The organism is Micromonospora sp. AP08 (assembly GCF_008085935.1).
Classification (GTDB): domain Bacteria; phylum Actinomycetota; class Actinomycetes; order Mycobacteriales; family Micromonosporaceae; genus Micromonospora; species Micromonospora chersina.
On the sequence record NZ_VSEZ01000006.1, the window covers coordinates 115344 to 170485 of the forward strand.

The following is a 55142-nucleotide window of genomic DNA, read 5'->3' on the forward strand; positions in this document are numbered from 1 at the left end:
GCCCGCTCGGCGGTCCGGCGGCGCTGCGCGTGGTGGCCGAGCTGGCCCATTACGACGCCGGGGCGCCGGTGCGGGAGAGCTGGCCGGCGGTGACCGTGGGCGGGCTGCCGCAGACCACCTGGCGGCTGCGCCGCTGGCCGGATCCGCGCACCGACGCGGCGCGGCGGCTGGTGCCCCGGCTGCTGGCGCTGCCGGCCACCGCCACCACCGTCTCGCTCTGCGTGGGCCCGCGCGCCGGCGCGGACGCCGCGTCCACGCCGGCCGAGCTGACCGTACGCCTGGCCGCCCGCACCACCGCCGAGCTGGCGGTGGCGGAGCGGGCGCTGCGCCGGCTCGCCGGGGATCTCGGCGCGCAGCTGCGCCGGCTGGACGGCGAGCAGCTGACCGGGCTGGCGGCCACCCTGCCGCTGGCGGTGGCCCGGGTCGTCTCCCCGGTCGGGCCCGAGCTGGCCGCCCTGGAGCTGACGCTGGGCGAGTCCGGGTTGATGGTGGGCGCCAACCGGCACGGGGGCGCCGTGACCGTACGCCTGTTCCGCCCCACGACCACCCGGCTGCTGCTGGTCGGCGGGGCACGAGCGGCCCAGCTGCTGGCCCTGCGGGCGCTGGCGCTCGGCGCCCGGGTGGCGGTGCAGACGACCCGGCCCCGGGTCTGGGAGCCGTTCGTCCGAGGGGTCGGCGCACCGGGCGCGGCCGTGCCGCTGGTCCCGCCGGGGCGGCCGGTCGGCGGCGCGCCCGGCTCGCCGCTGCACCCGGTGCTGCTGGTGGTCGACGCCGGCCCGGTGCCGCCGGAGGTGGGGCCGGCGGCGGCCTGGCAGTCCGTGCTGGTGGTCCGCGACGAGCTGACCCCGGCCGACACGGCCGCGCTGGCCCGCGCGGACCTGGCGATCCTGCAACCGCTCGACCCCGGCGAGGCGGCGCTGGCCGGCGCGGCGCTCGGCCTGGGCGGCTCGGCGGAGTGGCTGACCCGGATCCGGGACGACATGGTGGCGGTGGTGAACCGGCGGGCGTTGCGCTGGGCGCTGCTCTCGCCGACGCCCATCGAGTCGCAACTGGTCGGTCGCCCGGCCCGCCACTGAGCCGGTGACGGGTTCCGCGAGTCGACGCGGCGTGGCACGATCCCGCCATGGATTTTCTGAAGGGTCTTCTGATCCGGCTGGCCTCGACGGCGGTGGCCTTCTGGTTGGCCACGCTGCTCATCCCGGGCATCACGCTGGACTCGGATTCGGCCACCGAGACGGTGACCACGCTGGTTCTCGTCGCGGTGATCTTTGGCGTGGTCAACGCGGTGCTCCAGCCGATCATCAAGACCGTCGGCTGCGGCTTCTACCTGTTGACCCTCGGCCTGATCGCGCTGGTGGTCAACGGTCTGCTCTTCCTGCTCACCAGCTGGATCGCCGGTGAGGCCGGGCTGCCGTTCCACGTGGACGGCTTCTGGCCGGCCGCGGTGCTGGGCGCGCTCTTCGTCGGCATCGTCACCTGGATCCTCGGCGCCGTCCTCGACCGCGACTGAGCACGCACCACCCGTCGGTTCCCGCCCGCCGGCCGAGGCCAGTGGGCGGGAATTGGCTGGCGAGGCCGGGTCGGGCCGCAACTAGGGTCGAGGGGTGTTCACCCTGACCCGCCCTGACGGCTACCTGCTCAGCACCGATCCGGACCGGCTCGACCTGGACCGGGTGCACCACTGGCTCTCCACCGACGCCTACTGGGCGCTCGGACGGGACCGGGACACGGTGGGGCGGGCCTTCGCCGGGTCGATCGGCTTCGGCGTCTACCGGCCGGGTGACGGGCGGCAGGTGGCGGTGGCCCGGGTGGTCACCGACCGGGCGACCTTCGCCTGGCTCTGCGACGTCTACGTCGACCGGGCCGAGCGGGGCCGGGGGCTGGGCACCTGGCTGGCCGGCGCGGCCCGCGACCACCTGGCCGAGTCGGGCGTACGCCGGATCGTGCTGGCCACGAACGACGCGCACGGGGTCTACGCGAAGGTCGGCTTCACGCCGGTCGAGCCCGGCCGCTGGATGGAGTACGACCAGCGGGTGACCCAGCTCACCGGAAAGGAGCAAAGCGCCGGTTCACCACTTACGGTGGAGGCGTGAACCAGACCCGTCTCGGCTACCTCTACGGCTTCGGCGCGTACCTGCTCTGGGGTTTCTTCCCGATCTACCTGAAGCTGCTCCGACCGGCCGGGCCGGTGGAGATCCTCGCGCACCGGATCGTCTGGTCGGTGGTCTTCGTGGCGCTGCTGCTGGCCGCCATGCGCAACATCGGCTTCCTGCGGGCGCTGGCCCGGCGGCCCCGGGCGCTGGCCGCCATCGCGGCCGCCGCCGCGCTCATCGCGGTCAACTGGGGCACCTACATCTACGGGGTGAACTCCGACCGGGTGGTGGAGACCGCCCTCGGCTACTTCATCAACCCGCTGGTCGTGGTGCTGATCGGGGTCTTCGTGCTGCGCGAGCGGCTGCGCCCGGCGCAGTGGGCGGCGCTCGGCGTGGGTGGCCTCGCAGTGGCGGTGCTGACCGTCGACTACGGCCGGCTGCCCTGGCTGGCCCTCACCCTGGCCTTCAGCTTCGCCGGGTACGGGCTGGTCAAGAAGCGGCTCGGCCTACCCGCCGCGGAGGGGCTCTTCGTCGAGTCGGCGGTGCTGGCCCTGCCCGCCCTGGCCTACCTCGGCTGGCTCGGCCGGCAGGGCGAGGCCACGTTCGGGCACGGCTCAGCCAGCCACACCGTGCTGCTGGTGCTCGCCGGCGCGGCCACCGCGATCCCGCTGCTGCTCTTCGCCGGGGCGGCCAACCGGCTGCCGCTCACCGGGCTGGGCATGTTGCAGTACCTCGCGCCGATCCTCCAGCTCGGCTGCGGCGTGCTGGTCTTCCACGAGCCCATGCCGCCGGCCCGGCTGGCCGGGTTCGCCCTGGTCTGGGTCGCCCTCGTGGTGTTCACCGTCGACGCCGTCCGGCACACCCGCCGGACCCGCGCCGAGGCGCGGGCCGCCGCCCCGGTGCCCGCCGGGGCCCGCTGACCGCACCTCAGCGGGCGTCGTAGGCGAGCACCGGGGTGCCGTCGGCGCGGACCAGTTCGAGGCGGACCAGCTCACCGTGGGTGAAGTGGGTGGCGCCGACCACCCGGACGTTGTCGCCGGGCGCGGCCAGCCAGGTGCCGACCTGCTCCGTCGCGCCGTCCGGGCCGTGCGCCACCAGCCGGAAGGTGTACGCCTCGCGGTGGCCGGCGCGCTGGTCGTACCCGCAGCGCATGGTGACCTCGGTGCCCCACCGCTTGTCGGTCAGGGCGACCTCGGCGTGCAGCGGCACCGGTCCGTCGACCGGCCGCATGGCCGTCATGGGCACCGGCGCGGTGGCGCTCGCCGTCGCGGTGGCCGTGGGCGGCGGAGCGGCCGGCGGGCGGACCAGGGACACCCCGACGCCGGCCAGCACGGCGAGCGCGGCCGCGGCGAGCGCGGTCAGCGCGTACCGTCGCCGGGACCGGGACCGCTCGCGGCGCCGGCGCTCCCGCGCGGCGTCGAGCAACGCGGGCACCCGGGAGGTCTCGGCGGCGGACGGCAGGAACTGCTCCAGCCCGGCCGGGTCCAGCCGGCCCAGCAGGCCGGGCAGCACGGCGATCTCGGCGACCGCCTCCCGGCAGGACGCGCAGCCGGCCAGGTGCCGCTCGTAGGCCGCCCGGTCCGCGGGAGCGAGGGCGCCCAGCACGTACGCGCCGTCGTCGTGCGCGAACTCGCAGCGGGTCATCCGGTCACCCCCATCTCGGCCAGCGCCAACCGTAGTGAGCGCAGCGCGTAGTGCGTGCGCGACTTCACCGTGCCCGGCGGCACCCCGAGCCTTGCGGCCGCCTCCGCCACCGACCGCCCCTGATAGAAGCACTCGACCAGCACCTCCCGGTGGGTCGGGCTGAGCCGGTTCAGCGCTTCGGCCACGGTCCACGCCTCCACCGCGCGCTCCGTCTCGTCGACCGTCTCGGCGGGTTCGGGCAGCTCGTCGGTGTAGACCTCGCCGACGCGGGTGGACCGCCGGCGCCAGGCGTCGATGGCCAGGTTCCGCGCGGTGGTGAAGAGCCAGGCGCGGACCGAGCCGCGCCGCGGGTCCAGCGACTCGGGATGCCGCCAGGCCCGGAGCAGGGTCTCCTGCACCAGGTCCTCGGCGCGCGTGCGGTCGCCGTTGACCAGCCGGAGGGCGTGCGCGAAGAGCGCGTCGGCATGCTCGTCGTGCAGCGCGCGCAGCAGTTGGGCGTCGTGGTCACTGATGGCGGTACCTCGCTTCCGGCGGCGGGGAGACCGGCGATGCGTCCGCACCTTGATACGTGCCGTGACGCCGATCGGTTCAGCCGCAGGTCACACGGTAGGTGTTCACGTCCGGTTCACGTGCCCGCCGGTGCCCGCTCACCGCGCCTTGGCAGCGTCCGGCCGGTACGCGCGACCCGGTGATCCGGCCGCGCCACCGACGTCCGATCAGGAGGCTCCACCCCATGAGCGACCGTCCTCGGCTGCTCCCGTTGCTGGGCGCCGAGGTCTCCCGGCGTGGCGTGGTGCGGGCCGGCGCCGCCGGCGCCCTCGTGCTCGGCTTCGGCGGCGCCGTGGCCGGTGCCGAGGGGCCCTTCGCGTACCCCTGTCAGGCAGCGCGGCCGGCCTTGAGGAGGGCGGCGGTGTCGACGACGCGCCGGGCCTGGTGGCGGGCCGCCTCAAGGGCCACCTCACCGGGCGGGCCGTCCCCGACCACGTGCGAGGTGCCGTAGGGGTTGCCCGACCGGAACTGGACGGGATCGGTGTAGCCGGGCGGAACGATGATGCCGCCCCAGTGGTAGAAGGTGTTGCCGAGTGCCAGGAGCGTGGACTCCTGCCCCCCGTGGGCCGTGTTGGAGGCGGTGAAGGCCGAGTACACCTTGTCCGCGAGCTTGCCCTGGAACCACAGCGGTCCGGTGGTGTCGATGAACGCCCGGAGCTGGCTGGCCGGGTTGCCGTAGCGGGTGGGTGTGCCGAACAGCACCGCGTCGGCCCACTCCAGGTCGGCGTGGCCGGCCTCGGCGACGCCGGCGGTGTCGTGGAGGTGTCGCTCCCACTCCGGCCTGGCGCCGACCGCCTCCGGTGGCGCCGTCTCGGCGACCTTGCGCAGTCTCACGGTGGCGCCGGCCTTCTCGGCGCCCTCGGCGGCGGCCAGGGCCAGGGTGTGGATGGTGCCGGTGGCGCTGTAGTAGATGATCGCGACGTGCACGGGTTCCATGGTCGACTTCCTTCCGGTGCGGCTCTGCCCGGTACGACGGAACGGCCCGGCAAGATGTGAGGTCGGCGTGCCGACCTCACAGTCGGGTGCCACGGTTCGTCGGAAGGGGTGAGACAGCACGTCCGAGGGAGCCGCTGACACCATGACCCACCCGTCCGACCCGGCCCTGAGCGTGATCCTGAGCGAGCGCCGTCGACTCACGAACCTCGCGTACCGGCTGCTCGGCTCCCTGGCCGATGCGGAGGACGTCGTCCAGGAGACCTGCGCCCGCTGGTACGCCATGTCCCCGGCGCAGCGGGAGGCCGTCGACTCCCCCGGCGCCTGGCTGACGACCGTCGCCAGCCGGATCTGCCTCGACCTGCTCGGCTCGGCACGGGCCAGGCGCGAGCGCTACGTGGGCGAGTGGATCCCGGAGCCGCTGCCCGACCGTACCGAGTGGACCGGCGGGCGACCGGGCGCCGGCACGGTCGATCCGGCCGACCGGGTCACCCTCGACGAGTCGGTCAACATGGCCTTCCTCGTCGTGCTCGACGCGATGACGCCGGCCGAGCGCGTCGCGTTCGTCCTGCACGACGTCTTCCGCTACCCCTTCCCCGAAGTGGCCGAGATCGTCGGACGCACCCCGGCGGCCTGCCGCCAGCTGGCCACCTCGGCCCGCCGGCGGGTGCGCGCCGCGCGTCCGGACCCGATCCCGGCGGCCCGGCGCGCCGGCGTCGTCCGTGCCTTCAAGCTGGCCTGGGAGGCCAGGGACATCGACGCCCTCATCGGCCTGCTGGCCCCCGACGCCACGGCGACCGGCGACGGCGGCGGACTCGTCACCGCCGCGCTCCACCCGGTCGAGGGCGCCGAGCAGGTCGCGCGCTTCTTCGCCGACCGGCCCGCCGCGGCGCCCGGCATGACGCTCGTGGAGCGCACGGTCAACGGCCAGCCGGGTCTCGTGGCCCAACGGGACGGCGTCACCGTGTCGGTGATGGCGTTCGCGGTCACCGGCGACCGGATCGCGCACATCTGGGCGGTGCTCAACCCCGGGAAGCTCCACGCCTGGACGGCGGGCTGACCGCCACCGGGGGTCTCAGGCGTCGGCGGCGATGCCGTCGGCGACCGCGCGGGCCACGGTGAGCAGCTTGGCCCGGACCACCCGGGCGGAGGTCATCATCTCGCTGGCCGGCAGCGCGCAGGCCAGCACCACCCGGCGCTCGATGTCCTTGTCGGGGGTGACCAGCACCGCCGCGCACGCCACCCCCTGCCGGAACTGCCCCAGCTCCAACTGCATGCCGCGCCGGTCGCCGGCGGCCAGGTCGGCCTCGAACGCCTCGACGGTGGTGAGGGTGGCGCCGGTGAACGGGCGCATGCCGTATTCCCGCAGGTAGCGGAAGCGCTGCTCGGCGGTGAGGGTGGCCAGCAGGCTCTTGCCGAGCGCGGTGGCGTGCGCCCCCTCGTCGAAGCCCGGCACCAGGTCCTCGAGGTAGGGCGAGCGCGGCCCCTCGGCGACCGCCGTGACCGCCACCTGGCCGCCCACGAAGCGGCCCAGGTAGTGGCTCCAGCCGGTGTCCGCCGCGGCCCGCCGCAACGCCTCACCGACCGGCGGCGGCCCGCGGAACGCGGTGACCAGCTCGCGGTACCGGTCGGCGACCTCCAGCCCGACGATGTACGTGCCGTCCTCCCGGCGGATCACGTAGCCCTCGTAGGCCAGCGTGCGCACCAGGTGGTAGGTGGTGGCGACGGTCAGCTCGCAGCGGCGGGCGATCTGCTTGACGGTGAGCCCTTTCGGCGCACGGCCGACCGACTCGAGCACTCGTAGCGCGCGGGAGACACTTCGGATCAGGTCCGAAGGTTCCGCCAAGGGGTCACGCACAACCACCTCCGCCGCCGGGGACTTACACCATATGAAAAACAGCCCGAGTGCGAAATGCCTGTTCGGATCGAGGATGCCAGATCACCGGGCACGGACCGTGCACCGACAGACACGATCAGCTGCCGAAACGTGGTCGGCGTAGGTTGGGCGGGCCATGACCGAAACCTTGTCGCATCCCGCTCCGCCCGCGCCCCGGCGTACCGTCCGGATCAACGCGGGCGCGATCGCCACCACGATCGCCTGCGTCCTGCCCGTCTTCCTGGTCGGCGGGCTCGCCGTCCAGATGGGCGACGACCTCGGCTTCACCCCCGCCCGGCTCGGCCTGGCCGTCTCGGTCTACTTCGGCGTCAGCGCCCTCGCCTCGGTCCCCTCCGGCGCCCTGGTCGAGCGGTACGGGTCGGCCGTGGTGGCCCGCGGCGGCATCCTCCTCTCCGCCGGCTCGCTGCTGGCCGTGGCGGGGCTGGCCCGGTCGTACCCGGTGCTCGTGGTCCTGCTCGCGCTCAGCGCCGCCGCCAACGCCCTCGGCCAGCTCGCCAGCAACGCGGCGCTGGCCCGGCACGTGCCCGCCCACCGGCAGGGGCTCTCCTTCGGGCTGAAGCAGGCCGCCATCCCGGTCTCCACCCTGCTGGCCGGAGCGGCGGTGCCGACCGTCGCGCTGACCGCCGGCTGGCGCTGGGCGTTCGTGGTGGCCGCCCTCGCGGCGCTGGCCGCGCTGCCCGCCGTACCCCCGGCCGAGCGGGACCGGGTCCGGCGTGCCGCCGGCCGGGCGGGCCGGGCCACGACGGCGCTCGTGGTGGTCGGCGTGGCGGCGACCCTGGCGGCCGCCGCGGCGAACGCGCTGGGCACCTTCGTGGTCGACTCGGCGGCCGGCCGGGGGTTGTCCCCGGCGCTGGCCGGCCTCACCCTCACCCTGGGCAGCGCGGTCTGCGTGGCGGCCCGGGTGGGTGCCGGCTGGCTGGCCGACCGCCGGGAGACCGGCCACGTCGCGCTGATCGCCGGGATGCTGGTGGTGGGTGCGGTGGGGCTGGCCCTGCTCGCGGTGTCCGGCCCGGTGCCGCTGGTGGCCGGCGTGGTGCTCGGCTTCGGCCTCGGCTGGGCCTGGCCCGGGCTGATGAACTTCGCGGTGGTCCGGCTCCACCCGCAGGCCCCGGCCGCCGCCACCTCGATCACCCAGACCGGGGTGTACGCGGGCGGCTGCGTCGGCCCGCTCGGCCTCGGCGCGATCGCCGACCTGGCCGGCTACCCGGCGATGTGGGGCACCGCGGCGGCCGCCATGCTCCTGGCCGCCCTGTGCATGCTCATCGGCAGCCGCCTCCTGTCCCGCCCCTGACCCGCCCACCCCCTCAGCGCGTCGATCATGAGGTTGGCGGCAGTCCAGGAGATCGACATCGCCGCCAACCTCGTGATCAACCGCCCGGCCGGCGAGCCGGAGGGCGCGCCCGGGCGGTCAGCTGGTGCGGTCGGCGATGTAGTCGCAGAGGGATTCGAGGGCGCGGCGGGCCGGGCCCTCGGGGAGCGGCGCGAGGCGGGCGCGGGCGTCCTCGGCGTAGCTGCGGACCGTCTCCCGGGCGCGCTTCAGCGCCGGCGACTCGCGGAGCAGGCCGAGCGCCTCGGCGTGCAGCGCGTCGTCGACCAGCGGGCCGGTCGCCAGGATCTCCCGGAGCCGGACGCTGGCCACGTCGGAGTCGTCGGAGCCGAGCGCGTAGAGCACCGGCAGGGTCGGCACGCCCTCGCGCAGGTCGGTGCCGGGCGTCTTGCCCGACTGCACCGACTCGCTGGCGATGTCCAGCAGGTCGTCGGAGAGCTGGAAGGCCACCCCGATGATCTCGCCGTAGCCGGCCAGCGCCTCGACGTGCTCGGCGGACGCACCGCCGAACATGCCGCCGAAGCGGGCCGAGGTGGCGATCAGCGAACCGGTCTTCTCGGCGATGACGTGCAGGTAGTGCGCCACCGGGTCGCTGCCGCGCGGGCCGACCGTCTCGGCGATCTGCCCGTGCACCAGCCGGGCGAAGGTGCGCGCCTGGAGGCGTACGGCCTCCGGGCCCAGGTCGGCTGCGATGTCCGCGGCCCGGGCGAAGAGGTAGTCGCCGACCAGGATGGCCACCGAGTTGGTCCAGCGGGAGTTGGCGCTCGGGGCGCCCCGGCGCACGACGGCCTCGTCCATGACATCGTCGTGGTAGAGCGTCGCCAGGTGGGTGAGCTCCATCACCACGGCGGCGGGCACGACCTCGGCGCCGTCCGGGTCGCCGAACTGGGCGCCCAGCGCCACCAGCAGCGGCCGGAACCGCTTGCCGCCGGCCTCGACCAGGTGCCGGGCCGCCTCGGTGACGAGCGGGTCGGCGCTGGCCACGCTGGCGCGCAGGTCGGTCTCCACCCGCTCCAGGAGCCCCAGCACGGACGCCTCGACCCGCGGATCGGCGAGGTGCAGGCCGAGCGTGCCGAACTGACCCGTGCCCTCCGGTCCCGGACCACCGCCCGGGCCGGTGGCACCTGAACGCTCGCCAGCCGGAATCACCACGCCATCAACCATGCCACACCCGTTCGACCTGCCCGGCGAGGGGGATACGGACCGGGGGCCGGCACGCCTCGGCGTACCGGCCCCCGGGTGGAACCTGGGTCATCGCACGAATTCGGCGGCACCGTTGGCCAGGTCGAGCAGGGGCGCCGGGGCGACACCCAGGACCAGCGTGGCGAGCACGCCGATGACCAGGGCCGCCGAGGTGAGCGCGCCCGGCACGGTGACCGTCGGGGTGGCGTCGCCAGGCTCGGAGAGCCACATCATCACCACGACCCGCAGGTACGGGAAGGCCAGCACCATGCTGGTCAGCACGCCGGCGATCACCAGCCAGGCCTGGTTCGCGTCCAGCGCCGGGGCGAAGACGGCGAACTTGCTGGTGAACCCGCTGGTGAGCGGGATACCGGCGAAGGCCAGCAGGATGAACGTGAAGATCGCCGCGAAGAACGGCGACCGGCGGCCCAGCCCGGCCCAGCGGGACAGGTGGGTCGCCTCCCCGTCGGCGTCCCGCACCAGGGTCACCACGGCGAACGCGGCGAGCACCGAGAAGCCGTACGCGACCAGGTAGAACATCGTGCCGGAGAGCCCCTCCTTGCTGGGCGCCAGCACACCCACCAGCAGGTAGCCCGCGTTCGCGATCGACGAGTACGCCAGCAGCCGCTTGATGTCCGTCTGGGTGACCGCCAGCACCGCGCCGACCAGCATGGTCAGCACCGCCACCGCGCCGAGCACCGGGGTGAAGTCCCAGGAGGCTCCCGCGAAGGCGACGTGGAAGACCCGCAGCAGGGCGCCGAACGCGGCGACCTTGGTGCAGGCGGCCATGAAGCCGGTCACCGGGGTCGGCGCGCCCTGGTAGACGTCCGGGGTCCAGACGTGGAACGGGGCGGCGGCGGCCTTGAAGAGCAGACCGATGGCGAGCAGCGCCATGCCGGCGAAGAGCAGCACCGGGCTGGACGAGGACTCGGACACCGCGGCGTGCACGGTGGCGAAGTCGACGCCGGCGCCCCGGCCCGGGATCCCGGCGGTGAAGCCGTAGATCAGGGCCACGCCGAAGAGGAAGAACGCCGAGGCGTACGCGCCGAGCATGAAGTACTTCAGCGCGGCCTCCTGGCTGAGCAGCCGCCGGCGGCGGGCCAGCGCGCAGAGCAGGTAGAGCGGCAGCGAGAAGACCTCGAGCGCGATGAACATGGTCAGCAGGTCGTTCGCCGCCACGAAGATCAGCATGCCGCCGATCGCGAAGGTGACCAGCGGGTACACCTCGGTGGTGCCGCCCATCCCGTCGGCCTGCCGCCGGTCGTCGGCCGACTCGGCGGTGACCGCGGCGTGGGCCACGAAGGCCCCGCCCCGCTCCACCGTGCGCTCGCCGACCAGCAGCAGCGCCATGGCGGCCAGGATCAGGATGGAGCCCTGGAGGAAGAGCGTCGGCCCGTCCACGGCGATGGCCTGGCCGGCGGTGATCAGCCGGTCGTCGGCGTTGAGGATCACCATGGTCAGCGCGCCGAGCACCGCCAGCAGGGCGAGCGCGAGCTGCACCGTGTTGCGCAGCCGGCGCGGCACGAACGCCTCGACCAGGACGCCGACCAGGGCGGCACCCAGCATGATCAGGATGGGAGCGAGCGCCGCGTAGTCGATCGACGGCAACTTCAGCTCGGTCATTTCGCGGCCTCCTGGACGCTACCGACCTCCGGGGCGGGATCGGTCCGACCCACGTCCTGCATGGTCGCCTTCACGGCGGGGTTGATGACATCGGTGACCGGCTTGGGGTAGAAGCCGAGCAGCACGATCAGCGCGATCAGCGGGGCGACCACGATCTTCTCGCGCAGGCTGAGGTCGCGGCGCATGCCGTCGACCTCGGTCAGGGCCGGGTTGAGCGTGCCCTGGGTGGTGCGCTGCACCATCCACAGCACGTACGCCGCGGCCAGGATGATGCCGAGCGTGGCGATCACCGCGACCGGCTTGTTCGTGGTGAACGTGCCGATCAGCACCAGGAACTCGGAGACGAACGGCGCGGTGCCGGGCAGCGCCAGCGAGGCGAGACCGGCGAAGAAGAGCACCCCGGCGAGCAGCGGCACCAGCTTGCCCGCGCCGCCGAAGTCGCTGATCAGCGCCGAACCCCGGCGGGCGATGAGCATGCCCACCACCAGGAAGAGCAGGCCGGTGGCCAGCCCGTGGTTCAGCATGTAGAGCACGGCGCCGGTGCCGGCCTGGGTGGTGAAGGCGAAGATGCCGACCCCGATGAACCCGAAGTGGGCGATCGAGGTGTACGACACCAGCCGCTTGAGGTCGTTCTGGCCGACCGCCAGCAGCGCGGCGTAGATGATGCCGATCACGCCGAGCGCCAGCGCCCACGGAGCGAACCACCGCGACGCCTCGGGGAAGAGCGGCAGGCAGTACCGCAGGATCCCGAAGGTGCCGACCTTGTCCAGCACGCCGACCAGCAGCGCCGCCGCGCCGGCCGGGGCCGCGCCACCGGCGTCCGGCAGCCAGGTGTGGAACGGGAAGAACGGCGCCTTGATCGCGAACGCGAGGAAGAAGCCGAGGAAGAGCCAGCGGGCCGTGTCGGTCGCGAACTCGGCCTGGCTGAGCGCCTGCCAGTCGAAGGTCTTCCCGCCCACCACCCAGAGGCCGATCACCGCGGCCAGCATGAACAGGCCGCCGACCAGGGAGTAGAGGAAGAACTTGACCGCGGCGTACTGCCGCTGGTGGCCGCCGTAGCTGCCGATGAGGAAGTACATCGGCACCAGCATGACCTCGAAGAACACGTAGAACAGGAAGACGTCGGCGGCGGCGAAGACGCCGATCATCGTGCACTCGAGGACGAGCAGCAGCGCGAAGTAGACCGGCACCGAGCGCTTCGACGACTCGGCGTCGTGCCACGACGCCAGGATCACCAGCGGCACCAGGATCGCGATCAGCATCAGCATGACCAGCGCGATGCCGTCCACCTCGAAGGTGAAGTTGACGCCCCAGTTCGGGATCCACGCGTAGGACTCGCGGAACTGGAACCGGTCACCGTCGGCCTGGAAGGCGATCCACATGACCACCGAGAGCACCAGCACCAGCAGCGACCAGCCGAACGCCACCAGCTTGGCCAGGTCCGGGTTGCGCCGCGGCAGCAGGGCCACGACCAGGGCGCCGACCAGCGGCGCCACGGTCAGCACCGAGAGGAACGGGAAGTTGGACATTATTCGGCCTTACCTCCGTCGTGACTGCGTGGCCCGCCGGCGGGGGCGGCCGCGTTGAGGTCGATCACGCCAGCCACCCCGCCTGCACCGCCAGGAAGGCCGCCACCACGAGCAGCGCGCCGGTCAGGATCGAGGTCGCGTACGACCGCACGAAACCGGTCTGCAGCCGCCGGAGCCGGCCCGAACCCCCACCCACCGCGGCGGCGAGGCCGTTGACCAGCCCGTCGACGCCCCGGTTGTCCAGGAAGACCAGTGCCCGGGTGAGGAAGATGCCCGGCTTCTCGAAGACCGCCTCGTTGACGGCGTCCGTGTAGAGGTTCCGGCGGGCGGCGGTGACCAGCACGCCGGCCGGCTGCGGCTCGGTTGCCGTGCCGTTGCGGAACAGGAACCAGGCCAGCCCGGCGCCCAGCACGGTCACCAGCAGCGAGAGGGTGGTGATCAGCCAGTGCGCGAGGACGGCCTCGTGGCCCTCCTCCTGGCCGCCCAGGCCGGCGGTCGCCTCCAGCCAGTCCGGCACCGACGTGGCGAGCAGGAAGCCCGCCGCCACCGAGCCGATCGCCAGCAGGACCAGCGGGATCGTCATCAGCTTCGGCGACTCGTGCGGGTGCTCGATGTCCTCGGTCCACCGCTTCGGGCCGTGGAAGGTGAGCACGAAGAGCCGGGTCATGTAGAACGCGGTGAGCCCGGCGCCGAGCAGCGCGGCCATGCCGAAGAGCCAGGCGGTCCAGCCCTCCCGCTCGAACGCGGCCACGATGATCGGCTCCTTGGAGAAGAAGCCGGAGAACGGGAACATGCCGATGATCGCCAGCCAGCCCATCATGAAGGTCAGCCAGGTGACCTTCATGTACTTCGACAGGTTGCCGAAGCGGCGGATGTCCACCTGGTCGTTCATGCCGTGCATGACCGAGCCGGCGCCGAGGAACATGTTGGCCTTGAAGAAGCCGTGCGCCAGCAGGTGCACGATGGCCAGCGCGTACGCCGCGCCGCCCAGGCCCACGCCGAGGAACATGTAGCCGATCTGGCTGACCGTCGACCAGGCCAGCACCCGCTTGATGTCGTCCTTGGCCGCGCCGATGAGGCAGCCCATCAGCAGGGTGATCGCGCCGACGCTGACCACCACGAGCTGGAGCGTGTGGTTGGCCGAGAAGATCGGGTTGGAGCGGGCGATCAGGTAGACGCCCGCGGTGACCATGGTGGCCGCGTGGATGAGCGCGGAGACCGGGGTCGGACCCTCCATGGCGTCCGGCAGCCACGCCTGGAGCGGGAACTGGCCGGACTTACCGGTGGCGCCGAGGAGCAGCAGCAGGCCGAGCACCAGCACCGTGGTGGCGCTCAGCGATCCGACGCCGTTGAAGACCTCGTCGTACTGGGTGGTGCCGAGCATCGCGAACATGACGAAGATGCCGATGGCCAGCCCGGCGTCGCCGACCCGGTTCATGAGGAACGCCTTCTTGCCGGCGGTGGCCGCGCTCGGCCGGCCGTACCAGAAGGAGATCAGCAGGTACGACGCCAGACCGACGCCCTCCCAGCCGAAGTAGAGCATCACGTAGTTGTTGCCGAGCACCAGCAGCAGCATGGCGGCGACGAACAGGTTGAAGTACCCGAAGAACCGCCGCCGGCCCTCGTCGTGCGCCATGTACTCGACCGCGTAGAGGTGGATGAGGAAACCCACCCCGGTGATCAGCAGTACGAAGACGGCGGCCAGCGGGTCGAAGAGCAGACCGAAGTCCACCTTGAGGTCGCCGACCGTGATGAACTGCCAGAGGCTCTGCTCGACCTGCTTGTTCTCCAGGCCTCGGAGCTGGAAGAAGTAGGTCAGGCCGAGCACGAAGGCGGCACCGATGGCGGCCACGCCCAGCCAGTGACCCCAGCGGTCCGCCCGCTTGCCGAGCAGCAGCAGGATCGCCGCGCTCACCAGCGGGATGGCCACCAGCAGCCAGACACTGCCCAGAAGCCCATCCGCCGTCGCGAAAGCGACGGCTCCGGCCGGTTCGGCCTGGGCGAACGTCAGAATCTTCTCCACCACGGGCCCCTCAGTACTTCAGCAGGTTGGCGTCGTCGACGCTCGCCGAGCGCCGGGTCCGGAAGATCGCCATGATGATCGCGAGCCCGACCACGACCTCGGCCGCGGCCACCACCATCACGAAGAACGCCATGATCTGGCCGTTCAGGTCGCCGTTGATCCGGCTGAACGTGACAAGCGTCAGGTTGGCCGCGTTGAGCATCAGCTCGACGCACATGAACAGCACGATCGCGTTGCGCCGGATCAGCACGCCGACGGCGCCGATGGTGAACAGCACCGCCGCGAGGATCAGGTAGTAGTCCGGGGTCACTTCTCCGTCCCCTTCAACGAGGTCTCCTCGGCGGTCAGCTCCCGCACCGGCATGATCTCCGGGATGCTGCGGTCGGTCAGCCGGCCGTCGGGCAGGCGGGCCGGGGTGGCCACCGAGGAGGAGGTGGCGAAGACGCCCGGTCCGGGCTTCGGGCCGGGGTAGTTGCCGGGGCGGAACCGGGCCTTCATGGTGGCGACCTGGTCCATCCGGTCCTCCTTGCGCCGCTCCACGTGCGCCAGCACCATCGCGCCCACCGCCGCCGTGATGAGCAGCGCGGAGGTCAGCTCGAAGGCGAAGACGTACTTGGTGAAGAGCAGCCGGGCGATGCCCTGCACGTTGCCCTCGGCGTTCGGCTGGTCCAGGCCGACGGCCTGCACGCCCTCCAGCGCCCGGTAGAGCCCGGAACCGATCAGGCCGGCGAAGCCGAGCCCGAGCACCACCGCGGCGACCCGCTGGCCGCGCAGCGTCTCGATGAGCGAGTCGGAGGCGTCCCGGCCCACCAGCATGAGCACGAACAGGAAGAGCATCATGATCGCGCCGGTGTAGACGATGATCTGCACCATGCCGATGAACGGCCCGGCCTGGAGCACGTAGAACACGCCCAGGCAGAGCATGGTCAGCACCAGCCAGAGCGCCGAGTGCACCGCGTTGCGCGCCCAGACCATGCCGATGGCCCCGAGAAGGGCCAGCGGGGCGAGGATCCAGAAGGTGACCTCCTCACCTCCGGACACCTGGCCCGCCGCGGCGAGCACCGTCTGCGTGGTCATGCTCCTGCTCCCTTGCCCGCCTCGGCCCGCTGCGCGGCCTGCTCGGCGCCGGGGAAGGTCACGCCGGGGTGCTCCTCCACCTGGTACCGGCCCGGGCCCATGGGCGAGCGCTCGGCGCCGGCCGAGGTGCCCGGGTTGGTCAGCCCGCCGACGTAGTAGTCCTTCTCGCTGTCGCCCAGCCGCATCGGGTGCGGCGGCTGCTCCATGCCGGGCAGCAGCGGCGCGAGCAGTTGCTCCTTCGTGAAGATCAGGTCCTGCCGGTTGTCCCGGGCCAGCTCGTACTCGTTGCTCATGGTGAGCGACCGGGTCGGGCAGGCCTCGATGCAGAGCCCGCAGAAGATGCACCGGGCGTAGTTGATCTGGTAGACGCTGGCGTACCGCTCACCCGGGGAGAAGCGCTGCTCCTCGGTGTTGTCGCCACCCTCCACGTAGATCGCGTCCGCCGGGCAGGCCCACGCGCACAGCTCGCAGCCGATGCACTTCTCCAGCCCGTCCGGATGCCGGTTGAGGATGTGCCGCCCGTGGTAGCGCGGCGCCGAGACCGGCGGCTTGAACGGGTAGTCGGTCGTGACGACCTTCTTGAACATGTGCGAGAAGGTGACACCGAAGCCCTTGAACGTTCCGGTGATCGCGCCCACGTCACACCTCCCTGGAGTCCGAGCCGGCGACGACGTTGGCCGGCTCCCGCTCGGCGACCACGCGCTTGGTACGCGGGCTCGGCGGAACCTGAAGATCCATCGGCGGCAGCGGGAAGCTGCCGTGTGGACGGCTGTTCACCTGCTCCTGGAGCGGCGGCTTCGGCGCCTTCTTCCGGCTCGGCCAGAAGAGCGTGGCCAGCAGCAGCACGCCCGCGGCGATGCCGGTGGCGAGCAGCCGGTCCCGGGTCTGCCAGTCCTCGATCGAGCGGAGACCGCTCAGCACCAGGATCCAGACCAGGTTGATCGGCAGCAGGACCTTCCAGCCGAAGCGCATGAACTGGTCGTAGCGGAGCCGGGGCAGGGTGCCCCGCAGCCAGACGAAGACGAAGACCAGGACGATGACCTTGCCGAAGAACCAGAGCATCGGCCACCAACCCGAGTTGGCGCCCGACCACAGGGTGATCGGCCAGGGGGCCCGCCAGCCGCCGAGGAACAGCGTCGTGGTGACCGCGGACATGGTCACCATCGAGACGTACTCGGAGAGCATGAAGAGCGCGAACTTGAGCGAGCTGTACTCGGTCATGAAGCCCGCGACCAGCTCCGACTCCGCCTCGGGCAGGTCGAACGGCGCCCGGTTGGTCTCACCGACCATGGCGATGAAGAAGATGACGAAGCTGGGCAGCAGCAGGATCGCGTACCAGCCGGGGGCCGGGATCTGCTGGCCGGCGATGGTGAGCTGGGTGGCGTCGCCCTGCGCCGCGACGATCCCGCTGGTCGACATCGTGCCGGCGGTCATGAACACCGCCACGATGCTCAGCCCCATGGCGACCTCGTACGAGATCATCTGGGCGCTGGACCGGAGACCGCCGAGCAGCGGGTACGTCGACCCGGAGGCCCAGCCGCCGAGCACGATGCCGTAGATGCCCATCGAGGAGCAGGCGAGGATCACCAGCACCGCCACCGACACGTCGGTGACCTGGAGCGGCGTCCAGTGGCCGAAGATGCTCACCTTCGGGCCGAACGGCACCACCGACAGCGCGGTGACCGCGGAGATCACCGAGATGGTCGGCGCGAAGAAGAAGACCACCTTGTCGGCGGCGCGCGGGAGGATGTCCTCCTTGAACGCCATCTTCAGGCCGTCCGCGAGGGTCTGCAGCAGGCCGAACGGGCCCACCTGGTTCGGGCCGGGCCGGACCGCCATGCGGCCGACCACCCGGCGCTCGAACCAGACGCCGAGCAGCGTGGCCAGCAGGCCGAAGGCGAACGCGAAGACGATCTTCCCGAGGACCAGCCACCACGGATCCTTGCCGAAGTCGGCCAGCGTCGGGTCCTGCGCCGCGAGGTAGAGGTTCACTGGGCACTCCCGGTGTTGAGGAGCGGACCCGGACGGGCGGCCGCGTCCGCGGCGACCGCCGCGGCCGAGACCTTCACGACCTCGCCGGACGTCGCGCCGAGGCTGCGCCGGACGGTCGAGCCGGGTGAGTTGGTCGGCAGCCAGACGACGCCGTCCGGCATCTCGGTGATCGCCGCCGGCAGGGTGACCGCGCCGCGGTCGGTGCCGACGGTCACCGGGTCCCCGTCCGCGACACCGAGCGCCTCGGCGGTGCCCTTGCCGAGCCGGACCACCGGCGGGCGGGCGGTGCCGGCGAGGTGCTCGTCGCCGTCGGTGAGGCTGCCCAGGTCGAGCAGCTGGTGCCAGGTGGCCAGCACGGCCTCGCCGGCGCCGGGCTGCGGCACGGTGGCCGGCTCGACGGACGGGGCGGACGGCCGGTCGACCCGGGTCGGCGGCAGCGCGCCCAGCTCCCGGCGGACGCTCTGCACGTCGCCGGTGCCGAGCCGCACGTCGAGCTGCGCGGCGATCGCGTCGAGCACCCGGCCGTCGGTCATGGCCGCGGTGTCCAGCACCTTGTCGAAGGTGCGCAGCCGGCCCTCCCAGTCCAGGAAGCTGCCGGCCTTCTCGACCACCGGGGCGACCGGCAGGACCACGTCGGCCCGGCGGGCCACCGCGCTCATCCGCAGCTCCAGGCTGACCAGGAACGGCACCGCGTCCAGGGCCTGCTCGGCCAGGCGCGGGTCGGACAGGTCGGCCGGGTCGACGCCGGCCACCACGAGGGCGCCGATCTGACCGTTGGCCGCGGCCGTGAGGATGCCGTCGGTGTCCCGGCCGGCCTGGCTCGGGATCACCCCGGCCGGGATGTCCCACGCCTCGCCCAGCTCGGCGCGGGCGGCCGGCTCGGTGACCACGCGGCCGCCGGGCAGCAGGTTGGGCAGGCAGCCCGCGTCGACCGCGCCGCGGTCACCCGCGCGCCGCGGCACCCAGGCCAGCTTGGCCCCGGTACGCCGGGCCACGTCCGCCGCGGCGGAGAGGCCGCCGGGCACCGCGCCCAGCCGCTCGCCGACGATCAGGATGGCGCCCGGCTGGCTGAGGGCCTCGGCCACCGTGGCGTGCTCGGCCAGCACGCTGGCCTCCTCGCCCGGCACCACCCGGGCCAGCTTGGCCCCGAGCTTCTCCAGGCCGCGGGTCGCGAACGGCGCGAGCGCGTAGACCGTGAGCTTCTTCTTCAGGTACGCCTTGCGCAGCCGCAGGAAGAGGATCGGGCACTCCTCCTCCGGCTCCAGGCCGACCAGCACCACGGCGGGCGCGTTCTCCACGTCGGCGTAGGTCACGTCGGTGACCCCGGCGACGCTGCTGGCCAGGAAGTCGGCCTCCTCGCGGGAGACCGGGCGGGCCCGGAAGTCGATGTCGTTGGTGTGCAGGGCGACCCGCGCGAACTTCGCGTACGCGTAGGCGTCCTCGACGGTGAGCCGGCCGCCGGTCAGCACCGCCGTGCCCTGCTCGCCGTCCCGGGCGGCGCGCAGCCCCTCGGCGGCCCGGGTCAGGGCCTCGCTCCAGGACGCCTCGCGCAGCTCACCGGTCTTCCCGTCCCGCACCAGCGGGGTGGTGAGCCGGTCGAACGCGCGGGTGTACTGGAAGCCCCAGCGGCCCTTGTCGCAGTTCCACTCCTCGTTCACCGCCGGGTCGTCACCGGCCAGCCGGCGCAGCACCTTGCCGCGCCGCCAGTCGGTGCGCTGCGCGCAGCCGGCCGCGCAGTGCTCGCAGGCGCTGGGGGTGGAGACCAGGTCGAACGGGCGGGCCCGGAACCGGTACTGCGCGCCGGTCAGCGCGCCCACCGGGCAGATCTGCACGGTGTTGCCGGAGAAGTACGAGTTGAAGGGGACGTCCCCCGCCTCATCCCCGGGGTCCGCGCCGTACGCGTCGTCCCGGTAGATGTTGATCTCCTCGGCGGACGACCGGCCCATCAGGTCGATGAACTTGTCGCCGGCGATCTCCTCGGAGAACCGGGTGCAGCGCTGGCAGAGCACGCAGCGCTCGCGGTCGAGCAGCACCTGGGTGCTGATCGGCAGCGGCTTCGGGTACTCCCGCTTGTGCTCGTGGAAGCGGGAGTCGGTGCGGCCGGTGGACATCGCCTGGTTCTGGAGCGGGCACTCGCCGCCCTTGTCGCACATCGGGCAGTCCAGGGGGTGGTTGAGGAGCAGCAGCTCCATCACCCCCTCCTGGGCCTTCTTGGCGACCGGGGAGGTGAGCTGCGTCCGCACCACCATGCCGTCGGCCACGGTCTGGGTGCAGGAGGCGACCGGCTTGCGCTGGCCCTCCACCTCCACCAGGCACTGCCGGCAGGCGCCGGCCGGGGCCAGCAGCGGATGGTCGCAGAACCGCGGGATCTCGGTGCCCAACTGCTCGGCGACCCGGATCAGCAGCGCCCCCTTGGGCGCGGTGACCTGGACGCCGTCGATGGTCAGGGTGACGGTCTCGGTCTGCTTGGCTACGTCGGTCATCAGTGGGCTCCCACCAGCTGCTTCTCGGAGAGCTTCGGCGCGGTACGTCCCTCGATGTAGTCGAGGTAGTCCTGCTTGAAGTACTTCAGCGACGAGGTCACCGAGCTGGTCGCACCGTCACCCAGACCGCAGAACGAGCGGCCGAGGATGTTGTCGCAGGTGTCGAGCAGGGTGTCCAGGTCCTCGTGGGTGCCCTGACCGGAGAGGATCCGCCGGTAGACCCGGACCATCCAGTAGTTGCCCTCACGGCACGGGGTGCACTTGCCGCACGACTCGTGGTGGTAGAACTCCAGCCACCGGTAGGTCGCGTACACCGGGCAGTCCTGGTCGGAGAAGATCTGCGTGGCCGTGGTGCCCAGGATCGAGCCGGCCGCCGCCACCCCCTCGAAGTCCAGCGGCACGTCCAGGTGCTCGGCGGTGAGCAGCGGCGTCGACGAGCCGCCCGGGGTCCAGAACCGCAGGTTGTGCCCGGGCTGCATGCCGCCGGCCAGCTCGATCAGCTCGCGCAGGGTGATCCCCATCGAGCACTCGAACTGGCCCGGGTTGGCGATCCGGCCGGAGAGTGAGTAGATCATCGGGCCGGAGGACTTCTCCGTCCCCATGGTCTTCCACCAGTCGGCGCCGCCCAGCACGATGTACGGCACGCTGGCGATGGTGCCGACGTTGTTCACCACGGTCGGGCTGGCGTACAGGCCGTGAGTCGCCGGGAACGGCGGGCGCAGCCGGGGCTGGCCCCGGAAGCCCTCCAGCGAGTCCAGCAGCGCGGTCTCCTCACCGCAGATGTACGCCCCGGCGCCGGAGTGCACCACCAAGTCGAGGTCGAAGCCGCTGCCCTGGATGTTCCGGCCGAGGTAGCCCCTGGCGTACGCCTCGTGCACGGCGTTGCGCAGCCGGCGGGCGGCGTGCACGGCCTCGCCACGGATGTAGATGTACGCCCGGTTGGCGCGGATCGCGTACGAGGCGATGATGACGCCCTCAACCAGCGAGTGCGGGTCGTGGGTCATGAGCGGCAGGTCCTTGCAGGTGCCCGGCTCGCCCTCGTCGGCGTTCACCACGAGGTAGTGCGGCTTGCCGTCGCCCTGCGGGATGAACCCCCACTTGAGACCGGTCGGGAAGCCCGCGCCGCCCCGCCCGCGCAGCCCGGAGTCCTTGATCAGCTGGATCAGGTCGTCCGGGTGCGCCCTGAGCGCCTTGCGCAGGGCGGCGTAGCCGTCCAGCCTCTCGTAGGTGCCGATCCGCCAGGCGTCCGGCGACAGCCAGCGCTTGGTGAGCACCGGCGTCAGCTTGGCCAGCGTCTCCGGCCGAGGAGCGGTCACTTCTGGACCCCCGTTTCGCTCGCGACCGCCGGGCCCGCGCCGTTGGCGCCCGCCCCGGCCTCCGCTTCCTTGAGGTTGCGCTGCTGCGCCCCGGCCTCGTCGCCGGCGGGCTTGCCGTCACCGGCCGGCGGGTTCGCCGCCGCGCCGGCGGCCTCCGCCGCCTGCGCGTCGCGCGGCGCCGGCGGCGCACCGTCCGTCGGGACCTTGGTGCCCGGGGCGTCCGGCGCGGCGGTGCGCGCATCCGGCTGCCGGGTCTCGGCGGTACGCACCTGCGGCGACTTGTCGTCCGGCGCCTTCACGTCCGGCGCGGTGCTGCCGGTGGCCGCCGCGGGCTTCACCGGCTCGGCCGCCGGGGCCGGCCTGGCGGCCTCGGCCTTGGCCTTGGCCTCGGCGGCGGCCTTGTCGGCCTCGGCCTTGCTGCGGATCGGGGTGTTCGGGTCGAAGCCCGGCACCGAGATGCCGTGCTGCTCGGCCAGGCGCAGGCCGCGCAGGGTCGGCTCGCCCGGCCCCCCGTCGGCCACCGCGCCGTCGCGCTCGTCGGCGAAACCGGCGAGCTGGACGGCCATCTCCTTGAGGGTGCAGAGCCGGGCGCCGCGGGTCGGCATCGGCCGGCCCCCCGCCCGCAGCTCCTCCACCACGCCGAGCGCGCCCTGCGGGTCGACGTTGTCGAAGAAGTCGTAGTTGACCGTCATGACCGGGCCGTAGTCGCACGCCGCCAGGCACTCGGCGTGCTCCAGGGTGATCTTCCCGTCGGCGGTGGTCTCGTCGTGCCCGACGCCCAGGTGCTCGGCGAGGGTGTCGTAGACCTCCTGGCCGCCGAGCACGTTGCACATGGTGTTGGTGCAGACGCTGACCAGGTAGTCACCGGTCGGCTTGCGCTTGTACATGGTGTAGAAGGTGGCGACCGCGCCGACCTGGGCCTTGTTCAGGCCGAGCACCTCGGCGCAGAACTCGACCCCGGCCGGGGAGACGTACCCCTCCTCGGACTGGACCAGGTGCAGCAGCGGCAGCAGGGCCGAGCGGGACCGGTCCGCCGGGTACCGGGCGATGATCTCCCGCGCCCGCTCCCGGGTCTGTTCAGTGAAAACGCTCATCGGTCACAACCACCCATCACGGGGTCCAGCGAGGCGCCACCGGCGATCACGTCGGCGATCAGGCCGCCCTCGGCCATCGCCGGGAGGGCCTGGAGGTTGACGAAGCTCGGCTCCCGGTAGTGCACCCGGTAGGGCCGGGTGCCGCCGTCGGAGACCGCGTGCACGCCCAGTTCGCCGCGGGGCGACTCGACGGCGACGTACACCTGGCCCGGCGGGACCCGGAAGCCCTCGGTGACGAGCTTGAAGTGGTGGATCAGCGACTCCATCGACTGACCCATGATCTTGGCGACGTGCTCCAGCGAGTTGCCCATGCCGTCGACGCCGATGGCGAGCTGCGCCGGCCAGGCGATCTTGCGGTCGGCCACCATCACGGGGCCCGGCTTGAGCCGGTCGAGGGCCTGCTCGACCAGCTTCAGCGACTCCCGGATCTCGGCCAGCCGGACCAGGTAGCGGCCCCAGACGTCGCCGTCGGTGTGCGTCGGCACGTCGAACTCGTACGTCTCGTAGCCGCAGTACGGCATGGTCTTGCGCAGGTCCCAGGCGAGACCGGCGGAGCGCAGCACCGGACCGGTCACGCCGAGCGCGAGGCAGGCCGTCACGTCGAGGACCGCCACGTTCTTCGTCCGCTCGGTCCAGATCGGCTGGCCGGAGAGCAGGTTCTCGTACTCCTTGAGCTTCTTCGGCATCAGCTTGAGGAAGTCACGGATCTTGACGATCGCGTCGTCCGGCACGTCCTGCGCGACGCCGCCCGGCCGCACGTACGCGTGGTTCATGCGCAGGCCGGTGATGGTCTCGAAGATGTCGAGGATGTACTCCCGCTCGCGGAAGCCGTACAGCATCATGTTGATCGCGCCCAGCTCCATGCCGGTGGTGGCCAGCCAGACCAGGTGCGACGAGATGCGGTTGAGCTCCATCATCAGCACCCGGATGGTGGTGGCCCGCTCGGTCACCTCGTCGGTGATGCCGAGCAGCTTCTCCACCGCGAGCGCGTACGCCGTCTCGTTGAACAGCGGGGAGAGGTAGTCCATCCGGGTCACGAAGGTCGAGCCCTGGACCCAGTTCCGGTATTCGAGGTTCTTCTCGATGCCGGTGTGCAGGTAGCCGACGACCGAGCGGGCCTCGCGGACCGTCTCGCCCTCCAGCTCCAGGATCAGCCGGAGCACGCCGTGCGTGGACGGGTGCTGCGGACCCATGTTGACGACGATCCGCTCGTCGTTGATCGGGTCCGTGCCGGAGACGACCTGGTCCCAGTCCCCACCGGTGACGGTGAAGACCTTGCCCTCGGTCGTCTCGCGCTCGGTCGCGTAGTTGGACGTGGTCACTGGTAGGACCTCCTACGGTCCGGCGGCGGGATTTCCGCACCCTTGTACTCGACGGGGATGCCGCCGAGCGGGTAGTCCTTGCGCTGCGGGTGCCCCTCCCAGTCGTCCGGCATGAGGATCCGGGTCAGGTTGGGGTGGCCGTCGAAGACGATGCCGAACATGTCGTACGTCTCCCGCTCCTGCCAGTCGGCGGTCGGGTAGACGGCGGTGACGCTCGGCAGGTGCGGGTCCTCGGCGGAGACCGCGGCCTCCAGCCGGACCCGGCGCCGGTAGGTCATCGAGGTCAGCTGGTAGACCACGTGCAGCCGGCGCCCGTCCGCGCCCAGGTAGTCCACGCCGGACACCGAGGAGCAGAGCTCGAAGCGGAGCGCCAGGTCGTCGCGCATCACCTGGCAGACCTCGGCGATCCGCTCCGGGCGGACGTGCAGGGTCAGCTCGCCCCGGTCGACCACGACCTTCTCGATCGCGTCGCCGAACTGGGGGTACGCCTCCTCCAGCGCGTCGCGGACCTCGTCGAAGTAGCCCCCGTACGGCCGGGCGGCCTCCTCGATGGGCTTGCGCTGGCGCACCAGGCCGCCGTAGCCGGAGACGTCGCCGGTGCCCTGGTTGCCGAACATGCCGCGTCCGGCCGGGCTGGCCGGCGGGTACTCCGCCGGGGCGGTGCTGCTGGCTCCGGCCGGGGTGGTCGGGACCGGCACGCCGCCGTCGTTGTTCTTGTCGTGCGGTGCCGTCACTTCGGGCCCCCCTGCGACTGGAGGTGGTTCTGCGCCTTCATCCAGTTCTCGATCCGCAGCTGCTCCTCGCGCCCCTCGCGGACCGCCTTCGTCCACTCGGCGCGCCGGGCCTTGTCGTTCCGGTACGACGACGGCATCGAGCCGTAGGGCACGACGGGCACGTCACCGCGCTCCTTGCGGGCCTCCAGCATCTTGCGGCCGTTCGCGCCCAGCGGCTCGTACATGATCTTCTCGCGGAGCTTGAGCACCGCGTCGATGAGCATCTCGGGCCGGGGCGGGCAGCCCGGGAGGTACATGTCGACCGGCACGATGTGGTCGACGCCCTGCACGATGGCGTAGTTGTTGAACATGCCGCCGCTGCTGGCGCAGACGCCCATCGAGATGACCCAGCGGGGCTCGGCCATCTGGTCGTAGATCTGGCGCAGCACCGGGGCCATCTTCTGGCTCACCCGGCCGGCCACGATCATGAGGTCCGCCTGCCGCGGCGAGGCCCGGAAGACCTCCATGCCCCAGCGGCCCATGTCGTAGTGCGGACCACCGGCGGCCATCATCTCGATGGCACAGCAGGCCAGGCCGAAGGTGGCGCCCCAGACGGACGACTTCCGCGACCAGTTGACCAGCTTCTCCACGGAGGTGAGCAGGACGCCGGCCGGGAGCTTCTCCTCGATGCCCATCTGACGTACCTCCCTCAGTCCCAGTCCAGGCCGCCGCGCCGCCAGACGTAGGCGTAGGCGACGAAGACCGCGACGATGAACATGACCATCTCCACGAAGCCGAAGATCGGCAGGGCGTCGAAGGAGACGGCCCAGGGGTAGAGGAAGATGATCTCGATGTCGAAGACGATGAAGAGCATCGCCGTCAGGTAGAACTTGACCGGGAACCGGCCGCCACCGACCGGCTGCGGGCTCGGTTCGATGCCGCACTCGTACGCCTCGAGCTTGGCCTTGTTCAGACGCCGGGGGCCGGCGAATCGGGCGGCGGCCACGGAGAACAGCGCGAACCCCGCGGCGAGGGCGAACAGCCCGATGATCGGTGCGTAAGGAGAGAGCGTCATCGTTGTCTCCTGCTCGTCCTTCCCTGACCTCGACGGTTGGCGAAAATCACACTATTCACGTCCCTCGTGACCTCGGCCGGCGGGGGGTCGATCTTTGTCGGTCCCGGGGCGCCGTGACCCCGGGACCGGTGGTCTAGACGGCGGGTGCCACCCTCGTCATCGCGTTGATGACGCGGTCCATGGCGTCACCGCCCCGGGGGTCGGTGAGGTTGGCCAGCAGCTTGAGCACGAAGCGCATCAGCATCGGGTGGGGCATGCCGTGCTTGGTGGCCATGCGCATCACCTCGGGCCGGCCGATGAGCTTCACGAAGATGCCGCCGAGGCGGTAGTAGCCGCCGAAGCGGGCCTTCAGCTCCTGCGGGTACGCCAGCAGCGCCCGCTCGCGCTCCGCGCCGGCCGGGCGGGCGAGCGCCTGCACCGCGACCTCGGCGGCCAGCTCGCCGGACTCCATGGCGTACGCGATGCCCTCGCCGTTGAACGGGTTGACCATGCCGCCGGAGTCGCCGACCAGCAGGACCCCGCGGGTGTAGTGCGGGACCCGGTTGAAGCCCATCGGCAGCGCGGCGCCGAGGATCGGCCCCTCCGCGTTGGTCTCGTCGGTCATCCCCCAGTCCTCGGGGGTGTTGGCCAGCCAGTCGGTGAGCAGCCGGCGGTAGTTCGTCTTGCCGAAGGCCGAGGAGGAGTTGAGCACGCCCAGGCCGACGTTCACCCGGCCGTCGCCGAGGCCGAAGATCCAGCCGTAGCCGGGCAGCAGCGCGTCGCTGCCCTTGGCCCGCAGCTCCAGCCACGACTCCAGGTAGTCGTCGTCGTGCTTGGCGGGCGAGCGGTAGTAGCGGCGGACCGCGACGCCGATCGGCCGGTCCTCGCGCTTGGCCAGGCCGAGGGCGAGCGGGAAGCGGCCGGAGACGCCGTCCGCGGCGACCACGAGCGGCGCGTGGAAGGTGGCCGGCTCCTTGTCGGGGCCCACCTCGGCCTGCACGCCGATCACCCGGTCGTCGGCGCCGAGCACCGGGCCCAGCACGTTGACGCCGGTGCGCAGCTTCGCCCCGGCGGCGACGGCACGCTGGGCGAGCAGGTCGTCGAAGTCGAGCCGGGTCCGGACCAGGCCGTAGTTGGGGAAGCTGGCCAGGTCGGGCCAGTCGAGTTCCAGGCGTACCCCGCCGCCGATCACCCGCAGGCCCTTGTTGTGCAGCCAGCCGGCCTCGGGCGAGGTGTCCACGCCCATCCGGATGAGCTGCCGCACGGCCCGGGGGGTGAGCCCGTCGCCGCAGACCTTCTCCCGGGGAAATTCGGTCTTCTCCAGCAGCAGCACGCGTACGCCGTGCCGCGCCAGGTGGTACGCCGTCGCCGATCCTCCGGGACCGGCGCCCACGACGATGACGTCGGCGTCGTTCTCCACCGCGGCCATCCGCGCCTCCTCCCGCATGCTCGTGAAATGCTTCACAAGCCGATCCGGTTGGAGTCTATGACCGGCGTTACACCTGTATGCGCTGAGGGGGGCCTAACTTCGCGGAAACAAGCCGGTCGGTGTGCGTCCGTCCGGCGGTCAGGAGCGCGCGGAGGCGGCGGGCCCCAGGCCGGCGTCGAGCCGGATCGCCTCCGGCAGGTGGTCGCGCAGCGCGCCGCCGGCGGCCCGGTCGAGCGCGGCCAGCACCTCGGCGACCACCTGACGCACGTCGGCGGGATCGGCGCCGGCCAGCTCCCGGAGTTGCGCGATGAGTTCCGCGGCGTCGTCGTCGGTGGCCGCCTGGTCTGGTCCCGTCATGGGGGCGAGCCTACGGGACAAAGTAGACCTAAAGCGGATATTCACGAAAAGGCCGGTTTATGCCGGCCCACGCATCAGTCCCGGATCGCGCGGTGCAGCGCGACCACGCCGCCGGTCAGGTTGCGCCAGGCCACCCGGCCCCAGCCGGCCGCGCCGATCCGTGCGGCCAGCGCCTCCTGGTCCGGCCAGGCCCGGATCGACTCGGCGAGGTAGACGTACGCGTCGGGGTTGCTCGACACCGCGCGAGCCACGGCCGGCAGCGACCGCATCAGGTACGACAGGTAGACCGTGCGGAACGCCGGGTTGACCGGGGTGCTGAACTCGCAGACCACCAGCCGGCCGCCCGGCCGGGTGACCCGGGCCAGCTCGCGCAGCGCGGCGTCGGTGTCGTTGACGTTGCGCAGCGCGAAGGAGATGGTCACCGCGTCGAAGCTCGCGTCGGCGAAGGGCAGCCGCAGCGCGTCCCCGGCCAGCAGCGGCACCCGCGGGCGGGTGCGCTTGCCGGCGTGCAGCATGCCGAGCGACAGGTCGGCGCCGACCGCGTACGCCCCGGAGTGGCCGAGCTCCTCGGTCGAGACGCCGGTGCCGGCGCCCACGTCCAGCACCCGCTCGCCGGGGCGCAGCCCCAGCGCCTCCCGGGTGGCCCGCCGCCAGAACCGGTCCTGCCCGAAGGAGAGCACCGTGTTGGTCAGGTCGTAGCGGGCGGCCACGCCGTCGAACATCGCGGCGACCTCGTGCGGCTGCTTGTCCAGGCTGGCGCGCTGGCCCTGCGGGGTACGGCTCACCCCTCCACTCTGCCAGCCGCCCCCCGCCCGACTCCTGCCGGGTACGCGAAAGGGCGGGGTGGTCGCCCACCCCGCCCCACACCCTGTCCAGGTCGGTCAGTCCCCGGCCCGCTCGTCGGTCGGCGTGACCAGAACCACCTTCCGGCGGCGGGAGAGCAGCAGCAGCGCCCCGCCGGCCAGCAGGACGGCCGCGCCGACGCCGCCGATCAGCCCGACCTGAACGCCGGTCACCGGCAGGCCACCGTCGCCGGCCCCGCCGCCGCTGCCACCGCCCGGGCTCGCCGTCGCGCTCGGCTGGCCGGTCGGGGCCGGCGTGCCCGTGCCCGTGGGGGTGGGCTGCGGCGTGCCGGTCGGGTCCGGGGTGGACCCGGCCGACAGGTCCACGAAGGCCTCGAAGATGGTGTGGTTGTCCAGCTCGTCGACCTCGGCGAAGGTACGCCGCTGCGCGGCGCCGGCCGCCCTGGGCGCCTCCTCCGGCGCGCCCTCGGCACCGTCCAACCCGTACGCGAAGAGGTCGCCCTCGTGCAGCACCGGCTCGGTGACGTCGTCGCCGACGCGGACCGTGACGCCCGCGGTGTAGTACTGGCCCGGCTGGACCACCGCGCCGTCGTCCTCGCAGAGCGCCTGGGCCTTGCCCAGGATCTCCTGCTGGAGGCAGCCCTCCGGCAGGTCCACGAAGCTCACTCCGGCCGGCAGGGTGAGGCCGTAGAAGACGCCGGTGGCCGGACGGCTGCCGTCGTTGTAGACCGCCCAGTCCAGCGGCACCGTCACGCCACGCCGGACCGGCTTCAGGTCGGGCTCGTCCTGCCCGGCGCCGTCGACCACGACGTTGTCCTGGATGTCCTGCACCCAGGCGGCGAGGTCGTAGCCGGGTCGGGTGACCTGGACCGGCACCTCGACGATCTCGTCGGCGGTGTTCGGCTGGGGGCTGACGGTGCCCACGCCGACGGTCAGCACACCGCCGTCGCCCTTGCCGCCGGTGCTGAACAGCGGGATGCCGAAGTCCTCGCTCGTGCCGGCGGGCAGGTCGCCCAGCCGGCAGTCGTAGAACTGGCTGGAGACGACCCGGCAGCCGTCCGGCAGCACGTAGCCCACGCGCTTCGCGTTGAGCTCGTCGACCTTGACCCGGACGCTGACGTCCTTCGCCTCGGCCGTGCCGACGTTGGTCACGGTGAACTTGAACGGCTTGGCCTGGGCGGCCTCGACGCCCTTGGCCAGGCTGGTGCTGATCGGGGCGAGCACGAGGTCGGGCAGGTCGGCCGCCTGCGCCGGCGTGCCGACGGCGGTCAGCGCGCCGACCGCGAGCAGGGCCACGGCGCCGGCGCGGGCCAGCGGTGGACGGTAGGTGAAGGTCATGGATCCCCCGGGGTAAGGGACGTGCGGATGGTTGCGGAACGAAGGGACGCTACCGGAGCGACGTCGGGCCGCGCCAGAACCCCGTCGATGAATTCCCACCGTCCTCACCGGAACGCAGACAGCAGGGGCGGGATGGTGACCCATCCCGCCCCTGCTGCCGTGCGTTTATGTGAACGGCCCTCGCGGGCCGATGGAGGACGACCGTCAGGCGGACGACGACAGCGTAACCGCCGATGTCGCCGCGCGGGTCACGGTCGCGCAGGTCGCCGCCGTCCTGTTATCTCGCAGGTCGGCGGCCCGATCGGCGGTGCCGTTCGGTCGACGGAAGCGGGGTCAGTTGACCTCGACCAGCGGGAGCGACTTACCGGCCCCGCCGCCCGGCAGGGCGATCGAGGAGAAGTGCGAGACCACCCGGTCGTCGCTCGGGTCGTCGGCCGGGGTCCGGTGCACCGCGAGCCGGTTGTAGAGCGTGTCCCGCTGGGCGGGGATCCGGTCGGCGGTGCGGATCATGTTGATCAGCTCGTGCAGGTTCGAGCGGTGCCGGGCGCCGGCCGAGGAGATGACGTTCTCCTCCAGCATGATCGAGCCGAGGTCGTCCACCCCCATGTGCAGGGCGAGCTGGCCGACGTCCTTGCCCGTGGTCAGCCACGACGCCTGAAGGTGCGGCACCGTCTCGAAGAAGAGCCGGGCCACCGCGACGAGCCGCAGGTATTCCAGCGTGGTCGCCTGGGTGCGGCCCTTCAGGTGGTTGTTCTCCGGCTGGTACGTCCAGGGGATGAACGCGCGGAAGCCGCCCGTGCGGTCCTGCACGTCGCGGATCATCCGCAGGTGCTCGATCCGCTCGGCGTGGGTCTCGCCGGTGCCCATCATCATGGTCGCGGTCGACTCCAGGCCCTGCCGGTGCGCCAGCTCCATGACCTCCAGCCAGCGCGCGCCCGACTCCTTCAGCGGCGCGATGGCCCGGCGCGGCCGGTCCGGCAGCATCTCGGCGCCGGCGCCGGCGATCGAGTCCAGCCCGGCCGCCTTGATCCGGGCGATCGCCTCGTCCAGGCTCACCCCGGAGACCTTGGCCATGTGCAGGATCTCGCTCGGGCCGATCGAGTGGATGGCGAGCTGCGGGTAGGCCGTCTTGACCGCGGAGAACAGCTCCTCGTAGTACTCCACGCCGTAGTCCGGGTGGTGGCCGCCCTGGAGCATGACCTGGGTGGCGCCCAGCTCGACCGCCTCGCCGCAGCGGCGCAGGATCTCCTCGGTCGGGTGGGTCCAGCCCTCCTTGTGCTTGGGGGCCCGGTAGAACGCGCAGAACTTGCACGCCGTCACGCAGACGTTCGTGTAGTTGATGTTGCGGTCGATCAGGTACGTGACGATGTTGTCCGGGTAGCGCCGCCGGCGCACCGCGTCCGCGGCCTCGCCCAGCGCGTGGAAGGGCGCCTCGGTGTAGAGCAGCAGGGCCTCCTCGGGCGTGATCCGCCCGCCGTCCGCGCCGCGCTGCAGGATGTCGTCGATCTCCCGGCTCACCGTCACGTCTCCGAGGGTACGTCGCCCGCTCGGAGGCCGGAACGCCGCTCCACCCCCGGTGACGAGCGCCCCACCGGCCGGCTCAGTTCATCCCCGGACTGGCCACGGCGAGACCGACCGCCTTCGCGGCGTCCAGGAGTCGCCGGTCGTAGGTGACGAACGCGACGAAGTCGGCGCCGGCCTGACGGGCCAGGATCTCCGCCGTGGCGAGGTGGATGGCGTCCAGACTGCGCAGCAGGGGTTCGGCGTACGCGCCGGCCGCCGCCCGGACCGCAGTGTCGATTTCGACCCGGTAGAGCCGCCCCAGCACCGACGGGACGCCGACCAGCGCCTGCGGCGCGGCACGACGCAGGGCACGCGGCACCTCGACCTCGACCAGGGCCGACGAGACCAGTGCCGTGCCGGCGTGCTCGTTGAGCCAGCCGATGAGATCCGGCGTCTCCGCCTCCCGCCGGAGCATCTTGATGACCGCCGCCGAGTCGAGGTAGATCACCAGCGTTCCTCGTCCCGCGCGTCCGCCAGGACGGCCGCGACGTCCACCGCGGGGTCCCCGAGCACCGGTGGCATCGGAATCGGCCCGGTCGCGGTCGGCGCCGTCGCCCGCCCCTCGGCGACCAGACGGCCGAGGAGCGCGTCGCCGGCCAGCACCGGGACGAGCCGGGCGATCGGCTCGCCGCGATCGGTCACCTCGACCGTTTCGCCCGCGCGTACCCGGGCCAGCACCCGACTCGTGTGCTGGTTCAGCTCCCGAACGGCGATCTGCTCCATGCTCCGAGTGTAGAACGGTCTGTTCTACGGGTCACGCGTCGTAGTCGATGGTGAGTTTGTCGGTGACCGGGCTGGACTGGCAGGTCAGGACGTAGCCGGCGGCCACCTCGTCCGGCTCCAGCGCGTAGTTGCGGGCCATGGTCACCTCGCCGGAGACCACCTTGGCCCGGCAGGTCGAGCAGACCCCGCCCTTGCAGGCGTACGGCAGCTCGCCGCGGACCTTCAGGGCGGCGTCCAGCACCCGCTCGTCGCGGCCCATCGTGAAGCTCGACGAGCGCCCGTCCAGCACGATCGTCACCTCGGCGCCGGCGCCGGGCTCGTCCGTCGGGCGGCGGACCGGCTCCGGCGGGGCGTCGACGTGGAACAGCTCGGTGTGCACGGTCGCGTCGGGCACGCCGCGGTCGGCCAGCACCGCCTTGGCGTCCACCACCATCCCGTACGGGCCGCAGAGGAACCACTCCTCGATCGCGTCGCCGGGGACGACGGTGTCGAGCAGCCGGCCGAGCCGGTCGGCGTCGATGCGCCCGGAGAGCAACGCCGATTCGCCCATCTCCCGGGAGAGCACGTGCACGAGGTGCAGCCGGGTCGGCCACCGGTCCTTCAGGTCGGCCAGCTCCTCGGCGAACATGACGGTGTTCGCCGTGCGGTTGCCGTACACCAGGGTGAAGGTGCTGGCCGGCTCGACGGAGAGCGCGGTCGCGACGAGCGAGAGCACCGGGGTGATGCCGGAGCCGGCGACCACCGCGCCGTAGTGGCGGACCCGGTCCGGGGCGAACGCCGAGGTGAAGTGGCCGAGCGGGGGCAGCACCTCGACGACGTCGCCGCCGCGCAGGGCGCCGCAGGCGTACGCGGAGAAGGCGCCGCCGGGGACCTCCCGCACCCCGATCCGCAGCCGCCCGTGCCGGGCCAGCTCGGCGGGCGTCGAGCAGATCGAGTACGACCGCCGCACGTCCGCCCCGCCGTCGCCGACCCGCCGGACCGTCAGGTGCTGGCCGGCGGAGAACGCGAACGTCTCCCGCAGCTCCTCGGGCACGGCGAAGGTGATCGCCACGGAGTCGTCGGTGAGCCGGTCGACGGCGGCGACGTGCAGCGGGTGGAAGACCGGCCGGCGACGGACCGGTCGGGTGATCGTGACAGTCACAGCGCCTTCAGGTGGTCGAAGGGTTCGGAACAGGAGCGGCAGCGCCACAGGGCCTTGCAGGCGGTGGAGCCGAACCGGCTGACCTGCTCGGTCTCCGGTGAGCCGCAGCGCGGGCAGCGGACGGCCAGGGTCAGCGGGACGACGCCACCGCCCCGGGCGGCCGGCGCGGGTGGGGCGATGCCGGCGGCGGCCAGCTTGGCCCGGCCGCCCTCGGAGATCCAGTCGGTGCTCCACGCCGGGGCGTACACCGTGCGGACCTCGGCGTCCGGGTGGCCGGCGGCGGCGAGCGCGCGGCGGATGTCCGCCCGGATCACGTCCATGGCCGGGCAGCCGGTGTAGGTGGGGGTGATGGTGACGACGACCCGGCCGGTGGCCGGATCCTCGTCGACCGACCGCAGGATGCCCAGCTCGTCGATGGTGATGACCCGGATCTCCGGGTCCACCACCGCCGCCACGGCCGCCCTGGGGTCATTCACCACTTCGCCCCCGGGTGGGCGCGGTGCAGCACCTGCATCTCGGCGAGCAGGTAGGAGAGGTGTTCGGTGTGGACGCCGTCCCGGCCGCCGCCCGGCGCCCAGCCGTCGGCCGGCCGGGTCAGCGTCGCCTCGTCGAACACCGCGGACACGACGGCGTCGAAGTCGGCCCGCAGGGTGGCCGGGTCGACCGGCGCCGCCGGGTCCGCGGTGAACAGCTCGTGGGTGTACGGCCACACCTGGTCGAGCGCGTCCTGCATGCGCCGGTGCGACTCGTCGGTGCCGTCGCCGAGCCGCTTCACCCAGAGCGAGGCGTGGTCCAGGTGGTACGCGGACTCCTTGCGCGCCTTGGCCCCGATGGCGGCCAGCCGCTCGTCGGCGCACCCGCTCAGCGCCGTGTAGAGGGGGAGCTGGTAGGCGGCCAGGAGGAACAGCTTCGCCATGGTCATGCCGAAGTCGCCGTTGGGCAGCTCGACCAGGAGGCAGTTGCGGAACTCCCGGTCGCCGCGCAGGTAGGCCAGCGCGTCCTCGTCCCGACCGGCGCCCTCCAGCTCACCCGCGTACGTGAGCAGCAGGCGGGCCGCGCCGAGCTGGTCGAGGGCGATGTTGGCCAGCGCGATGTCCTCCTCCATCTCCGGCGCACGGGAGGTCCACTCGCCGAGCCGCTGCGCCGCGATGAGCGCGTCGTCGCCGAGTGCGAGCGTGAAGTCGAACAGGCTGCTCACAGGTGCGCCACCCCGTCCGGCACCTCGTAGAAGGTGGGGTGGCGGTAGACCTTGTCGGCAGCCGGGTCGAAGAAGGCGTCCTTCTCGTCCGGGCTGGACGCGGTGATCGCGCTCGCCGGCACCACCCAGATCGAGACGCCCTCCTGGCGCCGGGTGTAGAGGTCGCGGGCGTTGCGCAGGGCCAGCTCGGCGTCGGGGGCGTGCAGGCTGCCCACGTGGGTGTGCGACAGCCCGCGCCGCGCCCGCACGAAGACCTCCCACAACGGGGTCTGCTGGGTCATGCCGTGCTGGCCGGGCATGCCCTCACGGCCCTCGCGTCGCTCGGTGCGTTCGCTCATGCCGTGCCGGCCGGGCATGCCCTCACGGCCCTCGCGTCGCTCGGTGCGTTCGCTCATGCCGTGCCGGCCGGGCATGCCCTCACGGCCCTCGCGTCGCTCGGTGCGTTCGCTCATGCCGCCACCTTCTCCTTGCTGTTCCGCTTCGCCGCGTACGCCGCGGCGGCCTCCCGCACCCAGGCGCCGTCGGCGTGGGCGCGGCGCCGGTGCTCCATCCGCTGCCGGTTGCACGGCCCGTCGCCCTTGATCACCCGCATCAGCTCGTCGTAGTCGGGCTGGGTGTAGTCGTAGGACTGCCGCTGCTCGTTCCAGCGCAGGTCCGGGTCGGGGAGGGTGAGACCGAGGATCTCCGCCTGCTGCACGCACATGTCGACGAAGCGCTGGCGCAGCTCGTCGTTGGAGAAGCGCTTGATCTTCCAGGCCATCGACTGGGCGCTGTGCGTCGAGTCTCCGTCCGGCGGGCCGAACATGGCCAGTGAGGGGTACCACCACCGGTCCACCGCGTCCTGGGCCATCGCCTTCTGCTCCGGGGTGCCGTGGGCCAGCGTGTGCAGGATCTCGTAGCCCTGGCGCTGGTGGAACGACTCCTCCTTGCAGACCCGGATCATGGCGCGGGCGTAGGGGCCGTAGGAGCAGCGGCACAGCGGCACCTGGTTGACGATGGCGGCGCCGTCGACCAGCCAGCCGATGGCGCCCACGTCGGCCCAGGTGAGCGTCGGGTAGTTGAAGATCGAGCTGTACTTCTGCCGGCCCTCGATCAGCAGCTCGACCAGCTCGTCCCGGCTGACGCCCAGGGTCTCCGCGGCGGCGTAGAGGTAGAGGCCGTGTCCGGCCTCGTCCTGCACCTTGGCCAGCAGGATCGCCTTGCGCTTGAGCGAGGGGGCCCGGCTGATCCAGTTCCCCTCCGGCTGCATGCCGATGATCTCGGAGTGCGCGTGCTGGGCGATCTGCCGGATCAGCGTCTTCCGGTACGCCTCGGGCATCCAGTCCCGCGGCTCGATCTTCTGGTCGGCGTCGATCACGTCCGCGAAGTACGCCGCGAAGTCCTCGTCCGGCGCCGGTCCGCCGCGCCGGGCGCGCGCCGCCGCCTCGCGCAGCTCGGCCTCCGCCGCCTCCACCTCGCCGAGCAGGCCGCCGCCCGGGCCGTCCTCGGGCGGGGCGAAGTCATTGCCATACATGAGGCCAGTGTTACAGCTCGCCCCCGATGACACCAGAGGGTGTAACAGGTTTCCGCACCCACCTTGTGTCACCGGACGACCGCTTCCCGTGAGAACCCCTGACCTGCCCAAACCTGTGACGTCGACCACCCGGAGAAGATGAATCCTCACAAGCGCGTCAGAACGGTCCAATGTCCCGCCTTCACGGCGAGTTGCCGGGCGTCGGGATCTGGCATCCGGCCTGTCCGGAAGTAGACTTCGCCCGGCACACCGATCGGCTGCCGACGATCGCCACCGGCTCCAGGCCATCTCCCCCGGCCTCGGCGATCAGGCCGAACAGCATTCGGAAGCGCCGGTCCCCCCGGCCAGACAATCTGGAGTTCACCCACTCATGCGACCTCGCGTGACCATGGTGCTCGCCATCGTGGCGGTCCTCATCGGCGGCGGCATGCTGGTCCCCGCCGCGTACGCCAAGTTCTCCGGCGGCGACAGCCTCGGCGGCATCGGAGGCGGCGTGGCGCAGGTCCCCGCGCCCGCACCGACCGCGCCCCCGGCGCCCACGCTCGCCGCCGGGCCGGTCTCGGTGAACTTCAACGGCAAGTTCTTCTCCTGGGCGCTGATGGACCGGAAGACCGGCAAGATCAGCGGCGCGCCGAACATGGCGTCGACCAACTCGACCGAGTCGATGATCAAGGCGTGGATCGTCTCCGACTACCTGCGCCAGCTCAACGGCAAGCCCCTGAGCGCGGAGCGGAGGAAGCAGGCCACCACCGCCATCCGGGACAGCAACGACCGCTCGGCCGAGGCGCTCTACAACGCCGGCGGGCGCAAGCCGGTGCTGGAGCGGCTGATCAAGATGTGCAAGCTGACCGACACGAAGATTGAACCCACGCGGGCCAAGTGGGCGTACACCCAGATGTCACCGCGCGACGCGGTGCGGATGGGCGACTGCATCGGCGACGGCACCGCCGCCGGACCGAAGTGGACGAAGTGGGTGCTCAACGAGATGGCCAACGTGCGCGGCGGCGTGAAGGACCAGAAGTCCGTGGAGGTCCAGGGCGGGCACTGGGGCATCGTCGACGGCCTGCCCGCCTCGATCACGTCGCAGGGCCCGGTCAGCATCAAGAACGGCTTCACCATGCTCTGGGCCGACGGCCAGTGGCACGTCAACTGCCTCGCGGTGGCCGACGACTGGACCCTGGCCGTGATGATGCGTTACCCCGGCGGCAGCGACCCGAGGACCCCCTCGTACGGCGCGAAGGTCTGCGCCAGCGTCGCCACCCAGTTGGTGACCCCGCAGCCGGGCGCCGCCCTCAAGGTGCCGCAGCAGCCGGTCGGGAAGCTCTGATGGCGGGCAGCCGGCGCCGGCCGGGCAGTGACCACCGCACCCTGACGTACAGCGCGGTCGCCGTGATCCTGGTCGGCCTGGTGCTCGTCTCGCTCAGGTTCGTGCCCGGCTCTCCGTTCCGGCCCACGGCCGCCTCGCACTCGCCCGCGGCGGGCACCCGGTCCTCGACCACACCCACCGACCGCAACGCCCGCCCGTCGCCGTCTCCCTCGCCGTCGTTGGAGCCGCTGCCGTTCGCCGCCCAGGACCTGAGCGACCTGGACATCAAGGGCTGGTACTCCTGGAGCGTCCTGGACAAGCGGACCGGCGCGATCATCGGCTCGAAGAACATGGGCGAGACCAGCACCACCGCGTCGCTGATCAAGTCCTGGGTCGTCGCCGACTACCTGCGTCGGAGCGCCGAGGCGGGCCGGACCCCGAGCGACGCGAAGCTGGACGACGCCACGCAGATCATCCGGGACAGCGACAACACCCGGGCCCAGGAGTTCTACGAGAGCGTGGGCGGTTCGGCCTCGATCAAGCGGCTGATCTCGATCTGCGAGCTGACCGACAGCAAGGTCGCCAGCGACGGCGGCTGGAGTCGGACGATGCTGTCGCCTCGGGACACCGCGCGGCTCGGCCTCTGCATCGACGACGGCCGGGCCGCCGGGCCGAAGTGGACCAAGTGGCTGCTCAACGAGATGCGGCTGGTCCGCGGTGACGGCGACTTCGGCATCCGCAAGGCCTTCCCCGCCGCCGAACAGAAGCAGATCGCCATCAAGAACGGCTGGATCGACCGGCAGAAGGAGCGGGAATACCACGTCAACTGCCTGGCGATCGGCGACACCTGGACGATGGGCGTGATGGTCCGCACCCCCTTCAGCGCCGCGAGTTCCTGGCAGTACGGCATGGACGCCTGCGAGAAGATCACCGAGGCGTTGCTCCGCGACGCCACCTGATCCCACCCGCTGCGCGAAGCGGCGGTGTCCCGGTCCGCCGGGACACCGCCGCTTCGTCGTGGCAGGGCGTCAGCCCTCGAAGAAGTGCGGCCCACCCTCGGGCAGGGCGGGCGCCTCACCGATCCCCGCGGCGCGTCGGGCGAACTCGCGCAGGCCGGCCACCTGCCGCTCGCCCAGGGAGAAGTCGAGGGTACGGAAGTAGGTCGCCAGGGTCGTCGCGTCGAACGGCTCCCAGCGGGCCGCGGCCTCGGCCACCTGGTCCAGCTCGGCCAGGCACAGGTCGCGCGAGCGCAGGAACGCCTCGTGCACCTCCTTGACGAGGCCGGGGTGGGCGGCGGCGAAGTCGCGGCGGACCGCCCAGACGGCGAAGACCATCGGCAGCCCGGTCCACTCGCGCCACGCCTGGCCGAGGTCGGTCACCTCGAGGCCCTTGCGGGGCGCCTCGTAGAGCGCGCGCAGCGCCACGTCGCCGATCACGACCCCGGCGTCGGCCTCCAGCAGCATCTGGGTGAGGTCCGGCGGGCAGCGGAAGTAGTCGGGGCGGACCCCGTACCGCTCCGCGAGCAGAAGCTGGGCCAGCAGCACCCCGGTGCGCGAGGTGGAGCCGAGCGCCACCCGGGCGCCGTCCAGCTCGGTGAGGGGCCGGGTGGACACCACGTTGACCGAGAGCACCGGGCCGTCGCTGCCGACCGCCAGATCCGGCAGGAGCAGCAGCTCGTCGGCGTGCCGCAGGTATTCCACCTGGGAGATGGGGCCGATGTCCAGGTCGCCGGCGACCAGCGCGGCGTTCAGCCGGTCCGGCGAGTCCTTGTGCAGGTCGACGTCGATCAGCGCGCCCGACCGCATCAGCCCCCAGTAGATGGGCAGGCAGTTGAGGAACTGGATGTGCCCCACCCGGGGGCGGGCGATTCGGTCGGCCATGACCCGACGGTATCCCCGCCCGGCCGGGCCGGCTCAGCGGGAGGGGGTCGGAGTGGCCAACTCCGCACGCCGCTCCGGCCCGGTCCCGGCGGCGGGCCGGGCGGCGCGCTCGGCGCGTACCGCGCGGCGGACCGGCCAGGCCGCCGCCACGACCACCAGCACCCCGGCCACCCCGCAGCCGGCGACAAGCGGCCGCGGCGCGGCCACCTCCAGCAGCAGGCCGCCGATCAGGTAGCCGCCCATCCCGGCGCCCTGCACGGCCGCCCCGAAGATCGCGAAGGCCCGGCCCCGGGCCACCTCGGGCACCCGCCGGGCCAGCAACAGGTTGTTGAAGACGTTGTCGCCGCCGTTGCCCACCCCGCCGGCCAGCCAGATCGGCACGAGCAGCCAGGCCGTCGGCACCGCCGCCGAGGCCAGCACCGCCAGACAGCACCCGCCGAGCAGGACCAGCCCGGCCCCGAGCAGCGCGCCGTCGTCGGTGAGCCGGCGGGCGAGCCGGGCGAAGAGCCAGCCGCCGACCACGATGCCGAGTGTCCAGGCGCCGGTGACCAGGCCGTACACCGTGGTGGAGCTGTGCAGGGTCTCCCGGATGAAGAAGACCTCGATGACGTTGATGGCGCCGACCGCGGCGACCACCGCGGCGAGGCTGCCCACCATCACCAGCAGCAGCGGATCGCCGCGGAACCGCCAGGCGGGCGGCGGGGTCGCCGCCCCGGCGGCCGGCGCGGTCGGCCGCCGGCCACCCCGGCGGGTACGGATGAGCAGGCCGGCCGCCGCCAGCGCGAGGTAGCTGACGGCGTCGACGAGCAGCGGCACCCGGGTGCCGAACTGGCCGACGAGCAGGCCGGCCAGTGCCGGCCCGGCGAGCGCGCCCAGGGTGCCGGCGGTCTGGTTCAGGGCGCCGGCCCGGGGCAGGTCCTCGGCCCGGACCATGGCCGGCACCAGCGCGGCGAGCACCGGCTGGGTGACCGCGAGCCCGGCCGCGAGCAGCGCCACCAGCGCGATGACCAGGGCCGGGTGCCCGGCGTACGCGAGCGCCAGGCAGATCGCGGCCTGGCCGAGCCCGGCGGCCACCAGCAGGACCCGGCTGTCCACCCGGTCGGCGAGCCGGCCGGTCAGCGGGGCGAGCGCGACCAGCGGCAACGTGGCGGCGAGCAGCAACCCGGAGACCGCGAGCCCGCCGGCACCGGCCGACTGGAGCGCCAGGGTCAGCGCGCTGGCCGCGAGGAAGTCTCCGCAGCTGGAGACGCCCCGGGCGGCGGTGGCGAGCCAGACGTCGGACCAGCGCGACTGACCCGATGCGAAGGACATATTTCGAAAATAATCCTTCACACCTGGCCGGCGCAACCCTCGGTCAGTCGATCGGCAGCGCCCGGTACTGCACGGCGACCGTGCGCGAGCCCTCCGGTGGATCGCTGCGCAGCCGGCGCCGGTAGGGGTCCAGCAGCGCCTGGACCGCCTGGTTGAGCTCGGCCAACTCGTCGGCGGTGACCTGGAGCAGGCTGTCGCTGAACCAGGCCGCCTGATACCAGTCGGGCGGCTCGTCCGGGGCGCGGCGGATCCAGTCCCGGGCGCGCTGGCTGTCCCGCGCCAGGTGCGCCTCGGTCAGGGCCAGCTCGGCGGCCCGCGCCTCGGAGTCCGCGTCCTGCCCGGGCTCGATGTGGTAGGACGGGCTGAACGCCTGCCAGACCCGCTCCCGGGCGTCCCCCCGGCTCGGCGCCTCCTCGATCAGACCGAACTTCGCCAGCTCGCGCAGGTGGTAGCTGGTCGCGCTCGGCGAGAGACCGGCGATCTCGGCGCACTCGGTGGCGGTCGCACCGCCCTCCATCGTGCTGAGATGCTCCATGATCGCCATACGGGCCGGGTGGGCCAGGGCCCGCATCACCTGCGGGTCGCTGATCGTCACCCGGTGCTGCTCCGGACGCGCGTCGGTCATGCCACCCATGATCCCGCGCCGGCCGGCGTCCGGGGAAATTCGGTTGCCCGCCGACCCGACCGGAGTAAGCTGCTCTGTCCCGCCTGACGGCCATGGTGAGTAGCACCGCACAGGACGTCCCCGCGCCGACCGGAGGTCGGAAACGCGAGCGGCAGCGTTGTTCCCCGTGACGAGGAGTACGTGGATGACCCTGCACGCCCAAGAACAGACACTGGATGCCGAGCTGGTCGCCGAGCGCGCCCACCTGGACACCTCCCGCGCGGCGCTGCGCCGGATGCGCGAGCGCGCCGAGTCCCTCTTCGCCACCGGCGACAAGGTGGCCGGTGACGCGTACACCGCCGAGCAGCTCGGCCGGCACATGGCCCGGCGGGTGAAGGAACTGGCCGACGACCCCACCACCCCGCTCTTCTTCGGCCGGCTTGATTTCGGTGACGTGGATCCCGACCACGCCGGACGCGACTATCACGTCGGGCGTCGGCACGTGACCGACGAGCTGGGCGAGCCGCTGGTGCTCGACTGGCGGGCCCCGGTCTCCCGGTCGTTCTACCGGGCCAGCGCCCGGGACCCGCAGGGCGTCGCGGTGCGGCGCCGGTTCGGGTTCAGCGCCGGCGTGCTGACCAGCTTCGAGGACGAGCGCCTGGACCGGGGCGAGGAGCTGGGCACCGCCAGCCGGATCCTCACCGCCGAGATCGAGCGCCCCCGCGTCGGCCCGATGCGGGACATCGTCGCCACCATCCAGCCCGAGCAGGACGAGCTCGTCCGGGCCGACCTGGCCGACTCGATCTGCGTCCAGGGCGCCCCCGGCACCGGCAAGACGGCGGTCGGGCTGCACCGCGCCGCGTACCTGCTCTACCTGCACCGGGAGCGGCTGCGCCGGTCGGGTGTGCTGATCGTCGGGCCGAACCGGGCGTTCCTGTCCTACATCGCGGCGGTGCTGCCGGCGCTCGGCGAGGTCGAGGTCGAGCAGGCCACCGTGGAGGACCTGGTCGCCCGGGTGCCGGTCCGCGCGGTCGACGACCCCGCCGTGGCGACCCTCAAGCACGACATCCGGCTGGCCGAGGTGCTGCGCCGCGCGGTCGACGCGCACATCGGCACGCCCACCGAGCCGATCATGGTCTCGGACGGCTCGTTCCGCTGGCGGATCGGCCTCGACCCGCTGCACCGGCTGGTCGAGGAAACCCGCCGCGAGGGCCTGCCGTACGCGACCGGCCGCGAACGGGTCCTGGCCCGCGTCGTGGGGCTGCTGCAACGCCAGTCCGAGGCCCGCCGGGCCGAGTCGCCCAGCGACGCCTGGCTGCGCCGGATGAGCAGGGTCAAGCCGGTCACCGAGTTCCTCGACGAGGTCTGGCCGGCGCTCACCCCCGAGGGCCTGCTGCACCGGCTGCGCACCGACGCCGAGGCGCTCGCCGCCGCCGCCGACGGCCTGCTCACCGCCGAGGAGCAGGAGCTGTTCCGGTCCGGCCCGGTGGGGCGTACCCCGAAGGCGACCCGGTGGACCGCCGCGGACGCCGTGCTGATCGACGAGACCGCCGGGCTGCTGGAACGGCCCGCGAGCTTCGGGCACGTCGTGGTCGACGAGGCGCAGGACCTCTCCCCCATGCAGTGCCGGGCCATCGCCCGGCGCAGCGAGCACGGCTCGATCACCCTGCTCGGCGACCTGGCCCAGGGCACCGCGCCCTGGGCGGCCACCGACTGGCGGGAGTCCCTGGCCCACCTGGGCAAGCCGGACGCGGCGGTGGTGCCGCTGAGCGTCGGCTTCCGGGTGCCCGCCGCCGTGGTGGCGTTCGCGAACCGGCTGCTGCCGGCGCTCGCCGTCGACGTGCCGCCGGCCCAGTCGCTGCGCCGGGACGGGACGCTCGACGTGCGTACCGTCAAGAACCTGACGGCCGCCGCGGTGGCCGAGGTGCGTGCGGCGCTCGCCCACGCCGGCTCGGTCGGCGTGATCGCCGCCGACGCCGCGGTGGACCGCCTCCGCACGGCCCTCGCCGACGCGGGCGTCGAGACCGCGACCGCCGACGACGTGGAGGCCGTGGCGCGGGTCACCGTGGTCCCGGCGACGCTGGTCAAGGGCCTGGAGTACGACCACGTGGTGGTCGTCGAGCCGGCCGCGATCGTGGCCGCCGAGCCGCGCGGCCTGCACCGCCTCTACGTGGTGCTGACCCGGGCGGTGTCCCGGCTGGCCGTGCTGCACCGGGAGCCGCTGCCCGAGCCGCTGGCCGGCTGACCTACCGCTGCTCAGCCGGCGGGTGGCCGGCTGATCGGTCAGCCGGAGAGCGCGGCGGCGACGTCGCGCAGCGGACGGCCCGACTCGGCGATCGGCACGGTGAACGCCAGCCAGGAGCCGTCGGCGAAGTCGAGGCGCAGCCGCTTCGGGTTCAGCCGGTGCCAACCCACGCGGGCCGACGCCACCTCGGTCCGCGACGCCGACCAGGCGATCCCGGTCTCCGCCACGGACCGCTCGTCGTCGGCCCGGCTGGACAGCAGCTTCATGGGCCCGCTCACGCAGACGAGCAGCCGCCGGTCGGTGGCCACCAGCAGGGTGTCCCGCGCCGCCAGGTCCGGCTTGGGTGGGCGCAGCGCGTGGTGCAGCCGGGAGGCGGCGGAGCCCGGGGCGCCGCGCCCGGCGATCCCCCAGACCACCCGGTCGACAAGCCGGTCGCCCCACGCCCAACTGACCAGCGGGGAGATCAGGTTGAGCAGCACCGCGCCGGCGCTCACCCGGCCGGCGGGCGCCTCCGGCCCGGCCGCGTCGGCCGGCGGAGGCGGCGGCGCCCCGTGGGCGGGCTCGGCCTTCGCGTACGCCAGCACCTGCTCGCCCGGCTCGACGAGCCGGCCGATCCGGTCCCGGTATCCCGTGGCCTCCATCGGCTCAGTATCGGTCCTGGCCGTAGCCGTCGTCGGCAGGCCGCTCCGCCGCCGGCGCGTTCCCCATCACCTCGCCGACGATCTCCCGGACCCGGGCGGCGGCGGCCTCCTGGGCGCGGTTCGCCGCGGCGGTGAACTCCTCGGCCAGGGTGTAGGAGTCGAACCGCATGGCCCGGGCGTTGATCTCGGTGGAGAGGATCCTGCCGTCGGCGGCCGCGGTGACGGTGACCAGGCCGGAGTCGCTCACCCCCTCGGCGCTGCTCTGCTCCAGCTCGGCCATCCGCGCGCCGAGTTCGCGCTGCCACCCGTCCAGGTTGCGGGCCAGCGCCTCGATCCGGTCCAGGGCCGGGAAGGTCATGGCTGCCTCTCAGTTCACGATCGAGTCGAAGACGTTCTGCACACCCTTGGTGTACGGCCCCAGGTCCTCCGAGTACGTGCCGTCCACCAGGTAGTTGCGGTCCTTGTGGCCGTCGGAGACGTCGTGCAGGCCGACACCGGTGTCGAGCAGGGCGCCGCCGATGCCGGGGATGTTCACGGGGGACGCCTGGTTGATGGCGAACTTGCCGGGGAAGAGGATGGCGGTCCGCTTCGCCATGAACGTGAACGCCTCCCGGCCGTAACCGGACTTGTTCCAGAGCCGGTACGCCTTCTTGGCCTGCTTCAGCTCCAGCACCACCTGGCGGTACTTCATGAGCAGCGCGGCGACCCGCTCCAGCTTGGTGACCAGCTTGGTGAGGATCTCCGCGAACCGGGCCACGATCTTGACCATGCGGCCGACCGTGGTGGCCAACCGGGCCAGCACCCGGACCACCGTGGCGGCCAGCGTCACGCCCGCGCTGAGCACGGCGGCCACCGCGGCGATGATCACCTCGGTGAGGAACCAGAGCAGGAACTCCAGGATCAGCTCGACCAGCAGGTTGAACGCGTCGACGGCCGCGTTCGCCGCGTCGACCAGCACCTCCTTGGTGCCGTCCAGCCCCTTGGCCAGCTCCTCGATCGCCTCCTCGACGGACTCCATCGAGGCGTGGAACTTCTCCGCCGCGTCACCGTCCCACGCGCCGCGCAGCCGGGCCCGGTCGGCGATCTGGTCGCCGGCGATCTGCCGGACCGCCTCGCCGGTGGTGAGGGCGAGCTGGGCCGCCCGCATGAGGTCGTCCGGCTCGCCGGCGACCAGTTCCAGCAACTGCTCGAACGGCCAGAGCACCGCGTTGGACAGCGGCTTGAACGGGTCGGGCGTGCCCGACACGATCTGCTCGAAGTAGGTCTTGTTGCGCTGCAACGCCTCGGTGCTCATCAGGTCCCCTCAGGCGCCCGGCGTGAACATGTCAGTGGTCGCCACGTCGGTCCCCGTGTATGCGTCCGCCGTGTCGCTGATCCCCTCGGCGATGTCGGCCATCACCTCGGCGCCGTCCTCCAGCCCCTGCAGGCACGCCTCGAACTGCTCGGCGTACGCGGCCGCCAGGCTGAACGACGCCGGCATGATGCCGAAGGCGTGCCGGGGGACGTGCCCGTCGTGGAAGACCCGGCGCAGCTCGCGGAAGCGGCCGGCCCGGTCGCGGGACGCGGCGGCGAAGGCGGTCAGCGCCTCCGGCCGGACCTCCAGGTTCCTGCTCGGACTCGTCAACGGACCCTCCCCAGTGTCCAGTCGGCACCCACCCGTCGCCGGCTCGGCCGGAGGACGGAGTCTCCACAGTAGGCGATCGGCACCCGCCTGCGGGGGGCGGTGAAACTCGCGCCGGCACGGTACACAGGTGGGGGCATGCCCGTCTGGGAGCGCAACCCCTGAGGAGCCTGAAGATGATCCTGGCCCGCGCCGACCAGGTCAGCCGCCGCTACGGCGCGGTGCTGGCCCTGGACCGGGTCGACCTGACCGTCCGCGCCGGGGAGCTGGTGGGCCTGCTCGGCCCGAACGGCGCCGGCAAGAGCACCCTGCTCAACCTGCTGGTCGGGCTGCGCCGCCCCACCGCCGGCCGGGCCGAGCTGTTCGGCGGCGACCCGCGCGACCCGGCCAGCCGGCGGCAGCTCGGGGTGACCCCGCAGGAGACCGGCCTGCCCGGCACGCTGCGCGTCGGCGAGGTGGTCGACTTCGTGGCGGCGCACTTCCCCGACCCGGTGCCCCGGGACGAGCTGCTCGACCGGTTCGGCCTCACCGACCAGGTGCGCCGGCAGACCGGCGGCCTTTCCGGCGGGCAGCGCCGCCGGCTCGCGGTGGCGCTCGCCTTCGTCGGCCGGCCCCGCCTCGTGGTCCTCGACGAGCCCACCACGGGGCTGGACGTGGAGGCCCGGCACACCCTGTGGGAGGCCGTTCGCACCTTCCACGCCGAGGGCGGCACGGTCCTGCTGAGCAGCCACTACCTGGAGGAGGTGGAGGCGCTGGCGCAGCGGGTGGTGGTGATCGGGCGCGGCCGGGTGCTCGCCGACGACTCCGTGGCGGCGATCCGCGGCATCGTGGGCGTACGCCGGGTCAGCCTGGTCGCCGACGACCTGCCGCCGCTGCCCGGCGTGGTGGCCACCGAGCACGCCGAGGGCCGCACCCACCTGCTCACCACGGACGCCGACCAGCTCGTCCGCGACCTCGTCACCGCCGGCGCGGCCTTCCGCGACCTGGAGGTCCGGCCCACCTCGCTGGAGGAGGCGTTCCTGACCCTCACCGCCGACGACCGGCCCGCACCCACCCCCGCCTAGGAGACCGTCGTGCCGCTCGCCCTGGTCCACGCCCGCTACCAGCTCCTGGAGATCGTCCGGATCCCGGTCGCCATCTTCGGCAGCGCGTTCTTCCCGGCCGCCACGATGCTCTTCTTCGTGGTGCCGTTCGCCGGCGACGACGCCACCGGCGCCACCTACGCCACCGCCGCCATGGTCACCTTCGCGGTGATGAGCGCCAACATCTTCCAGTACGGCGTGGGCGTCGCCGAGGACCGCGACCAGCCATGGAGCTCGTACGGCCGGACCCTGCCCGCCGGGCCCGGCCCGCGCTTCGCCGGCCGGGTCCTGGCCGGTCTGGCGATCACCTACTTCTCCATGCTCCCGGTCGTGGTGATCGCGGCGGTGGCCACCGCGGCCCGGGTCACCCCGGCGCAGTTCCTGCTCGGCGCCGGCGGGGTCGCCGTGATCTCGGTGCCGTTCACGCTGCTCGGGCTGGCCATCGGCTACTCGCTGCCGAGCAAGGCGGCGATCGTGGTCGCCCAGCTCATCTTTTTCCCGCTGGCCTTCGGCGGCGGCCTGCTCTCCGGCCCGGACGACGCGCCCGGCTTCATCAAGGCGGTCGCCCCCTACCTGCCGACCCGCGGCGCCGTCGAGCTGATCTGGGCGGCCGTCACCGACTGGCGGCCCGACCCGCGGGCCATGGTGATGCTGGTCGTCTGGGTGGTGGCGCTCGCGTCGGTCGCCGGGTGGGCGTACCGGCGGGACGAGGGACGCCGCTTCACCTGACCTTTTGTCCTAATCCGGCCCGGCGGTCGGTGCGGCGGTGCCAGGATGCCGGCAGGGCGTGCCAGCGGGGCCGCCCCCGGCGAGAGGGGTCAGCGTGGACGGCGTGGAGCCCGGCACGCCCTGCTGGACCGACCTGGCCACGCCCCGGCTGGAGGACGCGAAGCGCTTCTACCCGGAACTGTTCGGCTGGACCGGCCGGGTGTCCGACGAGCCGACCGCCGGCGGATACACCACCTTCCTGAAGGGCGGCCGGGCCGTGGCCGGGGTCGGGCCGCCGGCCGCCCCCGATCAGGTGCCGATCTGGTCGACGTACGTGGCGACCGACGACGCGGACCTGGCCGCCACCCGGGTGGAGGCGGCCGGCGGCCAGGTGGTGGTCTCCCCGTTCGACGTCTTCGAGCAGGGCCGGATGGCCGTCCTCTCCGATCCGGCCGGGGCGGTGTTCAGCGTCTGGCAGCCCATGGCGATGCGCGGGGCGGAACTGTTCAACGCTCCCGGCTCGATGTGCTGGAACGAGCTGGTCACCCCCGACCCCGACCGGGCGAAGGAGTTCTACGCGCTGGTGTTCGGCTGGCACCCCGAGGAGCAGCAGGCGGGTCCGGTCACCTACACCGGGTGGCGGTGCGGCGCCCGGATCGTCGCCGGCATGATGCCGCAGCTGGAGCAGCTGCCGCAGGACCTGCCCGCGTACTGGACGGTCTACTTCGCGGTCGAGGACGCGGACGCCACCGCGGCCCGGGCCGCCGAGCTGGGCGGCACCATCCTCGTCCCGCCCCGGGACAACCCGGCCGGCCGCAGCGCCGCCCTCCGCGACCCCCAGGGCGCCCTCTTCTCCGTCACCGCCCTCCGCTGACCCCCCGCCGATCTTGCACTTGCGGCCCTCATGACGCGGCTTACGCCCCTTTCGTCGGGGCAGGAAGTGCAAGATCGCGGTGTGTGTGGGGGGTCAGCGGGGGCGGACGGGGACGACCAGGGGGCCGTGGTCGCCGGGGATGACCCGGACGTTGGCGCGGTAGTGGCGGGCCAGCAGGGTCTCGGTGAGGACCTCCTGCGGGGGGCCGGCGGCGGCGACCCGACCCTCGGCGAGCAGGACCAGGCGGTCGGCGTACTCGCCGGCGATGGAGAGGTCGTGCATGGTGGCGAGCACGGTCAGCTCGTGCTGCCGGCGGAGCTGGTCGACCAGCTCCAGCACCTCCTGCTGGTGGCCGATGTCCAGCGCGCTGGTCGGCTCGTCGAGCAGCAGCAGGGTGGCGCCCTGGGCCAGCGCCCGAGCCAGGAAGACCCGCTGCCGCTCGCCGCCGGAGAGGGTGGCCAGTTCGCGGCGGCCGAACGCGCCCAGGTCGAGCCGGTCCAGCACCTCGTGCACGGCGGCCAGGTCGGCGGCCGACTCCCGACCCAGCGCCGGGATGTACGGGGTGCGCCCCAGCAGCACGTAGTCGAAGACCGACATGCCGGCCGGCACCACGGGGGACTGCGCCACGGTGGCCACCACCCGGGCGCGGTCGCGGCGGCGGAGGGAGTTGATCGGCGTACCGAAGAGGGAGACCGCGCCCGGCGCGGGCAGCAGGCCGCCGACGGCGCGCAGCAGGGTCGACTTGCCCGCGCCGTTCGGGCCGATCACGGTGACCCACTCACCGACGGCGACCGCCAGGTCGACGCCGGCCAGGATCGGCGTCCCGCCCAGCTCGACCCGCAGGTCGAGCAGCTCCACGGCGGGCGCGCTCATGTCAGCACCCGGCGGGCGGTGCGCAGGACCAGGACGAAGAACGGGCCGCCGAGCAGCGCGGTGACCACGCCGATGGGGATCTCGGCGGGGGCGGCGGCGGTACGGGCGACCACGTCGGTGAGCGCCAGGAACGCGCCGCCGAAGAGCATCGACAGCGGCAGGATCACCCGGTAGCTGGACCCGGCGAGCAGCCGGACGGTGTGCGGCACGATGATGCCGACGAAGCCGATGAGGCCGGAGGCGGAGACCGCGGCGGCGGTGCCCAGCGAGGCGGCGGCGATCAACAGGTAGCGGGAGCGTTGCGGGTGCAGCCCGAGGCTGGTGGCCTCGTCGTCGCCGACGGAGAGCACGTCCAGCTCGCGCCGGTGCAGCAGCACCACCACGGCGGTGAGCACGAAGTAGGGCAGGACCAGCAGGACGTCGTGCCAGCCGGCGGTGGCCAGCCGCCCGAGCAGCCAGGAGTAGACCTGCTGGATGCTCTCGGAGTGCCGTTGCAGCAGGTAGGTCTGCCCGGCGGAGAGGAACGCCGAGACCGCCACCCCGGCCAGGATGAGCGTGGCCGGTGACCGGTCCCGCCCGCCGGCCGCGCCGAGCAGGTACGTCATGGCGACCGCGCCGAGCGAGCCGACGAACGCGGCGAGGGGGATGGTGAGCGGCATCCCGGTCAGCGCCCCGCCGGCCCCCGCGCCGAGCGCGATCGCGGCGGTCACCGCCAGGCCGGCACCGGCCGCCACGCCCAGCAGGTACGGGTCGGCCAGCGGATTGCGGAACACGCCCTGGTAGCAGCCGCCGGCCAGGGCGAGCAGGGCGCCGACGAGCAGGCCGAGCACGACCCGGGGCAGCCGCAGCTCGGTGACGATGGCGATCTCCCGCTCGCTGAGCCCGCTGTCCAGGTGCACCCCGGGCAGCAGGTTGAGCAGCTCGGCGGCGACGCTGCCCGGGGGCAGGCTGACCGGACCGAGCGAGACACCGGCCACCAGCGCGACGAGCACCGCGCCGAGGCCGGCGAGCAGCCAGCGGGTGCGGAGCCCCGCCGGCCGGGCCGTCGCACCCGGCCCGGCCGGCGGTCGTTCCGCGACCATCCCGGACGCGCCCGAACGGTCCACGTCGGGCACGCCGGACGGCCGGGACGCGCCGGGCGTCCCGGCCGGCCGGTGAGCGTTGTCCGCCGGTCGCACGGTCACCGTCAGGCCGGAACCTTGGCGGTGGCGTCGACGATCGCCTTGAGCAGGTCGACCACGCGCGGGCCCCACCGCGAGGCGATGTCGTCGTCCAGGGCGACGACCTGGTTGTTCTTCACGGCGGTGACGCCGGCCCAGCCGCTGCGCGCCTTGACGGTCTCCGCGTTCTGCTTGCAGCACTTGGTGTCGGCCAGGAAGACGAAGTCGGGGTTGGCCTTGACGATGACCTCCTGGGAGAGCTGCGGGTAGCCACCGCTCCTGCCGTCGGCGTCCGCCGGGTCGGCGATGTTCTCCAGGCCGGCGAGCGCGTAGATCGAGCCGATGAAGGTCTTGCTGGTCGCGCTGTACAGCTCCGGGCCGAGCTCGTGGTAGTAGGTGAGCTTCTTCGCCCGCTGCGGCAGGTCCTTGGTGAGGGCCGCGATGTCGTCCTTCATCTTCTTCGTGACGGCGTCCGCCTCGGCCGGGTGGCCGGTGAGCTTGCCCAGGTCGGCGAGCTGCTGGTACGTGTCGTCCAGGGTGGTGGCTGCCGGGTTGAGCAGCACCGGGATCTTCAGCGTGGTGAGCTGGTCGACGATCTTGTTGGTGTCGTTGGAGAGCACCACGAGGTCGGGGCTCTTGCCGGCGATCGCCTCGGCGTTCGGCTGGAAGGCGGAGAGGTCGCTCTTCGGCGCCTCCGCCGGGTAGTTCGAGTTGTCGTCGACGGCCGTGACCTGCTTGCCGGCGCCGATGGCGAAGAGCATCTCGGTCGCCGACGGCGACAGCGAGACGATCTTCTCGGGGCGCTTGTCCAGGGTCAGCTTGCCGACGGTGACCGGGAAGGCGGCCGCCGAGCTGCCGCCGGCGGCGGGGGTGTCGTTCGAGGTCTTCTCGGCGCAGCCGCCGAGGAGCAGCGCGCCGACCGCGAGGGCGGCGGCGAAGAGCCGGGGGGTACGTCTGGACATCGGTCCTCCTGTCGGTCGAGGAGCGTGGTGCTTCGCCGACAGGGACCGCCTGGGCGGGCCCGTCCGCGAGGCGCCCTTCCTCGAGAGCGCGTGTCGCGACCTGCCGCAGGCGACCTGGCTCGTCCCCACAGTTGTCGGCGCCGGCGGAGGCCGGCGCCGCGTGCGGGGCATCACAGTTGCGGGACAGCGCCGGTTTCACACCGGCTTCGCTGCGGTCTGGTCGGTGCCACCGTAGCGCACGACCAGCGGAGATCGTCCGGACGGGAGGGGTGGTGGGGGCCCCGGCCGGGGCCCCCACGGCGCGTCGCGTCAGCAGTAGGTGCTCTGCTTGCCGATCGCCCGGTACGGGCAGTCGGCGTACTCGGAGAGCAGGAGCACGGCCTCCCGGTTGCGGGAGGTCTGCGCGGGGATCACCTCGTCGGGCGGGTAGAAGCCGCCCCCGGAGGCCGAGCCGGGGTACATCTCGAAGGTGTACGCCCAGATCTTGTGGGCGCCCCACATCCAGTCGATGCTGGTGCCGTCGGCGATGTAGAGGTCGCTGGACTGTTCCGGGGTGTAGCCGTTGCTGGACGCCATCTGCCGGCCGATGGTGGCGAAGGTGTTGTACTGGTCGGCGTTCATCCCGGTGGCGGTGTTGCTGTACGTGTAGCCGTACGGCCAGAGCACCAGCTGCGAGTAGGTGTGGAAGTCGATGTTCGCCTTGATCTGCTGCACGCCGCCGACCACCCGGCCGTTGACGAAGTTGCGCAGCGCCGCGGTCTCGGGCGCCGAGAAGGCGGACGGGCCGCGGTAGGTCTCCGACGAGGTCGAGCCGGACGAGCCGCCGCAGCAGCCCCACTGGTACGACCAGTTCCGGTTCAGGTCGGTGCCCACGTACGAGGAGCCGCTGTTGGGCTGCCGGTTCTTCCGCCAGGAGCGGTAGGAGCCGGTGGCGATGTCGTACTCGCTGCCGTCCGGGTTGACCGTGGGGACGATCCAGATCTCCCGCGAGTTGACGATGTTGGTGATCCGCGAGTCGCTGCCGTAGTTGTCGGTGAACAGGTTGAGCAGGTAGATCGCCATCTCGACGGTCAGGTGCTCGCGGGCGTGCTGCTGGGCGTTGAAGAGGATCTCCGGCTCGTTCTCGTCCGTGCCGACGTTGTCGGAGATCTTCACGGCCATCAGGTCCCGGCCCTGGTAGGACCGGCCGATGCTGAGCTTGCGGGCGATGGCCGGGTGGTCGGCGACCACCGTGTTCACCACGGCGGTCAACTCGGCGTAGTCGTGGTAGTTGGAGTCGGCGGGCGGGAAGGCGTAGGCGACCGCGCCGGCGGCCGGGGCCGGGGCGACGTCCTTCTCCAGCCGGAAGCCGAGCCGGGTGATCGCGGCGGCCTCGGCGGTGGTCGCCGTGACGTGCAGCACGCCGTGTTCGGAGTGGTCGATCGCCGCGCCGGTGCGGGCGACGGCGCTGCGGTCGGCGAGGGTGCGCGGGCCGAGCACCCGGTAGGCGACGGCGGCCGGTTCGCCGTCCGGCGCGGGGCGGGCGGCGGCCGGGCCGGTGACCGCGGCGACGAGGGTCAGGCCGACGGCGGCGGCGAGGGCCAGCCGGCGGCAGAGCGGGGACGTGCGGAGGGCCATGGACAACCTCCTCGGGGTACGGGAGATCCCGTTGTCCGCACACTTCACCAGGAGTTACATGGTCATATCAATATTTGTCACTATGAGCCGTCCATCCCGACCGGATCCTCACGCCGGCAATCATTTTCCATGTGTGAACCTCTGGCGAAACTTCCCTCCAGGCGCGACAGTGAACGGCAACGATGCTGTTCTCCCAGGGGAGCCGCCATGGACCGGACATCCCTGCGAGCGGTCGCCGTCGCCGGCGCGCTCGCCCTCCTCGGCACCACCGCGCCGGCCGGCGCGACCACCACCACCGTCACGCACGACGAGCAGATCACCTGGCAGGGCTGGTCCGGCACGGCCTGGTCCACCGGCACCGCCGCCGGCACCACCGGCACGGCGGCGGGCCTGACCCTGGCCACCCCGGTCGGCACCATCCTCTACAAGGACCCGCACAGCAGCACCCGGCGCACCTGGGCCTACGGGACCTGGACCTCGCCGCTGACCCAGGTCGGTTTCTCCGCCACCGAGCTGGTCACCTCGTGGAACGCCGACACCCCCGCCGGCACCTGGCTCCAGGTCGAGCTCCAGGGCACCTACACCACCGGCACCCGCACCCCCTGGTACGTGATGGGCCGCTGGGCCTCGGGCGACGGCGACATCCGGCGGACCAGCGTCGACCGCCAGGGCGACAAGACCTCCAGCGTCTACACCGACACGTTCGCCATCAACAACCCCGCCGCCGGGGTGCTGCTGCGGGCGTACCAGCTCCGGGTCACCCTCTACCGGGACCCGGCCTCGACGGCCACGCCGGTGCTCCGCTCGGTCGGCGCGATGAGCTCGAACGTGCCGGACCGGTTCACCGTCGCCCCCAGCGCCGGGCACATCGCCTGGGGCGCCGAGCTGGCCGTGCCGCGCTACTCGCAGAACATCCACGCCGGCCAGTACCCGGAGTACGGCGGCGGCGGCGAGGCGTGGTGCTCACCCACCTCCACCGAGATGGTGGTCGAGTACTGGGGCCGCAGGCCCACCCCGGCCGACACGTCCTGGGTGGACCCGGGCTACGCCGACCCGACCGTCGACCACGCCGCCCGGATGACCTACGACTGGCAGTACGGCGGCACCGGCAACTGGCCGTTCAACACGGCGTACGCGGCCGCCTTCCCCGGGCTGGAGGCCAAGGTGACCCGGCTGCACTCGCTGGACGAGGTGGAGCACTTCATCGCCGCCGGCATCCCCGTGGTGACCAGCCAGTCCTTCCTCGCCAGCGAGCTGGACGGGGCCGGCTACGGCACGGCGGGGCACCTCATGGTGGTGGTCGGCTTCACCGCCACCGGCGACGTGATCGCCAACGACCCGGCCTCGCCCAGCGACGCCGCCGTCCGGCACGTCTACCGGCGCGACCAGTTCGAGCAGATCTGGCAGCGGACCCGGCGGACCACCGCGAGCGGCGGCACCGGCAGCGGCTCCGGCGGCGTCGTCTACCTGATCAAACCGACCGAGGTGGCCTGGCCCGCCGTGGCCGGTTCCACCAACTGGTGATCCATCCCTACCCACCCAACGGAGTGCACATGGTCAGACCAGCCCTGCGTGCGGTCGCCCTCGTCGGCGCCGCCGCGCTCGCCCTCGTCGGTGTGACGGCCCCCGCCCACGCCGACAACAACCTGCCGGTCGTCGCGCACGACGAGCAGATCACCTTCCAGGAATGGTCCACGTACCCGGACTGGCGTGGCGGCACCCACGAGGGCACGTACGCCATCCCCGGGCACCGCACCGGCATCACCATCGGCCAGCCGGCCGGCACCACCGAGTTCACCGACGAGCACACCGGCGCCACCCGGACCTGGGAGTACGCCACCTGGACCTCGCCGGAGCGGACGGTCGGCTTCGACGCCAGCGAGCTGGTCGCCTCGTGGAACGCCGCGACCCCGGCCGGCACCTGGATCCAGGTCGAGCTGCACGGCACGTACAACACCGGGCAGCAGACCCCCTGGTACGTGATGGGCCGCTGGGCCTCCGGCGACCAGGACATCAAGCGGGCCACGCTGGACGGCCAGGGTGACCCCTGGTCGACCATCTGGACCGACACCTTCTCGATCGACAACGCGCGGGCCGGGGTGCTGCTGCGGTCGTACCAGCTCCGGCTGACCCTCTACCGCGCCCCGGGGCAGACCGCCTCGCCGCGGGTCTGGATGCTCGGCGCCATGAGCTCCAACGTGCCGGACCGGTTCACCGTCGCACCGAGCAAGGGCGGCATCGCCTGGGGCGCCGAACTGGCCGTGCCGCGCTACTCGCAGAACATCCACATCGGGGAGTACCCCGAGTTCGACAACGGCGGTGAGGCCTGGTGCTCCCCCACC

Annotated in this window: 56 protein-coding genes, 1 pseudogene and 1 riboswitch (2 of these 58 cut by a window edge); of the genes and pseudogenes, 14 read left to right on the forward strand and 43 right to left on the reverse strand. The window is 72.6% G+C overall.

From position 1 onward, the window contains the following. From eccE to rarD, 4 genes are all read left to right on the forward strand, one after another. Positions 1-1076, forward strand: partial view of a type VII secretion protein EccE gene (gene eccE / locus FXF50_RS12435; protein ID WP_148427374.1) — the 3' portion only. Its footprint begins 733 nt before the window's first position; the window shows 1076 of its 1809 coding nt (coding positions 734-1809); its start codon lies off the left edge, out of view; its stop codon occupies positions 1074-1076. A gap of 47 nt (positions 1077-1123) precedes the next feature. Next, positions 1124-1510, forward strand: coding sequence for a phage holin family protein (locus FXF50_RS12440; RefSeq protein ID WP_107079578.1), 387 nt, complete (start codon positions 1124-1126; stop codon positions 1508-1510). Between the two features lie 94 nt (positions 1511-1604). Continuing rightward, a complete protein-coding gene (locus FXF50_RS12445; protein WP_148427376.1) occupies positions 1605-2093 on the forward strand; it encodes a GNAT family N-acetyltransferase in 489 nt (162 codons plus the stop codon). Continuing rightward, entirely contained in the window at positions 2090-3013 is a 924-nt protein-coding gene (gene rarD / locus FXF50_RS12450) for an EamA family transporter RarD (RefSeq protein ID WP_148427377.1), read from the forward strand. The genes FXF50_RS12445 and rarD overlap by 4 nt, the downstream gene beginning before the upstream one ends. 7 nt (positions 3014-3020) lie before the next feature. Here the strand turns inward: rarD and FXF50_RS12455 are convergent, their stop codons facing one another. The 3 genes from FXF50_RS12455 to wrbA form a co-directional block, all read right to left on the reverse strand. Continuing rightward, positions 3021-3737: an anti-sigma factor gene (locus FXF50_RS12455; RefSeq protein WP_148427380.1), complete on the reverse strand. Its 717-nt coding sequence runs from the start codon at positions 3735-3737 to the stop codon at positions 3021-3023. Further along, entirely contained in the window at positions 3734-4249 is a 516-nt protein-coding gene (locus tag FXF50_RS12460) for a sigma-70 family RNA polymerase sigma factor (protein WP_187399663.1), read from the reverse strand. The genes FXF50_RS12455 and FXF50_RS12460 overlap by 4 nt, the downstream gene beginning before the upstream one ends. A gap of 364 nt (positions 4250-4613) precedes the next feature. After that, positions 4614-5222: an NAD(P)H:quinone oxidoreductase gene (wrbA, locus tag FXF50_RS12465; protein ID WP_148427384.1), complete on the reverse strand. Its 609-nt coding sequence runs from the start codon at positions 5220-5222 to the stop codon at positions 4614-4616. Between the two features lie 142 nt (positions 5223-5364). Between wrbA and sigJ the strand changes: the two genes are divergently transcribed. Next, positions 5365-6279: an RNA polymerase sigma factor SigJ gene (gene sigJ, locus FXF50_RS12470; protein ID WP_148427386.1), complete on the forward strand. Its 915-nt coding sequence runs from the start codon at positions 5365-5367 to the stop codon at positions 6277-6279. Between the two features lie 15 nt (positions 6280-6294). On the opposite strand, the gene FXF50_RS12475 is transcribed toward sigJ, so the two are convergent. Continuing rightward, positions 6295-7077, reverse strand: a complete 783-nt coding sequence (locus tag FXF50_RS12475; protein WP_148427388.1) for an IclR family transcriptional regulator — start codon at positions 7075-7077, stop codon at positions 6295-6297. 154 nt (positions 7078-7231) lie between these two features. Between FXF50_RS12475 and FXF50_RS12480 the strand changes: the two genes are divergently transcribed. Continuing rightward, positions 7232-8407, forward strand: a complete 1176-nt coding sequence (locus FXF50_RS12480) for an MFS transporter (RefSeq protein ID WP_148427390.1) — start codon at positions 7232-7234, stop codon at positions 8405-8407. A gap of 117 nt (positions 8408-8524) precedes the next feature. Here the strand turns inward: FXF50_RS12480 and FXF50_RS12485 are convergent, their stop codons facing one another. The 28 genes from FXF50_RS12485 to FXF50_RS29290 form a co-directional block, all read right to left on the reverse strand. After that, complete coding sequence (locus FXF50_RS12485) at positions 8525-9607, reverse strand: polyprenyl synthetase family protein (protein WP_148427392.1); 1083 nt, start codon at positions 9605-9607, stop codon at positions 8525-8527. 87 nt (positions 9608-9694) lie between these two features. After that, positions 9695-11248 carry an NADH-quinone oxidoreductase subunit NuoN gene (gene nuoN / locus FXF50_RS12490; RefSeq protein WP_148427394.1) on the reverse strand — a complete coding sequence of 518 codons (1554 nt, stop codon included), beginning with the start codon at positions 11246-11248 and terminating at the stop codon, positions 9695-9697. Then, complete coding sequence (locus FXF50_RS12495) at positions 11245-12777, reverse strand: NADH-quinone oxidoreductase subunit M (protein WP_148427396.1); 1533 nt, start codon at positions 12775-12777, stop codon at positions 11245-11247. Before FXF50_RS12495 ends, nuoN begins: the two co-directional genes overlap by 4 nt. A 64-nt stretch (positions 12778-12841) precedes the next feature. Beyond that, positions 12842-14803: an NADH-quinone oxidoreductase subunit L gene (nuoL, locus tag FXF50_RS12500; protein WP_148427397.1), complete on the reverse strand. Its 1962-nt coding sequence runs from the start codon at positions 14801-14803 to the stop codon at positions 12842-12844. Positions 14804-14810: 7 nt separating this feature from the next. Next, positions 14811-15110 carry an NADH-quinone oxidoreductase subunit NuoK gene (nuoK, locus tag FXF50_RS12505; RefSeq protein WP_148427399.1) on the reverse strand — a complete coding sequence of 100 codons (300 nt, stop codon included), beginning with the start codon at positions 15108-15110 and terminating at the stop codon, positions 14811-14813. Continuing rightward, positions 15107-15877, reverse strand: a complete 771-nt coding sequence (locus tag FXF50_RS12510; RefSeq protein WP_148427401.1) for an NADH-quinone oxidoreductase subunit J — start codon at positions 15875-15877, stop codon at positions 15107-15109. The genes nuoK and FXF50_RS12510 overlap by 4 nt, the downstream gene beginning before the upstream one ends. Next, on the reverse strand, positions 15874-16515 hold the full coding sequence (nuoI, locus tag FXF50_RS12515) for an NADH-quinone oxidoreductase subunit NuoI (RefSeq protein ID WP_091315294.1): 642 nt from the start codon (positions 16513-16515) through the stop codon (positions 15874-15876). The genes FXF50_RS12510 and nuoI overlap by 4 nt, the downstream gene beginning before the upstream one ends. 1 nt (position 16516) lies before the next feature. Then, positions 16517-17869, reverse strand: a complete 1353-nt coding sequence (nuoH, locus tag FXF50_RS12520; protein WP_148427403.1) for an NADH-quinone oxidoreductase subunit NuoH — start codon at positions 17867-17869, stop codon at positions 16517-16519. Continuing rightward, positions 17866-20352, reverse strand: coding sequence for an NADH-quinone oxidoreductase subunit G (locus FXF50_RS12525; protein ID WP_148427405.1), 2487 nt, complete (start codon positions 20350-20352; stop codon positions 17866-17868). The genes nuoH and FXF50_RS12525 overlap by 4 nt, the downstream gene beginning before the upstream one ends. Continuing rightward, positions 20352-21668: an NADH-quinone oxidoreductase subunit NuoF gene (gene nuoF, locus FXF50_RS12530; protein WP_148427408.1), complete on the reverse strand. Its 1317-nt coding sequence runs from the start codon at positions 21666-21668 to the stop codon at positions 20352-20354. Before nuoF ends, FXF50_RS12525 begins: the two co-directional genes overlap by 1 nt. Further along, positions 21665-22762, reverse strand: coding sequence for an NADH-quinone oxidoreductase subunit NuoE (gene nuoE, locus FXF50_RS12535; protein WP_148427410.1), 1098 nt, complete (start codon positions 22760-22762; stop codon positions 21665-21667). The genes nuoF and nuoE overlap by 4 nt, the downstream gene beginning before the upstream one ends. Further along, complete coding sequence (locus tag FXF50_RS12540; RefSeq protein ID WP_148427412.1) at positions 22759-24084, reverse strand: NADH-quinone oxidoreductase subunit D; 1326 nt, start codon at positions 24082-24084, stop codon at positions 22759-22761. Before FXF50_RS12540 ends, nuoE begins: the two co-directional genes overlap by 4 nt. Continuing rightward, a complete protein-coding gene (locus FXF50_RS12545; protein WP_148427414.1) occupies positions 24081-24818 on the reverse strand; it encodes an NADH-quinone oxidoreductase subunit C in 738 nt (245 codons plus the stop codon). The genes FXF50_RS12540 and FXF50_RS12545 overlap by 4 nt, the downstream gene beginning before the upstream one ends. Further along, entirely contained in the window at positions 24815-25492 is a 678-nt protein-coding gene (locus FXF50_RS12550; protein ID WP_091261240.1) for an NADH-quinone oxidoreductase subunit B family protein, read from the reverse strand. Before FXF50_RS12550 ends, FXF50_RS12545 begins: the two co-directional genes overlap by 4 nt. A gap of 14 nt (positions 25493-25506) precedes the next feature. Continuing rightward, positions 25507-25872: an NADH-quinone oxidoreductase subunit A gene (locus FXF50_RS12555; RefSeq protein WP_089011626.1), complete on the reverse strand. Its 366-nt coding sequence runs from the start codon at positions 25870-25872 to the stop codon at positions 25507-25509. 133 nt (positions 25873-26005) lie between these two features. Then, on the reverse strand, positions 26006-27280 hold the full coding sequence (locus tag FXF50_RS12560; RefSeq protein WP_148427789.1) for a geranylgeranyl reductase family protein: 1275 nt from the start codon (positions 27278-27280) through the stop codon (positions 26006-26008). Between the two features lie 138 nt (positions 27281-27418). After that, positions 27419-27637 carry a hypothetical protein gene (locus FXF50_RS12565; RefSeq protein WP_148427416.1) on the reverse strand — a complete coding sequence of 73 codons (219 nt, stop codon included), beginning with the start codon at positions 27635-27637 and terminating at the stop codon, positions 27419-27421. A gap of 74 nt (positions 27638-27711) precedes the next feature. After that, positions 27712-28422: a demethylmenaquinone methyltransferase gene (locus tag FXF50_RS12570; RefSeq protein WP_148427418.1), complete on the reverse strand. Its 711-nt coding sequence runs from the start codon at positions 28420-28422 to the stop codon at positions 27712-27714. A gap of 96 nt (positions 28423-28518) precedes the next feature. Then, complete coding sequence (locus tag FXF50_RS12575; protein ID WP_148427420.1) at positions 28519-29778, reverse strand: cell wall anchor protein; 1260 nt, start codon at positions 29776-29778, stop codon at positions 28519-28521. 333 nt (positions 29779-30111) lie between these two features. Further along, positions 30112-31302, reverse strand: a complete 1191-nt coding sequence (gene mqnC, locus FXF50_RS12580; RefSeq protein ID WP_148427422.1) for a cyclic dehypoxanthinyl futalosine synthase — start codon at positions 31300-31302, stop codon at positions 30112-30114. Between the two features lie 76 nt (positions 31303-31378). Continuing rightward, complete coding sequence (locus FXF50_RS12585; RefSeq protein WP_148427424.1) at positions 31379-31789, reverse strand: type II toxin-antitoxin system VapC family toxin; 411 nt, start codon at positions 31787-31789, stop codon at positions 31379-31381. After that, the gene (locus FXF50_RS12590; protein WP_148427426.1) at positions 31786-32064 is read right to left on the reverse strand and encodes a type II toxin-antitoxin system Phd/YefM family antitoxin; all 279 of its coding nucleotides are present in this window, start codon (positions 32062-32064) and stop codon (positions 31786-31788) included. The genes FXF50_RS12585 and FXF50_RS12590 overlap by 4 nt, the downstream gene beginning before the upstream one ends. A 31-nt stretch (positions 32065-32095) precedes the next feature. Further along, positions 32096-33205, reverse strand: coding sequence for a 1,2-phenylacetyl-CoA epoxidase subunit PaaE (gene paaE, locus FXF50_RS12595; protein ID WP_148427428.1), 1110 nt, complete (start codon positions 33203-33205; stop codon positions 32096-32098). After that, positions 33202-33681 carry a 1,2-phenylacetyl-CoA epoxidase subunit PaaD gene (paaD, locus tag FXF50_RS12600; RefSeq protein WP_148427430.1) on the reverse strand — a complete coding sequence of 160 codons (480 nt, stop codon included), beginning with the start codon at positions 33679-33681 and terminating at the stop codon, positions 33202-33204. The genes paaE and paaD overlap by 4 nt, the downstream gene beginning before the upstream one ends. Further along, positions 33678-34403, reverse strand: coding sequence for a 1,2-phenylacetyl-CoA epoxidase subunit PaaC (paaC, locus tag FXF50_RS12605; protein WP_148427432.1), 726 nt, complete (start codon positions 34401-34403; stop codon positions 33678-33680). The genes paaD and paaC overlap by 4 nt, the downstream gene beginning before the upstream one ends. Then, a complete protein-coding gene (gene paaB / locus FXF50_RS12610) occupies positions 34400-34702 on the reverse strand; it encodes a 1,2-phenylacetyl-CoA epoxidase subunit PaaB (RefSeq protein WP_148427791.1) in 303 nt (100 codons plus the stop codon). The genes paaC and paaB overlap by 4 nt, the downstream gene beginning before the upstream one ends. A gap of 149 nt (positions 34703-34851) precedes the next feature. Beyond that, positions 34852-35916, reverse strand: coding sequence for a 1,2-phenylacetyl-CoA epoxidase subunit PaaA (gene paaA / locus FXF50_RS12615; protein WP_148427434.1), 1065 nt, complete (start codon positions 35914-35916; stop codon positions 34852-34854). A 181-nt stretch (positions 35917-36097) separates the two neighbouring features. Next, on the reverse strand, positions 36098-36238 hold the full coding sequence (locus tag FXF50_RS29290) for a hypothetical protein (protein ID WP_167544556.1): 141 nt from the start codon (positions 36236-36238) through the stop codon (positions 36098-36100). Positions 36239-36286: 48 nt separating this feature from the next. On the opposite strand from FXF50_RS29290, the gene FXF50_RS12620 reads away from it, so the two are divergent. Together FXF50_RS12620 and FXF50_RS12625 are read left to right on the forward strand one after the other, a co-directional pair. Further along, positions 36287-37243, forward strand: a complete 957-nt coding sequence (locus FXF50_RS12620) for a hypothetical protein (RefSeq protein WP_148427436.1) — start codon at positions 36287-36289, stop codon at positions 37241-37243. Further along, positions 37243-38181, forward strand: coding sequence for a hypothetical protein (locus FXF50_RS12625; RefSeq protein WP_148427438.1), 939 nt, complete (start codon positions 37243-37245; stop codon positions 38179-38181). Before FXF50_RS12620 ends, FXF50_RS12625 begins: the two co-directional genes overlap by 1 nt. Positions 38182-38250: 69 nt before the next feature. On the opposite strand, the gene FXF50_RS29295 is transcribed toward FXF50_RS12625, so the two are convergent. Genes FXF50_RS29295 through FXF50_RS12635 form a run of 3 tightly spaced genes read right to left on the reverse strand, consistent with a single transcriptional unit; the run spans position 38251 to position 41038 of the window. After that, positions 38251-39102, reverse strand: a complete 852-nt coding sequence (locus FXF50_RS29295) for a menaquinone biosynthetic enzyme MqnA/MqnD family protein (protein WP_187399642.1) — start codon at positions 39100-39102, stop codon at positions 38251-38253. 33 nt (positions 39103-39135) lie between these two features. Next, positions 39136-40413, reverse strand: coding sequence for an MFS transporter (locus FXF50_RS29300; RefSeq protein WP_187399643.1), 1278 nt, complete (start codon positions 40411-40413; stop codon positions 39136-39138). A gap of 43 nt (positions 40414-40456) precedes the next feature. Beyond that, entirely contained in the window at positions 40457-41038 is a 582-nt protein-coding gene (locus FXF50_RS12635) for a winged helix-turn-helix domain-containing protein (RefSeq protein ID WP_148427440.1), read from the reverse strand. A 184-nt stretch (positions 41039-41222) separates the two neighbouring features. Here FXF50_RS12635 and FXF50_RS12640 point away from each other — a divergent pair, with 184 nt between their 5' ends. Beyond that, positions 41223-43262, forward strand: a complete 2040-nt coding sequence (locus tag FXF50_RS12640) for an AAA family ATPase (RefSeq protein ID WP_148427442.1) — start codon at positions 41223-41225, stop codon at positions 43260-43262. A 38-nt stretch (positions 43263-43300) separates the two neighbouring features. Here the strand turns inward: FXF50_RS12640 and FXF50_RS12645 are convergent, their stop codons facing one another. From FXF50_RS12645 to FXF50_RS12660, 4 genes are read right to left on the reverse strand one after another with little or no spacing between them, the layout of a single operon-like run. Next, the gene (locus FXF50_RS12645; RefSeq protein ID WP_148427444.1) at positions 43301-43903 is read right to left on the reverse strand and encodes a hypothetical protein; all 603 of its coding nucleotides are present in this window, start codon (positions 43901-43903) and stop codon (positions 43301-43303) included. 4 nt (positions 43904-43907) lie between these two features. Further along, on the reverse strand, positions 43908-44261 hold the full coding sequence (locus tag FXF50_RS12650; RefSeq protein ID WP_148427446.1) for a YbaB/EbfC family nucleoid-associated protein: 354 nt from the start codon (positions 44259-44261) through the stop codon (positions 43908-43910). Between the two features lie 9 nt (positions 44262-44270). Continuing rightward, entirely contained in the window at positions 44271-45197 is a 927-nt protein-coding gene (locus tag FXF50_RS12655) for a WXG100 family type VII secretion target (protein WP_148427448.1), read from the reverse strand. Positions 45198-45206: 9 nt separating this feature from the next. Next, the gene (locus tag FXF50_RS12660) at positions 45207-45527 is read right to left on the reverse strand and encodes a hypothetical protein (protein WP_148427450.1); all 321 of its coding nucleotides are present in this window, start codon (positions 45525-45527) and stop codon (positions 45207-45209) included. 173 nt (positions 45528-45700) lie between these two features. Between FXF50_RS12660 and FXF50_RS12665 the strand changes: the two genes are divergently transcribed. The 3 genes from FXF50_RS12665 (at position 45701) to FXF50_RS12675 (ending at position 48188) form a co-directional block, all read left to right on the forward strand. Continuing rightward, positions 45701-46588, forward strand: a complete 888-nt coding sequence (locus tag FXF50_RS12665; RefSeq protein ID WP_148427451.1) for an ABC transporter ATP-binding protein — start codon at positions 45701-45703, stop codon at positions 46586-46588. Between the two features lie 9 nt (positions 46589-46597). Beyond that, positions 46598-47335 (forward strand): ABC transporter permease, encoded by a 738-nt coding sequence (locus tag FXF50_RS12670; protein ID WP_148427453.1) that lies wholly within the window; start codon positions 46598-46600, stop codon positions 47333-47335. A gap of 94 nt (positions 47336-47429) precedes the next feature. Then, positions 47430-48188: a VOC family protein gene (locus tag FXF50_RS12675; protein ID WP_148427455.1), complete on the forward strand. Its 759-nt coding sequence runs from the start codon at positions 47430-47432 to the stop codon at positions 48186-48188. 93 nt (positions 48189-48281) lie between these two features. On the opposite strand, the gene FXF50_RS12680 is transcribed toward FXF50_RS12675, so the two are convergent. The 4 genes and pseudogenes from FXF50_RS12680 to FXF50_RS12695 all read right to left on the reverse strand — a co-directional run. Next, positions 48282-49061 (reverse strand): ABC transporter ATP-binding protein, encoded by a 780-nt coding sequence (locus FXF50_RS12680; RefSeq protein WP_148427458.1) that lies wholly within the window; start codon positions 49059-49061, stop codon positions 48282-48284. After that, a complete protein-coding gene (locus FXF50_RS12685) occupies positions 49058-50143 on the reverse strand; it encodes an iron ABC transporter permease (RefSeq protein WP_148427793.1) in 1086 nt (361 codons plus the stop codon). The genes FXF50_RS12680 and FXF50_RS12685 overlap by 4 nt, the downstream gene beginning before the upstream one ends. 104 nt (positions 50144-50247) lie before the next feature. After that, positions 50248-51183 carry an ABC transporter substrate-binding protein gene (locus tag FXF50_RS12690; RefSeq protein ID WP_148427460.1) on the reverse strand — a complete coding sequence of 312 codons (936 nt, stop codon included), beginning with the start codon at positions 51181-51183 and terminating at the stop codon, positions 50248-50250. 113 nt (positions 51184-51296) lie between these two features. Further along, a riboswitch (cobalamin riboswitch) is annotated at positions 51297-51388 on the reverse strand. A 107-nt stretch (positions 51389-51495) separates the two neighbouring features. Beyond that, positions 51496-52800, reverse strand: a pseudogene (locus tag FXF50_RS12695) (M14 family metallopeptidase); the annotation flags it as partial. 207 nt (positions 52801-53007) lie between these two features. On the opposite strand from FXF50_RS12695, the gene FXF50_RS12700 reads away from it, so the two are divergent. Next, a complete protein-coding gene (locus tag FXF50_RS12700; protein ID WP_148427464.1) occupies positions 53008-54324 on the forward strand; it encodes a C39 family peptidase in 1317 nt (438 codons plus the stop codon). Between the two features lie 29 nt (positions 54325-54353). Next, a protein-coding gene (locus tag FXF50_RS12705) for a C39 family peptidase (RefSeq protein ID WP_148427467.1) crosses the window boundary here: on the forward strand, positions 54354-55142 show its 5' portion. It continues 552 nt past the right edge of the window; only the first 789 of its 1341 coding nucleotides appear in the window; it begins with the start codon at positions 54354-54356; its stop codon lies off the right edge, out of view.

Excerpts from the sequence above, each read along its gene's own strand:
- wrbA (WP_148427384.1), bottom strand. The coding sequence starts at position 5,222 with ATGGAACCCGTGCACGTCGCGATCATCTACTACAGCGCCACCGGCACC.
- paaB (WP_148427791.1), bottom strand. The coding sequence starts at position 34,702 with ATGCCCGGCCAGCACGGCATGACCCAGCAGACCCCGTTGTGGGAGGTC.
- FXF50_RS29295 (WP_187399642.1), bottom strand. The coding sequence starts at position 39,102 with ATGGCCGACCGAATCGCCCGCCCCCGGGTGGGGCACATCCAGTTCCTC.
- FXF50_RS12455 (WP_148427380.1), bottom strand. The coding sequence starts at position 3,737 with ATGACCCGCTGCGAGTTCGCGCACGACGACGGCGCGTACGTGCTGGGC.
- FXF50_RS12685 (WP_148427793.1), bottom strand. The coding sequence starts at position 50,143 with ATGGTCGCGGAACGACCGCCGGCCGGGCCGGGTGCGACGGCCCGGCCG.
- FXF50_RS29300 (WP_187399643.1), bottom strand. The coding sequence starts at position 40,413 with ATGTCCTTCGCATCGGGTCAGTCGCGCTGGTCCGACGTCTGGCTCGCC.
- FXF50_RS12645 (WP_148427444.1), bottom strand. The coding sequence starts at position 43,903 with ATGGAGGCCACGGGATACCGGGACCGGATCGGCCGGCTCGTCGAGCCG.
- FXF50_RS12510 (WP_148427401.1), bottom strand. The coding sequence starts at position 15,877 with ATGACCACGCAGACGGTGCTCGCCGCGGCGGGCCAGGTGTCCGGAGGT.
- FXF50_RS12495 (WP_148427396.1), bottom strand. The coding sequence starts at position 12,777 with ATGTCCAACTTCCCGTTCCTCTCGGTGCTGACCGTGGCGCCGCTGGTC.
- FXF50_RS12625 (WP_148427438.1), top strand. The coding sequence starts at position 37,243 with ATGGCGGGCAGCCGGCGCCGGCCGGGCAGTGACCACCGCACCCTGACG.
- FXF50_RS12485 (WP_148427392.1), bottom strand. The coding sequence starts at position 9,607 with ATGGTTGATGGCGTGGTGATTCCGGCTGGCGAGCGTTCAGGTGCCACC.
- FXF50_RS12560 (WP_148427789.1), bottom strand. The coding sequence starts at position 27,280 with ATGGCCGCGGTGGAGAACGACGCCGACGTCATCGTCGTGGGCGCCGGT.
- sigJ (WP_148427386.1), top strand. The coding sequence starts at position 5,365 with ATGACCCACCCGTCCGACCCGGCCCTGAGCGTGATCCTGAGCGAGCGC.
- FXF50_RS12550 (WP_091261240.1), bottom strand. The coding sequence starts at position 25,492 with ATGGGCATCGAGGAGAAGCTCCCGGCCGGCGTCCTGCTCACCTCCGTG.
- FXF50_RS12565 (WP_148427416.1), bottom strand. The coding sequence starts at position 27,637 with ATGACGGGACCAGACCAGGCGGCCACCGACGACGACGCCGCGGAACTC.
- FXF50_RS12700 (WP_148427464.1), top strand. The coding sequence starts at position 53,008 with ATGGACCGGACATCCCTGCGAGCGGTCGCCGTCGCCGGCGCGCTCGCC.
- FXF50_RS12635 (WP_148427440.1), bottom strand. The coding sequence starts at position 41,038 with ATGACCGACGCGCGTCCGGAGCAGCACCGGGTGACGATCAGCGACCCG.
- FXF50_RS12480 (WP_148427390.1), top strand. The coding sequence starts at position 7,232 with ATGACCGAAACCTTGTCGCATCCCGCTCCGCCCGCGCCCCGGCGTACC.
- FXF50_RS12680 (WP_148427458.1), bottom strand. The coding sequence starts at position 49,061 with ATGAGCGCGCCCGCCGTGGAGCTGCTCGACCTGCGGGTCGAGCTGGGC.
- FXF50_RS12690 (WP_148427460.1), bottom strand. The coding sequence starts at position 51,183 with ATGTCCAGACGTACCCCCCGGCTCTTCGCCGCCGCCCTCGCGGTCGGC.
- FXF50_RS12620 (WP_148427436.1), top strand. The coding sequence starts at position 36,287 with ATGCGACCTCGCGTGACCATGGTGCTCGCCATCGTGGCGGTCCTCATC.
- FXF50_RS29290 (WP_167544556.1), bottom strand. The coding sequence starts at position 36,238 with ATGCTGTTCGGCCTGATCGCCGAGGCCGGGGGAGATGGCCTGGAGCCG.
- FXF50_RS12650 (WP_148427446.1), bottom strand. The coding sequence starts at position 44,261 with ATGACCTTCCCGGCCCTGGACCGGATCGAGGCGCTGGCCCGCAACCTG.
- FXF50_RS12590 (WP_148427426.1), bottom strand. The coding sequence starts at position 32,064 with ATGGAGCAGATCGCCGTTCGGGAGCTGAACCAGCACACGAGTCGGGTG.
- FXF50_RS12440 (WP_107079578.1), top strand. The coding sequence starts at position 1,124 with ATGGATTTTCTGAAGGGTCTTCTGATCCGGCTGGCCTCGACGGCGGTG.
- paaA (WP_148427434.1), bottom strand. The coding sequence starts at position 35,916 with ATGTATGGCAATGACTTCGCCCCGCCCGAGGACGGCCCGGGCGGCGGC.
- FXF50_RS12655 (WP_148427448.1), bottom strand. The coding sequence starts at position 45,197 with ATGAGCACCGAGGCGTTGCAGCGCAACAAGACCTACTTCGAGCAGATC.
- FXF50_RS12640 (WP_148427442.1), top strand. The coding sequence starts at position 41,223 with ATGACCCTGCACGCCCAAGAACAGACACTGGATGCCGAGCTGGTCGCC.
- FXF50_RS12525 (WP_148427405.1), bottom strand. The coding sequence starts at position 20,352 with ATGACCGACGTAGCCAAGCAGACCGAGACCGTCACCCTGACCATCGAC.
- nuoN (WP_148427394.1), bottom strand. The coding sequence starts at position 11,248 with ATGACCGAGCTGAAGTTGCCGTCGATCGACTACGCGGCGCTCGCTCCC.
- FXF50_RS12555 (WP_089011626.1), bottom strand. The coding sequence starts at position 25,872 with ATGACGCTCTCTCCTTACGCACCGATCATCGGGCTGTTCGCCCTCGCC.
- FXF50_RS12665 (WP_148427451.1), top strand. The coding sequence starts at position 45,701 with ATGATCCTGGCCCGCGCCGACCAGGTCAGCCGCCGCTACGGCGCGGTG.
- nuoE (WP_148427410.1), bottom strand. The coding sequence starts at position 22,762 with ATGAGCGTTTTCACTGAACAGACCCGGGAGCGGGCGCGGGAGATCATC.
- FXF50_RS12575 (WP_148427420.1), bottom strand. The coding sequence starts at position 29,778 with ATGACCTTCACCTACCGTCCACCGCTGGCCCGCGCCGGCGCCGTGGCC.